The sequence below is a fragment of the Streptomyces sp. NPDC054834 genome, assembly GCF_053611185.1.
This window is the reverse complement of sequence record NZ_JBSGZV010000017.1, coordinates 111,271-168,141: the sequence shown is the minus strand read 5'-3', so window position 1 is coordinate 168,141 and position 56,871 is coordinate 111,271. Positions and strand designations below refer to the sequence as shown.

Genomic DNA, 56,871 nt, shown 5'->3' with positions numbered 1-56,871 from the left:
GCACTGGAGTGCTTTGGTGCCGAGCATGGATCCCGCGGCGCCCACTCCTTCGTAGTCGAGCGGGACGTCGAGGTGCTCGTCGGTGAACATCGGTGTCGAGGAGCCGCCGGGCGTCCAGAACTTCAGCCGGTGCCCGGGGCGCATCCCGCCGCTCATGTCGAGGAGCTGGCGGAGTGTGACGCCGAGCGGGGCCTCGTACTGGCCGGGGCTGGCGACATGGCCGCTGAGCGAGTAGAGCGTGAAGCCCGGGGACTTCTCGCTGCCCATCGACCTGAACCATTCCTTGCCGTTTTTCAGGATGGCGGGAACCGACGCGATCGACTCGACGTTGTTCACAACAGTCGGGCACGCGTAGAGGCCCTCGACAGCAGGGAAGGGGGGACGGAGCCGCGGTTGACCACGGCGGCCTTCGAGCGAGTCGAGCAGTGCGGTCTCCTCACCGCAGATGTACGCGCCGGCGCCGGCGTGCACGGTGAGCTGGAGGTCGAGTCCGCTGCCCAGGATGTTCTCGCCGAGGTAGCCCGCCGCGTAGGCCTCGCGCACGGCCTCGTGCAACCGCCGCAGAACGGGGACGACTTCACCACGCAGATAGATGAAGGCATGCGACGACCTGATGGCATAACACGCGATGACGATGCCCTCGATGAGGCTGTGCGGGTTGGCGAAGAGGAGCGGGATGTCCTTGCAGGTCCCGGGCTCCGACTCGTCGGCGTTGACAACTAGATAGTGCGGTTTTCCATCACCCTGCGGAATGAACTGCCACTTCATTCCCGTCGGGAACCCCGCGCCGCCTCGCCCGCGCAGACCGGACTCCTTGACGTACGCGATCAGGTCGTCCGGCGACATGGCGAGCGCCTTGCGGAGCCCCTCGTACCCCTCGTGCCTCCGGTAGACGTCCAGCGTCCAGGACCTGTCCTCGTCCCAGAAGGCCGACAGCACGGGTGCGAGCAGCTTCTCCGGGCTGGTGTCCTTTAGTTCGGCAGCCACGCTCATCACTCACCCTCCTCGGCGGTAGGCCCTGCCGGGTGGGACGGGTCCGAGGCCGATGTCTCCTGCGGCGCGTCATGGGAACTGAGGTGTTCGGCCGGCGACGGCTCGTGCACCGCCCGGTCCTGCGGTTCGTCGTGCGGTCCGCCGTCCCGCGGATGCACCACCCGCGCGGGTGCGGCCTCTCCCCTCGCCAGGCGAAGGCCCACCAGCGAAGCGGGTCCCGCGCTGCCGCTCTCCTCGACGGCCCCTGGCCGCTCGTCGGGGAAGCCCGCCAGGATCCGGGCGGTCTCCTTGAAGGTGCACAGGCGTGCCCCGCGCGTGGGCTCGACGGGCCGTCCCGCGCGGAGGTCGTCGACCAGGCGTGTGGCGCTGGCCGGGGTCTGGTTGTCGAAGAACTCCCAGTTCACCATCACGACCGGCGCGAAGTCGCAGGCCGCGTTGCACTCGATGTGCTCCAGGGTGATCTTGCCGTCGCCGGTGGTCCCGCCGTTCCCGACGCCGAGGTGCTCCCGGAGCTCCTCGAAGATCGCGTCGCCGCCCATCACCGCGCACAGGGTGTTCGTGCAGACGCCGACCTGGTAGTCACCGGACGGCTTGCGCCGGTACATGGTGTAGAAGGTGGCGACCGCGGTGACCTCGGCCGTGGTCAGGTCCAGCATGTCCGCGCAGAACCGCATCCCGGTGCGCGTGACATGGCCCTCCTCCGACTGCACCAGGTGCAGCAACGGCAGCAGGGCCGATCGGGAGTCGGGGTAGCGGGCGATGATCTCGCGCGCGTCCGTCTCCAGCCGGGCTCGGACGTCGTCCGGGTAGCCGGGCGCCGGCAGCTCGGGCATGCCGAGGCTGACGCCCCGCTCAGAAGAAGAGGTGGTCACCGGTCGACGCCTCCCATCACGGGGTCGATGGACGCGACGGCGACGATGACGTCGGCGACCTGGCCGCCCTCGCACATCGCCGCCATGGCCTGAAGGTTGGTGAAGGACGGGTCGCGGAAGTGGACCCGGTAGGGGCGGGTGCCGCCGTCGGACACGGCGTGCACCCCGAGCTCGCCCTTGGGCGACTCGACCGCCGCGTACGTCTGTCCCGGCGGGACGCGGAAGCCCTCCGTGACCAGCTTGAAGTGGTGGATCAGGGCCTCCATGGAAGTGCCCATGATCTTCTTGATGTGGTCGAGGGAGTTGCCGAGTCCGTCCGGTCCCAGCGCGAGCTGGGCGGGCCAGGCGATCTTCTTGTCGGCGACCATGACCGGGCCCGGCTGGAGCCGGTCCAGGCACTGTTCGACGATCCCGAGCGACTGGCGCATCTCCTCCAGGCGGATCAGGAAGCGGCCGTAGGAGTCGCAGGAGTCCGCGGTCGGGACCTCGAAGTCGTACGTCTCGTAGTCGCAGTACGGCTGTGTCTTGCGCAGGTCGTGCGGCAGTCCGGCGGCGCGCAGGATCGGGCCGGTCGCACCGAGGGCCATGCAGCCGGCCAGGTCGAGGTAGCCGACGTCCTGCATACGGGCCTTGAAGATGGGGTTCCCGGTGGCGAGCTTGTCGTACTCCGGGAGGTTCTTCTTCATCTTCTTCACGAACTCGCGGATGTGGTCCACCGCGCCGGGCGGCAGGTCCTGCGCGAGGCCGCCGGGGCGGATGTACGCGTGGTTCATCCTGAGGCCCGTGATGAGCTCGTAGATGTCGAGAATCATTTCACGATCACGGAATCCGTAGATCATGATCGTGGTGGCGCCGAGTTCCATGCCGCCGGTGGCGATGCACACCAGGTGGGAGGACAACCGGTTCAGCTCCATCAGGAGCACCCGGATGATCTTGGCCCGCTCGGTGATCTGGTCCTCGATGCCGAGGAGTTTCTCGACGGCGAGGCAGTAGGCGGTCTCGTTGAAGAAGGACGTCAGGTAGTCCATGCGCGTCACGAACGTGGTGCCCTGCGTCCAGGTCCGGTACTCGAGGTTCTTCTCGATGCCGGTGTGGAGGTAGCCGATGCCGCAGCGGGCCTCGGTGACCGTCTCGCCGTCGATCTCCAGGATCAGGCGGAGCACCCCGTGGGTGGAGGGGTGCTGGGGACCCATGTTGACGACGATGCGCTCGTCGTCGGCACGGGCCGCGGACTGGACGACCTCGTCCCAGTCGCCACCGGTGACCGTGTAGACGGTGCCCTCGGTGGTCTCGCGTGCCGAGGCGGACGCGGCTGCTGACTGCGTGCTCACGAGTACGACCTCCGCTGGTCCGGAGCCGGAATCTGGGCGCCCTTGTACTCGACGGGGATGCCGCCGAGGGGGTAGTCCTTGCGCTGCGGGTGGCCCTGCCAGTCGTCCGGCATCATGATCCGCGTCAGGGCCGGGTGGCCGTCGAAGACGATCCCGAAGAAGTCGTAGGTCTCGCGCTCGTGCCAGTCGTTGGTCGGGTAGACGGAGACCAGCGACGGGATGCGCGGGTCGTCGTCGGGGGCGCTGACCTCGAGGCGGACCAGCCGGTTGTGGGTGATCGAGCGCAGGTGGTAGACGGCGTGCAGCTCGCGGCCCTTGTCGTGCGGGTAGTGGACGCCGCTGACTCCGGTGCACAGCTCGAAGCGCAGGGCCGGGTCGTCGCGCAGGGTCTTCGCGACGCGCAGCAGGTGCTCGCGCTCGATGTGGAAGGTGAGCTCGTCGCGGTCGACGACCGTCTTCTCGATCGCGTTGTCGGGCAGCAGGCCCTGTTCCTCCAGCGCGCCCTCGAGTTCGTCGGCGACCTCGTCGAACCAACCGCCATACGGCCGGGTCGCCGGACCCGGGAGCCGGACCGAGCGGACCAGGCCGCCGTAGCCGGAGGTGTCGCCGCCGTTGTTGGCGCCGAACATGCCGCGCTGGACGCGGATCTCCTCGCCGCCCTCGCCGCGGCGGCCGGGGAGGTTGGAGGCGGCGAGGTCCTTCTCGGGGTTCACCCCGTTCGCGGACCCGTTCACGCCGTTGGTGCCGTTCGCGTCGCTCACCGCAGCAGCCCCTTCATCTCGATCGTGGGCAGGGCCTTGAGTGCCGCCTCCTCCGCCTCGCGGGCCGCCTCCTCGGCGTTCACGCCGAGCTTGGAGGACTGGATCTTCTGGTGGAGCTTGAGGATCGCGTCCATCAGCATCTCGGGGCGGGGCGGGCAGCCGGGCAGATAGATGTCCACCGGGACGATGTGGTCGACGCCCTGGACGATCGCGTAGTTGTTGAACATGCCGCCGGAGGAGGCGCAGACACCCATGGAGATCACCCACTTCGGGTTGGGCATCTGGTCGTAGACCTGCCTGAGCACCGGCGCCATCTTCTGGCTGACCCGGCCGGCGACGATCATCAGGTCCGCCTGGCGCGGTGAGCCGCGGAAGACTTCCATGCCGAAGCGCGCCAGGTCGTAGCGGCCGGCTCCGGTGGTCATCATCTCGATGGCGCAGCAGGCGAGGCCGAACGTGGCGGGGAAGACGGACGCCTTGCGCACCCAGCCCGCGGCCTGCTCGACGGTGGTGAGCAGGAAACCGCTCGGCAGCTTTTCTTCGAGTCCCATGTCCTAAAGGCCCCTCAGTCCCATTCCAGGCCGCCGCGCCGCCACACGTACGCGTAGGCGACGAAGACGGTGAGCACGAAGAGCAGCATCTCCACGAGCCCGAAAACACCCAGGGCGTCGAAGGTGACGGCCCAGGGGTAGAGGAAGACGATCTCGATGTCGAAGACGATGAAGAGCATCGCCGTCAGGTAGTACTTGATGGGGAAGCGCCCGCCGCCGGCCGGCGTGGGGGTCGGCTCGATGCCGCACTCGTAGGCCTCGAGCTTGGCGCGGTTGTACCGCTTCGGACCGATCAGCGTGGCCATGACCACGGAGAAGATCGCAAAGCCTGCCCCGAGGGCTCCCAGTACGAGGATGGGCGCATAGGCGTTCACCGCTCCTCGCTCCTCTCAGTCGGCACTGACTGCTGGCGGTTGCGTCGGACCATCCGCCTCACCGGTCCCACGAACCCCGCTCGTCCCGGGCGAAGATCGAGAACATGTGAAGCAGGTCACAAGCCCGACTGCCTCGCATCTTATGCCCGTCGCTCTGTGATCTGCGACACGGCGTATTACTCAAGCTTTGTGATCTCCACCACCTGACGAAGGATCATGAAGTCGGATGAGCAGTGATCTTCGCACCGGAAGCGTCCGAGTGATCACCAGAGGTGACATTTTCGCCCGTCACCGCAGGCCGGAGGGTGCGTCTCAATATCAAGAGACTTCCCTTGCATGCAAATTCGCGCTGGGCGTCACGCCCTGGTAGAGGCTCGCGTTCACACATGAGAGGGAGGTGCTGTGTGGAATGTGGACGCGTGCATGCGTTCACGAAGTCCGTCGGCGTAACGCGGCCGTGACCCGGCCGTGATCCACGCGCGAGACGCGGCCCCACGGGTGACCGTTCCGTGACCTCTACCACATCCATGAGAGGCGCCTGAGAGCCGGGCTTGGCCACCGAACGCAACCAATGGTAGGCGGAGGGCAATTCGGACGTAATCATGAAAACCCATGATCAACGGCCTGATCGCCTGCGTCCGCAATGTCCGTTACGGCGTCAATAAGGAATGACACGCGCGGGTTTCAGGGGCTCGGTTGAGTAAATGTGGCGCAGCACACGTTTCTTGAAGATATGAAGGAGCCCCTGGTACCGCTTATTCCCATGTCCCACACCGCTCACATACGCAGCCACCGGAAACCCCGCCGCAGCGCGTCGAAAATCGCGATGCGGGCCGGAGTTGCCGGTGGCGTCCTCAGCACCCTGGCAGTCGCCGGGGCGTCCGGCGCGGCGAACGCCGCCGAGCCGGTGACGCAGACCCTCGAACTGCCCACGCTGACGGCCGACGTGGCCACCCAGGTCGCCCAGTCCGCGGACGCCACGCAGCAGGCCGCCGCGAACTACCAGTTGCAGGCCGAGCGTGACGCGGCCGCCGCAAAGGCCGCTAAGCAGGCCAAGTCGGACCTCGCGGACGCGAAGCAGAAGGCGGAGGCCAAGAAGAAGGCCGCTCAGGAGGCCGCCCGCAAGGAGGCCGCCGCCCGCGCCTCGCGCAACTCGGAGCGGACCACCCTCTCCGCCAAGGCGACCACCAGCACCTCCACGAGCACGTCCACGTCCACGGCCACGGGTTCGGCCGCCGCCGTCGTCGCGTTCGTCAAGGCGCAGATCGGCAAGGCGTACGTCTCCGGTGCCACCGGCCCGTCCGCCTATGACTGCTCCGGCCTGGTGCAGACGGCCTTCAAGCAGGTCGGGATCAGCCTTCCGCGCGTCTCCCAGGACCAGTCGACGGCCGGCACCCAGGTGTCGCTGAGCAACCTTCAGCCGGGCGACATCCTGTACTGGGGCAGCGCGGGCAGCGCGTACCACGTCGGGGTGTACGTGGGCGACGGCATGTTCGTCGGCGCGCAGAACCCCTCCAGTGGCGTCGGGGAGCACCCGCTCTCCTACGACCCGCCGACCGGTGCCGTGCGGGTGCTCTGACCGCACCCCACCCAACGCGTGAAGGGCCGCAGCCGCTCGGGGGCAGCGGCCCTTCGGGCTTTCCTGGGATGCTCGGCACCAAGTCGGCGTCCGTTTATGGCTGTTCCTGTACAGTCACCTCGAAGCCGATGATGTCCGACATGCCGGACACATCGTCAACCGGGTACAGAGCCCCTCGACCCGGCCGACGGCTTGCTCGACGCGGGTGAGGGGCCTCTCGATGCCGGCCTGGGCCTTACAGGGCCTTACAGGGCCTACAGGGCCGACAGGGCCTACAGGGCCTACAGGGCCTACGGGATGCTCACGCCTTCGGCGCCACCCGGCTCAGCCCGTTGATGATCCGGTCCATCGCGTCGCCGCCCGTCGGGTCGGTGAGGTTGGCCAGGAGCTTCAGGGTGAACTTCATCAGCATCGGGTGGGTCAGGCCGCGCTGGGCGGCGATCTGCATGACCTTCGGGTTGCCGATGAGCTTCACGAAGGCGCGGCCCAGCGTGTAGTAACCGCCGTAGGTGTCCTTGAGGACGCGCGGGTAGCGCTGGAGGGCCAGCTCGCGCCCGCCGGGCGTGGACCGCGCGTGGGCCTGGACGATGACGTCGGCGGCGAGCTGGCCGGACTCCATGGCATAGGCGATGCCCTCGCCGTTGAAGGGGTTCACCAGCCCGCCGGCGTCGCCGACCAGCAGCAGGCCCTTGGTGTAGTGCGGCTGGCGGTTGAAGGCCATCGGGAGGGCGGCGCCGCGGATCGGGCCGGTCATGTTCTCCGGCGTGTAGCCCCAGTCCTCCGGCATGGAGGCGCACCAGGCCTTCAGGACCTCGCGCCAGTCCAGTTCCTTGAAGGAGTCGGAGGTGTTGAGCACGCCCAGGCCGACGTTGCTCGTACCGTCGCCCATGCCGAAGATCCAGCCGTAGCCGGGCAGCAGGCGGTCCTGGGGGCCGCGGCGGTCCCAGAGCTCCAGCCAGGACTCCAGGTAGTCGTCCTCGTGGCGCGGCGAGGTGAAGTAGGTGCGGACCGCGACGCCCATCGGGCGGTCCTCGCGGCGGTGCAGGCCCATCGCGAGGGACAGGCGGGTGGAGTTGCCGTCGGCGGCGACGACGAGCGGCGCGTGGAAGGCGACCTCGCGCTTCTCCTCGCCGAGTTTGGCGGTGACGCCGGTGATGCGGCCGGTGCGGTCGTCGACGACGGGGCCGGAGACGTTGCAGCGCTCGTACAGTCGCGCCCCCGCCTTCTGGGCCTGCCGGGCGAGCTGCTCGTCGAAGTCGTCGCGTTTGCGGACCAGTCCGTAGTCGGGGAAGGAGGCGAGATCGGGCCAGTCCAGCTGGAGGCGGGCGCCGCCGCCGATGATCCTGAGGCCCTTGTTGCGCAGCCAGCCGGCCTCCTCGGAGATGTCGATGCCCATCGCGACGAGCTGCTTCACGGCGCGCGGGGTCAGGCCGTCGCCGCAGACCTTCTCCCTCGGGAACTCGGTCTTCTCCAGCAGGAGTACGTCGAGTCCGGACCTTGCGAGGTGGTACGCGGTCGTGGAGCCGGCTGGCCCCGCGCCCACGACGATCACATCGGCGGTGTTGTCGGAGAGGGGCTCGGTCACGGCGGGATCTCCCCAAGGTTCGTAATGTGCGTGCCGACCGGCACTGGACATGGGCAGTCTATTCAGCAGCATTGATCACCCGGCTGAAGGGCTGCCTCCGTGAACCGACCTCTCCCCGCGGTACGACTGCGCGTCCCCACCCACGAGGACGCGTTCGCCTGGCACCGGGCCTTCGACGATCCCGAGGTCATGGAGTTCAACGGCGGCACGTCGGCGGCCCTGTCGGTCTACGAGGAGCTCACCGCCCGTCAGCGCCGGCACGACGCCGAGCGGGGCTTCTGCCTGTGGTCCCTGCTCGGCGAGGGCGACGAGGTCATCGGCTTCACGGGCGCCCAGCCGTGGCCGCGGGAGTGGGGCCCGAGGGGCGAGATAGAGATCGGCTGGCGGCTCGGGCGGGCGCACTGGGGCAACGGGTACGTCACCGCGGCGGCGCACGAGACGCTCGACCGGGTGCGGGCGGCGGGCGTGCCGGAGGTGGTGGCCATGATCCGGCCCGGCAACGAGCGTTCCACTGCGGTGGCCCGGCGCCTGGGCATGGAGCCCGCCGAGACCTACACCCACCCGAGGCTGGACGTGCCGACGCTCTGCTACCGGCTCGTTCTGACCTGAAATGACCCGGAAATTGATTACTCAGAGTAGTCGACTGTCACAGAAAGACACCTGAAGCTTCCGGCTGCCGTGCGCGCGGGGTTACCCTTCCAGTACCACTGGGGGTGACATCTGTGCGTATAACACCCAAAACACCCGAAGTGCGCGTACCCCGTCTCGTCGGTCTGATGGCCGTCGACGCGCGCGAGACCGCCCAGGCGTGGGGACTGTTCCTCAACGCCCCGGACCGGCCGGACTTCCCCCACACCGTCGTCGACTACGTCGTACGCCAGTACCCGCAGCCCGGGGCCGAAGTGCCCCGGGAGTCCATGGTGTACGTGTGGTTCGACTTCGGTGAGGGAGAGGGCGGCGGGGGCATGCGGGAGCCCCGCATCCCGAGGCCGCCCAGGGGCGGGCTGCAACGCGAACTGGACGAGCCGGGCGATCCGTACGCCGTCGTCGGCTTCAGCTCTCCTTGAAACCCCGGTGCAGGGCGACCACACCGCCCGTCAGGTTCCGCCACGCGACCCGGGACCAGCCCGCCTTGCGCAGTCGTTCGCCCAGCGCGGGCTGGTCGGGCCAGGCGCGGATGGACTCGGCGAGGTAGACGTAGGCGTCGGGGTTGGAGGAGACCGCCCGTGCGACCGGCGGCAGGGCGCGCATCAGGTACTCGGTGTAGACGGTGCGGAAGGGCGCCCAGACCGGGTGCGAGAACTCGCAGATCACCACCCGCCCGCCGGGCCGGGTCACCCGGTACATCTCGCGCAGCGCCGTGTCCGTGTCCTGCACGTTGCGCAGGCCGAAGGAGATCGTGACGGCGTCGAAGGTGTCGTCCTTGAACGGCAGCCGCGTGGCGTCGCCGGCCGTGAAGGGCAGCCAGGAGTTGCGCGTCTTGCCGACCTGGAGCATGCCCAGGGAGAAGTCGCAGGGGACCACATAGGCGCCCGTCTGCGCGAACGGCAGCGACGAGGTGGCGGTCCCCGCGGCCAGGTCCAGGACCTTCTGCGCGGGGCGCGCGTCGACCGCCTTCGCGACCTCCTTGCGCCAGCGCCGGTCCTGCCCCAGGGACAGTACGTCGTTGGTCAGGTCGTACCGTTCCGCCACGTTGTCGAACATCGAGGCGACTTCGTGCGGCTGCTTGTCCAGGGATGCGCGGGTCACGGACCCATTGTGGCAGCAGGCGCCGCGGCACCGGCGCAGCGCCCCTGGCCGCCCTCCTGACGGATCCGGGCCGTCACGGCAGCAGCCTCGGCTTCTTCTTCGCCGCCACGTCCTCCACCCAGCCGCACAGCAGGATGAACAGCGCGATGAGGACCCAGCCGATGCCGAACATGAACCACTGGCTGTCCAGCGGCAGGTACTTCTCGAAGGCGGGGACGTTCCAGAACTGGTCGATCAGCGGGACGGCGAGGACCAGCGCGATCTCGTGCCAGAGGTAGATCGTCACCGCGCGCGCGTTGAAGACCGTGACCGTCCGGTCCAGCCGCTTGAAGCGGGTGAGCCAGGCGAAGTCGATCCGGAAGTACGCCTTCGCCCACATCAGCAGCATCACGAAACCGGCCGACCAGAAGGCCTGCGCGAGGGGGTTCTCGTCCAGGTCGTACGTGCCGAAGTCGGCCTGGTGCGAGAAGGCGTACCAACCGCCGTACCCGAGCGCGGCGAACGAGAGCACGACCACCAGGGCCGGTTTCATCCGCTGGAGCACACCGTCGCGGTGGGCGAAGCCGAGGATCCAGCAGAAGAGGTACGTGGACAGGTCCCACATGGCGCTGCCCAGCCGGTTGTCCGGGCCGGACCAGACGAAGTCCAGCACCAGGATCGGCGCGAGGGACAGCACCAGCACCGGGACCGGGGCGAGCCGGAAGACCCGCAGCAGCAGCGGGGACAGCAGGACGAACCAGAGATAGGTGCGCAGGTACCAGAGGATCTCCCAGGCCTGCTCGCCCCAGGCGTTGCCCGGCGGGTCGCCGAGCGGCACGATCCAGTAGACGATCTGCCAGCCCGGTATCCAGTCGTGGATCAGCATCGCCAGCACCACGAAGACGCCCCAGAACCAGAAGGGCGGCAGCAGCCTGCGCAGCCGGCTCTTCAGGACCTTGAACGCGGGGCGCTCCAGCGACTTCGCCATCAGGGTGCCGGCCAGGCCGAACATGATCCCCATGGACGGGAAGACCATGCCGCACCAGGCCCAGCCGAAGGTGTGATAGATGACGACACGGATGAGAGCGACGGCACGGAGGGTGTCGAAGTAGCGGTCGCGGCCCGTGGGCCTGGGCCTGGCCCGGGATTTCCTCTCCTCGGCGGCGGACGCCCGGGGCTCGGCTTCCGGTTCGGGGGCCGCTTCCACCACCGGCAGCGGCGCCGTGGCCCCCGCAGCCGCGACCTGCCCGTAGTCCGCATAGTGCTGCGGATACTGCTGCGGATACTGCTGCTCCCCGTACTGGTAACCGTCGTACCCCTGCGGATACGGCTGCCCGTACCCCTGCTGCTGCTCCCAGCTCATCAGCCGCTCACCCCCGCCGGCGTCCCGACCTCACCCGTGCGCTTGAGTTTCTGCCAGCGCAGCCGGCCGCCGGTGAGGGCGGTGATGCAGGAGTGGATGAGGACGAGGTACATCATCTGCCGGTAAGCCAGCTGTTGCAGCGGCATCATCAGCAGGTAGCGGTACTTCTCCCGGTCCAGCCGGAAGGCGTACGCCGCGCACACGAGCTGGATGGCGAGCACCGCGAGCCAGGCGAGCAGCGCCGCCTGGAAGTCGATGAAGATCATCGAGTAGGCGGTGAACACGTCGATGAGCGGGGCGAAGACCGGCGTGACGATCTGGAAGAGCACCACCAGCGGCATGCCGACCCGGCCGAAGCGCCCCGAAGGCCCCTTGTCCGTGAGGGACTTGCGGTGCTTCCACAGCGCCTGCATGGTGCCGTACGACCAGCGGTAGCGCTGCGACCACAGCTGCTTGAGGGAACCGGGCGCCTCCGTCCAGGCCTTGGCGTGCTCCTGATAGACCACCCGCCAGCCCGCCCGGTGCATGGCGATGGTGATGTCGGTGTCCTCGGCGAGGGTGTCCTCGCTCATGCCACCGACCTCCAGCACCGCGTCCCGGCGGAACGCGCCGATCGCGCCCGGGATGGTGGGCATGCAGCGCAGCAGGTCGTACATGCGCCGGTCCAGGTTGAAGCCCATCACGTACTCGATGTGCTGCCAGGCGCCGATGACCGTGTTGCGGTTGCCGACCTTGGCGTTGCCCGCGACCGCGCCGACCTCCGGGTCGGCGAACGGCTGCACCAGCTGCCGTACGGTGTCCGCTTCGAAGACGGTGTCGCCGTCCATCATCACGACGATGTCGTGGCTGGCGTTGCGGACGCCGTTGTTCAGGGCGGCCGGCTTGCCCGCGTTCTCCTGCCGGATGACCCGGACGTTGCGCATGCCGAGCGACTCGGCCGCGCTGCGCGCGATCTCGGACGTGTCGTCGGTCGAACCGTCGTCGACCACGATGATCTCGATCGGATGGGTGCTCTGCGCCAGCGACTCGAGGGTGTTGGTGATGCACTCCTTCTCGTTGTACGCCGGGACGATCACGCTCACCGGCTGGGTGACCGTCGGGCCCCAGCTGAAGCGGCGTTTGTTGCGCTGTCTGTAGTGGCGCCGGGCGAGGATCAGCATCATCCCGAAGCGGCCCATGACGGCGACGCCCACGACCAACAGCCCGACCGACAGCGTGGGCACGGTCCACTCGGCGACGGCGACCGCGACGATGAGGGCCTTGCCCTCGTAGAGGGTCACGCCGGTGGCGGTGCGATGGGCTGCCTGGAGGCGGGCGGTGGTGCTCGCGCCACCCTGACCGCCCGGCCCGGCGCCGGTGCCGGGCCGGCTGCCGGTCACGCCGGCCTCAGTCGCACCGGCCTCGGTCGCACCGGCCTCGGTCGCACCGGAAGCACCGGCGGCACCAGACGGGCTCCCGGGCTGTCCACCCGCCGTCTGCCGTTCCGCCGCGGTCTGCTTCTGGACGACACCGCTGATGGTGGTGAAGGTGTAGCCCTTCGCCTTCATCTTCTTGATGTACTGCGGCAGCGCCTTGATGGTCTGCGACCGCTCACCGCCCGCGTCGTGGAAGAGCACGGAAGCACCCTTGGTGCCCTTCGGCGTGGCCCACTTGACGATCTTCGAGACGCCCGGCTTCTTCCAGTCGTCGCTGTCGGTGTCGACGAAGACGCTGGTGTAACCGTCCTTGCCGAGCTTCTTGTACACGGGCCAGCTGTAGTTGTCGATCGCGTCCGTCTCCGAGGAGTACGGCGCGCGGAACAGCGTGGTCGTGATGCCGGCCGCGCCCGCGAGGGCGAGCTGCGTCTGCTGCATCTCGCGGTTGACGCGAGCATCGCTCTGGTACGACAGGTCGACGTGCGTGAAGGTGTGGATGCCGACCTCGTTGCCGTCCCCGACCATCGTCTTCACGATGCTCGGGTAGCGCGACACCATCGAGCCGACCAGGAAGAACGTGCCGGGCACGTCGTTCTCCTGGAGGATCTTGAGCACCTGCGGCGTCCAGGTCGGGTTCGGCCCGTCGTCGAAGGTGAGCGCGATGGTCTTGTCCGGCACGGAGACGGTGGTCGCCCGGCCGCCCCGGAAGGTGAGGATCGGGCCGCCGTCGAGGATCTTGTCGGGGACCTTGCTGGAACTGGCGCCGGTACGCACCCGCTGGTCGCCGCCGACCTCGGCGCGCAGATAGCCGTCGAGCAGCATCACGCAGGTCAGCGCCAGCAGAAGCAGCAGGGCGAGGATGACACGCGGTTTCTGCAGAGCCGCGGCCTTGCCGGCCGCCCGCTCCATGCGGGTGGGGGCTCGGCGTCTGCGGCGGGCGGGTGTCGAAGTAGTCATGAGGGTGGCTGCGCTCCCGTCAGTTGGCGGACGCGGACGAGGTGGCGGTGGCTGTGGCGGTGGCTGTGGCCGTGGCGGTGGCCGTGGCCGTGGGCGGCGCCGACGGGGCGCCGCTGGGCAGGCCGGCCTGGCGGCCGATCCCGCCCTGCGGCTGGTAGCCGCCGGGGGCCTGGCCGCTCCGACCGCCCGCGAAGGGCAGCAGCGAGGACGGGGTGAGCGAGGTGCCCCAGCCCATGAAGGCCATGACGAGCACGACGGCGTAGCCGGCACAGACGACACCCACGCCGAGGCCGATGCGGCGCAGCACTCTGGACCGACGTCCGGAGTTGTCAACGAACACGGGCCCCTCGGCGGACCCGTTGCCACGTTTGCGACGGCGACCGCGCCTCTCTGCGGTGCTTTCGATGGCAGTCTCGGAATGCATTCCCCGGATATTAGGGACTCTTTATGTGTCCGCACCCCTTCTTCATGTGAAGTGGCCATGAGAAACGCCTCAACCTATCTGTTTCCTGAGAGATTCTGTGAAGACCTGCGCAACCCCACCCTGGGTAGACAATCCCTGAACACCCCTTTTGACCGGCCAGATTGGCCCGATTCGCGCCCCGCCACCCATGTATTGCCTGTGCATTCCCCGCCGAATTGAACATCGGCTTCGCATGAGACGTTTTCCTTTTGAAGGAGACTTTGTTTCAGTGCTGAGACACAAATCACGAGAGCGGGTGCAGAAGCCATGAGGCGTTTCCTGAAGCCGGCGACCGGGCTCACATGCCTGTTTGCCATGGCAGTCACGGGGTGCTCCTCGGGCTCCGGCGGAACGTCGGACGCGGCGCCCGTGCCCCCGAAGCGGAGTGCGGCGAGCACCGAGAGCGCGGCCGCTTCGAGCACCTCCTACGCCCCGTACGTCAGTGCCACGACCGCCTCCGACAACGACTCCGCGGGCTCCCCGGCGACGTACAACCTGGCCTTCGTGATCGCCGACGGCAGCGACTGCACGCCGAAGTGGAACGACGAGTACGCGATCGGCAACTCGGCGGTGGAGACCCGGATTTCGCAGCTGAAGCAGGACGGCGCCACGGTACGGGTGTCCTTCGGCGGCGCCTCCGGCAAGGAGCTGGCGGCCACCTGCGACAGCGCGTCGAAGCTGGCCGCCGCCTACGCCAAGGCGCTGGACGCGGCGGGCGCCACCCAGGCCGACTTCGACATCGAGGGCGACGAACTGACCGACTCCGACTCGGTCGCCCTGCGCTCGAAGGCGATCGCGTTGCTTCAGAAGGACCGCGACGACCTCACGGTCTCCTTCACCCTTCCCGTGATGCCCTCCGGACTGGACGACGACGGCCTGGCGCTGCTGGAGTCCGCGAACGAGTACGACGTCCAGGTCTCGACCGTCAACATCATGACGATGAACTACGGCGAGTCGTACACCGGCGACATGGGCGACTACGCCCTCACCGCCGCCAAGTCCACCCACACCCAGCTGAAGAAGGTCTTCGGCCTGTCCGACGCGAACGCCTGGCGGGGCATGGCGCTGACCTCGATGATCGGCGTCAACGATGTCGACAACGAGACGTTCACCCTCTCCGACGCGGCCCAGGTACGGACGTTCGCCGAGGAGAACGAGATCTCCTGGGTGTCGATGTGGTCCAGCTTCCGGGACCAGCAGTGCGACGACGACTCCGCGTCCGACGACGCTGCGACCGATTGCAGCGGGGTGAAGCAGAGTTCGGGGGCGTTCGGGAAGGCGTTGGCGGGCTGACCCGCCGGGAGGGTCAGCGGCGCCGGTGCACGAGCCGCCCTGCGCACACCGTCGCGATGCACGCGCCGCTCTCGTCGAAGACGGCGAGGTCGGCGCGGGCGGTCTCGTCGAGCCGGAGGGGCCGGGGCTCGGGGAGGACGACGAGGTCGTTCCGTTCGGCGGCCGCCCGGAGTTCGGGCGAGTCGACGTACTCCGCCAGGACGGCGACCGCGCCGAGCTTCAGTACGGCGTGAACGCGTTCGCGCGGGCTCGGGGCGTCCGGCAGCGGCCCTTCGTGGAGGCGTGCGGGCCCGAGCACGCCGGGCCATCTGCGCACCCGGGCGCCCGGGAACCGCACCTGGACCTCCGCCAGCGTGCCCACCGCGGCGACCCGCGTGCCCTCGACGGCCACGGCACCGTCCTCGACCGGGTCGGTGCCGTCCCGGGTGGGGTCCCAGGTGTGACGGACCTCGTCCGCCGCGTGAATCGTCAGCACGGCCGCGTCAGTTGGACGCGAGCAGCTTCAGCTCAGGGTGGGCGGTGCCGCCCGCGATCGCCGTGGAGGAGATGTGCGACATCACGCGCTCGTCGACGGGGTCGTTCGCCGGGTCCTCGTGGACGACGAGGTGCTCGTACGTCGTCGACCGCTGCGCCGGAACCCGGCCCGCCTTGCGGATGAGGTCGATGATCTCCATCCGGTTGGAGCGGTGCTTGGCGCCGGCCGAGGAGACCACGTTCTCCTCCAGCATGATCGAGCCGAGGTCGTCCGCGCCGTAGTGCAGCGACAGCTGGCCGACCTCCTTGCCCGTGGTCAGCCAGGAGCCCTGGATGTGCTGGACGTTGTCGAGGAAGACGCGGGCGATCGCGATCATCCGCAGGTACTCGAAGATGGTGGCCTGGGTGCGGCCCTTCAGGTGGTTGTTCTCGGGCTGGTAGGTGTACGGGATGAACGCCCGGAACCCGCCCGTGCGGTCCTGGACGTCCCGGATCATCCGCAGGTGCTCGATCCGCTCGGCATTGGTCTCGCCGGTGCCCATCAGCATGGTCGAGGTGGACTCCACGCCCAGCCGGTGCGCGGCCTCCATGATCTCCAGCCAGCGCTCACCGCTCTCCTTCAGCGGGGCGATCGCCTTCCGCGGCCGCTCGGGGAGCAGCTCCGCGCCGGCGCCCGCGAAGGAGTCCAGGCCCGCCTCGTGGATGCGGGTGATGGCCTCCTCCACCGGGACGCCGCTGATCCGGGCCATGTGCTCGACCTCGGAGGCGCCCAGCGAGTGGATCACCAGCTGCGGGAAGGCCTCCTTGATGGCCCGGAAGTGCTTCTCGTAGTACTCGACGCCGTAGTCCGGGTGGTGGCCGCCCTGGAACATGATCTGCGTCCCGCCCAGCTCCACGGTCTCCGCGCAGCGGCGCAGGATGTCGTCGAGGTCGCGGGTCCAGCCCTTCGCGGTGTCCTTGGGGGCCGCGTAGAAGGCGCAGAACTTGCACGCCGTGACGCACACGTTCGTGTAGTTGATGTTCCGCTCGATGATGTACGTCGCGATGTGCTCGGTCCCGGCGTACTTGCGGCGGCGTACGGCGTCGGCGGCGGCGCCCAGCGCGTGCAGCGGGGCGTCGCGGTAGAGGTCGAGCGCCTCCTCGGGGGTGATCCGCCCACCGGCGGCGGCACGGTCGAGGACGGACTGAAGGTCGGCCTTCTTGGTCACCGGCGTCCCTTTCGCAAGGTTCGTAGGGGGTTGCGGACGGACCCGACCACCCTACGCCAGCCCTTTCCCACCGCCCGCGTCAGGCCGTGTACGCGCCGATCAGCACCCCCGCGAAGGCCCCCGCGATCAGGAACGGCCCGAACGGGATCATCGTCTTGCGGCCCGCCCGACGCGCGACGACGAGCCCGCCGCCGTACAGCGCCCCGAAGAGGAATCCGGCGAAGGTGCCCAGCATCACCGTCGGCCAGCCGTACCAGCCGAGCACGGCGCCCATCCCGAGCGCCAGCTTCACATCGCCGAAGCCCATGGCGCCGGGGTTGATGAGCCACAGCACGAAGTAGCCGGCGCCGAGGACGAGGGCGCCCAGCAGGGCGGTGAGCCAGTCCCCGGCGTGTTCGGGGACCAGGGCGACCAGCGCGAGCAGCCCGAGGGCGGCTCCCGCGAGCGGCAGTGTCACCGCGTCCGGCAGCCGGTGCACCCGCAGGTCCACCACCGCCAGCAGCACCGCGAGGGGCGCGAGCAGCAGCCAGACGCCGAGCTCGGGCCGGGTGCCGGTGGCGGCGGCGAGGGCGGCGCAGACGACGGCGGTGACGGTGGCGAGGAGTGCCGCGCCGGGACCGTACGACGACTCGGGCCACGTGCATCGCGCGCATCGCGCCCGCCCGATCCACCCCGCGACCGGATGGCCGCCCGGACAGCTCTCCCGCCACTCCTCCCCCGGGGGGACGGAGAAGCGGTAGGCGGCCCGGGGCAGCAGCGTTCCCGCCGCCGCACCCCACAGCGCGGCGACGGCGATCAGCACGGCGTCACTCATCGGCGGTCTTATCCGGCCGCGGCGACGCCGTCGCGCCACGTCGGGAGGAGCTCGTCGAGGAGCGCCTCGGTGCGCGGCGGCAGCCCGCGGGCCCCGCTGCGGCCGAGGAGGTCGGCGGCGAGGGAGCTCAGTCGGGCCGGGTCGCCGGTGGCGTGGGTGGCACGCAGGAGCTCGTTCCACAGGCGCTCGTCGTCCGGGGCGGTCTTGAGCGCCGCGTTCAGGGCCTCGATGGCCTTCTCCGCGCGGTCCTTCTCCAGATGGAAGGCGGACAGCGCGAGGCCGATGTCGGCGACCAGCAGCGGGAGCCGGGCGTCGATGATCTCGTGGGTGAGCCAGCGGTAGCGGCCCTCGGGCCGGTCGGCGAGCAGCGGTCCGCGGACCAGCACCAGCGCGTCGGTGAGCAGCCGTCCCCGTACCGCCCGGCTGTCGACGCCCTTGCCCTGCGTGGCCTCGTGGTAGAGGGAACGCAGTACGTCCAGGTCGGAGACGACCGACTTGGCGAGCGTGAGCCGCCCGGTCTCGTCGGCGCGGAGCCGGGGGCTGCCGTCCGGTTCGGTGCCGAGCCAGGCCCGCAGCCGCTCCATGAGCGCGTCCCGCACATCGTCCGTGACGCCGCGCGGCCACAACGCGGAGGCCAGCACGCGCGGGTGGACGCCCTCGCGGTGCAGGAGCAGCAGGGCGAGCGCCTCGTGCAGCAGGGCGCTGCGGTCGCCGTCCGGGGTGTCGAGGCCGATGATCTCGTACGACCCGACCAGACGCGCGTACACCGCCGGCCGCCCCTGTTCGCTGATGTCGACGAGGAACGGCGGGGTGGTGGTCGGCCCGTCCGGGTCGCGCTCGGGGTCGGCCTCGACGAACAGCTCGACGACCGCGCTCCGCTGGGCGGCGGGCAGCAGCTGGGCGTCGAGTTCGAGGCCGAGCAGCGGGGCGAGCAGCTTGCCCTGGGCCGTGATCTCCATCTCCCAGGCGGCGCCGGGCAGGTCGCCGGTCTCGGTGCCGACCAGGTAGCCGATGCCGAGACGGCTGGCGTCGGCGGCGAGTTCGGCGAGTCTGACGGCGTCCTCGGCGGCGGGCTGGGCGGCGAGCAGCACGAGGTGCGGGGCCCAACGGGTGTGCTGGGCGGGCCCTGTGCGGCCGGTGAGCACGGAGTCGTGCCCGGCGGCGCCCAGGGCGCCCCGGCGCTGGCGCGTCTCGGCCTCCATGGTCTCGATCAGCGCCTCGATGCCGTCGAGGTGGCGCAGCCGGTTGGGGGCGAGCGCGGTGAGGTCCTCACCGAAGCCGACGAGTGTGATGGTCATACGGTCCGACCAGCCGTTGGTGGCGAGTTCGGCGGCGACGGAGGCGAACAGGGCGGCCCGGTCGGCCTCGCGCCCGCTCAACGAGACGATGCCGGGCACCGCCTCCAGGTTGAGCAGCAGCCGCGAGTCGTCCATGGTGCCGAGGCTGACGAGGCCCGGGTAGGGCGCGGCGGTGTCGACGTCCTCGTACCGCTCGGCGTCGGTGCGGGCCAGCATCCAGAACGTCTGGTCCTGCCCGAGCCGCCACGGCGCCGGCGGCTTGTCGGCCGGCTGGGCGAGCTGGAGGTGCAGGTCGCCGTTGCTGAGCCAGGCGGCGTAGACGACGGGCAGCGCGCGCGACTCGGCGGCGAGGGAGGCGGCGAGGCCACGCAGCGAGCGGTCCAGCAGCCGTACGCCGTCGGGGTCGGCGCCGACCAGCAGCGCGTCCTGGACGTCCTGGGCGTCCCCGGTCGGCGTCGGCGGCTCCATACCGCGCCGCCCGCCGACGGCCCCGAGCGCCGACTGCCACAGCGCCTGCCGGCGCCGGCGGCCGAGGGCACCGAGGAGACCGGCGGCGAGGAGGGGGGCGCCGAGGAGGGCCTCGGGCAGGCCGAAGCCGTTGTCCTGGGAGGTGCTGTGGGCGCCGGTCGCGGGGGTGGGCTGCTCATACCGGTCCCCGGCGGCGTCCGGGGCGGGCCGCTGCTGCGGCACGGAGACCTGCGAGGAGCCTTGCTCCTGCCCCTTCCCCTGCTCTTGGGCGTGATCCCCGGACTTGGCGTAGTCGTGGATCTGTTCCTTGACGTCCGGGGAGACGTGCGCGTCGGGCATCTCTACGAGCTCGCCGCCGTGTGCGTCGGCCGGCATCTCCATGATCCAGCCGGGCCGGATGAGGCTGGCCTCGGACAGCTTCGAACCGTCGGGCTGGATACGGTCCTTGTTGAGCTCGTAGATCTCCTTGTACCGGCGCCCGTCGCCGAGGTGCCGCTGGGCTATCTCCCAGAGGGAGTCGTGGTGACGCCCCTCGGGCGGCTGGATCCGGTAGTACTTGGTCCCCCCGGCCTTGGCGGCACTGTTGCCGGCATCCGCCTGGGCGGCGACGTGCGAGGCCTGCTCGGCAACGGCGGCCGCGGCGCTCGCCGCCTGCTCCTGCGGCTGCGTGAACAGGCTGCCCGGCGTCTGCTGGGCCGCGGCGACCGTCCCCTTCTGGTTGCCCTCCAGGCTGTGCCCGAGCTGCGACAGCCCCGGCGTGAGGCTGGCGGCCGTGGCGCCGACGAGCAGCAGCGCGGCGACGAGCTGACGGGCGAGCAGCTGACTGGGCCCGGCACCGGGCACGCGGCCGGGCAGGCCGACACCGGAGAACGCGGCCTTGACCTCGACGAGCACACAGGCGGTGAACTGCGCCCAGGCCAGCCACACGATGACCGTGAGCACATGGAGGAACGTCGTGACCGTGATCTCCTGCTGGAGCCAGTCGAGCGACGGCGCCTCGTGCGGCAGCGGCCAGCCCACGGTGACGGCCAGCGCCCCGGGCACACCGACGACCAGCGCGAGCAGCGCGACGAACGCCAGGAACGCCTTGACGAAGTCCCCGAACGTACGCTGCCGCACACGCACCGGCTGCGGTGTCCGGTTCCGCGGACTCGCCGGGCCTCCGCTGGGGCTTCCCGTCGAGCTTGATGTGCTGCGTCGCGCCATGGCGGGTGTCCTGGGTGGTGTGTGGAGGGAGTCGGTCTGGGGGGTGGGCTGAGCCTACCGAGATCCTATTGACTCGGACTGACACGGCGAACCCCGGAGGGCAAACGTGGACACCCGGCCACCGCCCCCACACAATCCCCCGCAACCGCTCAAGTGACTGTCATACGCCCCTGATAGCTTCGTTCCAGCTGCATACGCCGAACTCGGGGGAGACTCAACCGTGGCCCGCCGCACCCTGACCCTGACCACCTTGACGACGACCGCGGCCCTGCTGCTGGCCGCCTGCGGCGGAAGCGGCGGCGGCAAGACGGACGACATCAAGGGCGCGGACACGGGGTCCAAGAGCCCCGCGGCCTCCGCGTCGGCGTCGACGCCGTCCGGCGTCAAGCGTCCGGTGATCACACTGCCGAGCAATTTCCAGCTCACGTTCGCGAACTGGACGAGCAGCGATCCTGTGAAGCAGGCGGTGCTCGACGACGCGAAGGAAGAACTCCGGGCGGGGTACGCGGCGATCATCGCGAACAACCCCGACAGCAAGGCCCTCGCCTTCTACGACACCGAAGCGGTCATCGGGCAGACCAAGTCGTGGATCAAGTCCTACACGGACAAGAACGTCACCGTCATCGGCAAACTGCCCGCCTTCGACCCCAAGGTCAGCCTGGCCAAGACCGGGACAGGCGCGTCCCTCAGCTACTGCACGGACGAGAGCAAGGCGTACACGAAAAACCGTAGGACCAGCAAGGTCCAGGGGAATCCGGCGGGCACGAACCCCAACGTCCTCTACGTGGTCTCGCTGGCGAAGAACCCGCAGGGCGTGTGGCAGAACGCGGGCGTGCACTCGAAGCGGGGCGGGTGCTCCCAGTGAGGGCGCGGTACCGGGTAATACCCATGATCGCCACGTCACTTGTCGTGGCTCTGCTGAGCTCCGCGCCCGCCGACGCGTTCGGAGGCTCCGACACGCGGGGCGAGTCCAAGGGCAACGAACTGTCCGCCTCCGCCGGCCGATCCCGCATCAAGGTCACCCAAGTCAGCGGCCCCACCGGCGGCAAGCAGGGCACCGTCTCCGCGACGGACGTGAACTGGAAGCCGCCGCCGTGCTGGTACGAGCCGGTCTTCTCCCCCGCGCAGCTGAAGGACTTCGCGGAGAACAACGGCGACGGCGACGCCGGCCTGCGTGACGGGTGGTACGGATCGAAGCTCTGGACCGACCACTTCAAGGACGGCAAGGACGCGAGCAGCATCTTCACCACCCCGTCCACGGTGAAGGGGTACAAGAACTACAACCTCGGCAAGGACGGCTACTTCTGGCGCGGAGTCGCTCCGGACCTCTACAACCTCGACGACACGTCGCTGTGCACTCGGCTCATGTTCTGGGTCGACGCCGGCAAGATCCCCGACGTACCGAACGCGCCCACGCCCAAGACCCTCGCCGAGTACGCCTACAACAAGATCAAGGTCCCCAGCACCTCGATCGAGCTGAAGCCGACGACCAAGTCCACCGTCAACCTCCCCACCTGGGTCTGGCTCGACAAGGGCACCTTCAAGGAGGTCAAGGTCCGCGCGGAGCTCCCCGACACCGGCCTCTGGGCAGAGACGACCGCCAAGCCGGTCGCCCTCCACCTCGACCCGGGCACGTCGGACGCCGACACCTTCCCTTCCTCCGGCGACTGCACGATCAACGACGACGGTTCGATCGGCACGCCGTACGAGAAGGGCGACGGCGACAAGACCCCACCCTGCGGCATCACCTACCTGCGCGCCTCCAACGGCACCCCGTACCAGCTGAAGGCCAGCATCACCTGGAAGATCTCCTGGAAGGGCTCCGACGGCTCGGGCGGCGACCTGCCGGACGGGGTCTTCGAGACCACGCAGGACATGAACGTCCAGGAGATCCAGTCGGTCAACCGCTGAAGCGCCGGACATCACGACGGACTCTCGTCAGCTTCACCAAGGCCTCGTCGGGAGTGGGGGCCAGGAGACTGACGTTGTCCATGCCGACGTAGACCGCGCCGTCGTCCGCCATGGCCAGGTACTGGTTCCGGCGGTCGACCATGCCGATGGGGTAGAGACCGACCCCTGCCTGCTCACCGAGGTCGTCGATGATCTCGGCGTCCCACATCGCCAGGAGCGGGTCCAGCCGGAACTCCATCCACGGCATCGCGCCGTGGGGCGCGGGGTAGGGAACTCCGACGCCGCCGAACTCCGCGAGGAAGCGGCGCGCGGCGTCGTGGATCTCGTACTCGTCTGTCTCCGAAAGGATGCCCTCCCAGGTCGTCGTGGGGACCGACCGTCCCGGAAACCAGCCACCGGCCCGCAGCACACGATCCGTTTCCGCGGGCCGGCGCCGGCCGGCCGCGTCGGCGGCATCCACGGTTCTGAACCGCCGCCAGAACGCGTGCAATCCAGGAGGCGCGTCGGGTGTCCAGGGGGTGGCCTGAGGACCCTGTCCCGACACCAGTCGATCCAGCGCCTGGTCAATGCTGTCGCCCAGCGGTTCCACGCTGCCTCTGGCCATGTAGAGCACGCCGTCCTCGGCGATGCCCAGGTGACTGGCGCCCTCGTCCGCCCTCCCCACGGGATACAGCGGCGTGCCGACCTGCCGGCCCATGCGCGCGAAGATCTCGTCCTCCCACTCGGCCAGAAGCGGGTCGAACCGGATGGCCGACCGGGTGACAACCGGGTGGGCGGGCCAGCCGTACGTCACCAATCCACCGAACTCGGAAAGGAACTGCCGTGCGGCCGAGTGCGCCACGAAAGCCCCGCGCTCATGCAGCACGTACTCCCAGGTCTCCGTCGGCACCGAACGGCCCGGCCGCCAGCCCGCACGGCGTAGCACGCCGTCGGTCTCCGAGGACCAGTACCGGGTCTGCTCATGGCTCATTCACAACACCGCCCTGGGGGTCACGGCTGAGGCACTGGGCTTCGGCAAAGACTCTCCTCCACGAACCGTCGCAGGTCGTCGAGGCCCGTGCCACGGGCCGCGCGGCAGAGGCGGGTCAGTCGGTCTCCAGTAGCCCCTCCAGTGCTCGGTCGTACGCCCGGAAACCGGCTTTTCCGGCCTCTGGCGCATCCGACCCGGGGCGGAGGATGCCCGGGAGGTGCGCGACTCTCCACAACCTGTGGACCAGCGTGGGTGCGCTCCTGCCGGTGGGGTCTGCCAGGTCCGTGGCAATGCCGAGGACATCTGCGATCTGGGGAGCACCCGCTCGGGCCGCTGTGCCGGCTGCGACGGCCGCGTTGACCAACGCCTGGAGCAGGTTGACAAGTTGAAGGTCCGCAGCCATGCGGCACATGCGTCGCACCGTTGACGGCTCCTCCAGCCTCTCGAACGGCTGCGGAGCGCCTGTGACGCCCGCGGACCACAGAAGAAGCGCCGCGGCGGACACCTCGTGGTCGCGGAAATACCCCAGCTCGTCTCCGATTGCCATGGCCTCGTCACCGAAGTGACAGACCGAACGGACGCCTGCGAGCAGGCGCTCCACGTCCTCCTGCCTGCGGGCCAGGAAATCACCGACCGAAACATCCCCAAGATCCCATGTCCCCGTGGAGTTCACCGCGCCGATCTCCACCACACCGCCGAGTGGGCCGAAGACCGCACGAGCCAACACGCCGCCGGTCTCCGAGGACCAGTACTGGGTCTGCTCATGACTCATCTTTCGGCGTGCCATCCCTCCTCCTGACGCCTCGAACTCCGAGCCTCAGATGCCCCAGGGGTCCGGATGGGAGACAGCCGTCGGGTCCTCGGACCACAACAGACGCGCCTCGATCTGGTCGCCGGTGAGCTGAAGGAGCGGGCCCTGAAGGTGTGATGAGGGCAAGAAACTCTTGGCGCCTGCCACGCGCGCCGCGTCCGCCACCCACCGGGGTCAGCCCTTGGTGCCCTCCCGCACCACCGCCAGCGCGAGCGCCAGACGGCGGTCCAGCCAGCTCGCCCGGGGGTGGTACGTCCTGATGTCCGCGAAGTCCTCGAGGTACCGGCAGACCAGCACCTCGGGCTCGGCCTCGCCCTCCGCGCGCCAGGTGACCGGCCAGCCCTCGTTCGACGGCCCGCCCCGGGCGTCGCCCTCCACGCCGAGGCTGAGGACGGAGTCGACGACGCCGCCGACCACCGCGCCCGCGCCGCGCACCACCTTTTCCTTGCCGCGTGCCGCGATGTCCTTGGCGCTGCCCCGCGCCCAGTTGTAGCGGGCCACGATGTCCGGTCGGCCGGGCTGTTGGAGCCACCAGCCGTGCTGGATGGCCCGTTTTGCGGGCGGGGTGCGGTGCAGGAGGCCCAGTTCGGTGCCGCCGGAGTCCGACACGCGGTAGCGGGCGCCCGACTTCTCGGGCGTCAGGGAGCACAGGAGCGATTCCGGCCGCGTGGCGGCGTACAGCTCGTACGCGGGCTGCTCGGCCCCGTCGGCCACCAGCAGCACGGCCGGGGCGAAGTACCGTACGCCCTCGTGCGTCGTGGCCGCGCGCACCGCGCGCTCGCCCTTCACCGGCTTGCGGGTGAGCGTGCCCGGGCGCAGCACGTCGGTCACGGTGAACCAGGGCGTACCGTCCCAGGAGACCGGGGGAATCTCCGGTTCGGGCTTGTGGCGGGCGAACAGTGCCACTGGTCAGCCGACCTCGTTCTCGGCGGTCGCCTGGCCGTGCACCGCCACGTTCCCGCCGTAGAACATGCCGGTGAACACCGGCTCGTACGTCAACTGCACTTCGACCTCGACATGTTGGGCGTCGGCGGCCACGCAGTGGGTCGCGGCGATGTCCGCGCCGCTCATGTCCATCTCGCGGGCGAAGGTCTTCACCCGGGCGTCGCACTCGTCGAACTTGATCGGCGCGGCGCCGCCCGCGTCGTCGTAGAGGGCTTCCTTGTCGATGTCCTGGGCCGCGTAGCGGGCCGCCTGTTCGGCTATGTCGGCGGCACGTTCGCGTTTGGAGATGGACAGGCCGCCGTCGATCACGAACGCGGCGAGGGAGATGAAGACCAGGGCGAAGATGATCACCGCGCCGGCGCCCGAGCCGCGATCGTCCATGCGGGTCAGGCGCGAGCGCCACCAGGCCCGTACGACGGGCCTCACGTTCCTCACGCCGTCCTCCGGAACGGGTCCAGCGGGGAGCTGAAGCTCGCCGACAGCCGCGTCGGGACGTCCAGGCCCAGCATCGCCAGGCCTCGCACCTGGCAGCTGACCTCGACCGTGAAGATGGTGTCGGGTTCGAAGCCCTGGCTCGTCTGGACGACGGACACCGGGCCGGAGCACACGTCCGACAGGTCCGCCTCGGCCGCCTTGCGGGCCTCGGCCATCGCCGTCCCGTGGTCCTTCTGGATGGAGCCCGCGCGGGCCGCGTCACGCGCGGCGCCGTCCAACGCGCCGCGGCCGTCGACCAGTTGGCCGAAGGCGACCAGCACCAGGATGAACATGATCATCACCGGGGCGAGGATGACGACCTCGACGGTCGACAGGCCCCGGTCACTGTCCTCACCCGTGACGCGTTCGCGCACGGAGGTGAAGTCCATCTAGTTCTCCCCCTCCTTCACGAACCGCTCCACCGGCCCCGACGACTGCGCGTGCACCGTCAGATCCAGCCCGGGGAACACCGTCGGCACCCGGGCCGTGATCTCCACGCCGACCGTGTGCTGCTCCGGCTGGAGCATCGTCACGTCCGGGGAGAGCACGAGCTGCGGGCCCAGTTGGCGGATGTAGGAGTCGACCACGTCCCGCGCCTCACCGCGCCACCCGCCGGGCTGTTCGTCGGCCGTGGCGCGGGCCTTGCGGGCGCCGGCCTGGGCGGCCGCCTGGGCCACGTGGTCGGCGAAGAAGTACAGCGCGAACTGCACCGTCGCGAAGATCATGAAGAAGAGGACGGGGGTGAGCAGTACGAACTCGATCGCGGTCATGCCGGAATCACCGGCCCGCCCGCGCGCGGCCTCCGTCCGGCGGCGCGCCCATCTGCCCACGCCCATGAACAACCCCGTCATCCCCGTCTTGTCGTACCCGTGATCAGCGGATCGCGGATCAGCAGGTCTTGCTCGCGCTCGCGCCCTTGATGCAGTCGCCGACCTTGTTGGCGCCGTCGCTCAGCGCGGTGTTGATGATCGCGGCGACCACGCCGACGATCGCGACGACGACCGCGGAGATGATGACCCACTCCACCGCGGAGGCACCGCGGTCGAGTTCGCCGGAGCGGGCGCGCTCGACACGGGCCCGCAGGAAGGTGACCAGGAAGTCCACCGCCGGGACCCCGGTGCTGAAGTTCCGTCCGTTCATGAGACCGTTCACGCGTTCTTTCATGATGAGTTGTCCTCTCGAGACAGCAGTTGGCAGAAGTTCGGGAATCGACTCATACCTGGAACACCCGCATCGCCGCCGGGAAGATCAGGAACACCAGAAAACCGGCGCACAGCAGCAGCTGGGCGACGAGCATCGACTGTGACTTCTCGCCCGCGCTGCCCTCGATCTCGGCGAGTTCGCGGTGGCGCATCGTCTCGGCACGGGAGGCGAGGGACTCACGGACCTTGGCGCCGTCGTCGGCGACCAGGGCCAGCGACGCGGAGAGGTCCTTCAGCTCCTCCACGCCCAGTTCCTCGCCGAGCGCGCCCAGCGCCTGCCACTGGCTGACACCGGTGATACGGGCGTCGGCGAGGGCGTTGCGGATACGCTGGTTGGCCCAGCCGTCGGAGACCTCGGCGGCAGCCATCAGTGCCTCGGGCAGGCCCCGGCCGCCGGCCAGGCTCATCGAGACCAGGTCCAGGTAGGCGCCGATGACCCGGCGCAGGTCCCGCCGCTTGTCGGCCGCGTCCCGCCGTACCTCGAGGTCGGGCAGGAAGAAGAACAGGGCCGCGCAGAGCAGGGCCAGCCAGACCGGGATGACCGGGCTGCGACTGAAGCCGAGCGTCCAGACCACCGCGAACAGGAACGGGCCGAAGAACAGCCCGGCCGTGGCCAGCAGCACCTTCGTCGCCAGGAAGTTCTCCCAGCTGCGGTCCAGGACCGCGAGGTCGGCGCGCAGCGAGCGCTGCTCCCAGCCCTGCTGAAGATAGAACTCGCCGACGCGCGCGCCGACTTCGGCTCGCAGCGAGCCGATGCGGCCGGTGTCCTTGGCCTGGCGGGCGGATTCGTACGCCGCTCCGCGCGCCCGCATCGCGTCGATCCGCGCGACCTGTGCGACCGCACTGCGCTTGGTCGGCATCAGGGCGCGGACGAGGGCGTAGACGCCCAGTCCGAAGACCACGCCGACGAGAATCGGCATCGTCAGGTTCACCGGCGTACCCCTTCCTCCGGCTGGGACGGTTGCGGCGGCTGCTGGGCGGACGTCCGGGGCCGTACGAACTGCACCCCGGACTGGTCGCGCACCAGGAAGCGCTCCGGCGTCTCGATCGTGGAGAGCTTGCGCAGCCACCAGAAGCCGAGTGCGAACAGGCCGCAGACGACGGCGAGGACGAGCTGGCCGACCGGGCTGCTGTACGGGGCCACGAAGTCGCGGTTGAAGACCGCGAGGCCGAGGACGAACGCGATGGAGACCGCGACGACGATCTGCACCGAGCGCCGGGTCGAGGCCCGCTGGGCCATCACGCGCTGGCGCATGTCGACCTCCTCACGCGCCGACTTGGCCAGGGCGCCGAGTACTTGGCGCAGACCGGGGCCGCGCAGCCGGGCGTTGAGGATGAGGGCGGCCACGATGATGTCCGCCGAGGCGTCGTCGATCTCGTCGGCGAGGTGCTGGAGCGCGTCGGGCAGGGGCGTACGGGCGCGCAACCGGTCGACGAGCGAGTCGAGATGGGGCCGCAGTACGGGGGCCGCGGCCCGCGCGGAGGCCGGGATGGCCTGCTCCAGGCCGACCGCGCCCGCGATGGTGTCGCGCAGGGACTCGGTCCAGGAGGCGAGGGCCTCGACGCGGCGCATGGCCGCCCGTTCCTCCGCCGCGCCGCCGAAGAGGCGGTCCCAGAAGAAGACGAGGACGCCCGCCGCGATACCGGCCACCGCCCAGCGGGTCAGCAGCAGCACGGCGAGCCCGACGATGGCGGCGAGCGATCCGCGCTGCCCGGCGAACCGGATCAGTTCCGCCGCCCGCTCGTTGGCCTTGGCCTTCTCGTGCTCGGGCTTGGCGGGCAGGCCGCGTACGGCGATCAGGAGCAGCGCGAGGCCGCCGCCGACGGCGACGCCCGCGCCGATCGAGTACAGGACGGTGGTGGAGAACAGCCCGCCGAGGGAGCCGAGCGAGCCGAGGGCCAGGTCGGTCGTGGCGAGGTCCGGGTGGGTCATGCCGCTCACCCCCAGCTTCCGTGGGGCCGGTAGCCGTAGGCCATCAGGTCCTCCAGGCAGGCTATGGGCGCGTGCGGGACGATGCGTCCGTCGGGGGCCTCGGCGAACACCTCGCTGGACAGCACCCGGCCGTCGACGCCGTTGACCTCGCGGACGGAGGTGACCATGCGCTGGAGGCGGCCGCCCGTCTGGTAGTTGTTGCGCCGCTGGATGAAGACGACGAAGTTCACCGCGCCCGCGATCAGCATCTGGCTGGCCTCGATGGGCAGCCGCTCGGAGGCCTGCAACGCGTACGTGGAGATACGGTTGAACACCTCGCTGGAGCTGTTCGCGTGGATCGTCGACAGGGACCCGTCGTTACCCTGCGACATCGCGTTCAGCATGGTCACGATCTCGTCGCCGAGGACCTCACCGACGATGACCCGGGAGGGGTTCATACGCAGGCTGCGTCGGACGAGCTCCGCCATGCTGATGGTGCCCTGCCCCTCGGAGTTGGGCAGCCGCTCCTCGAACGCGACGACGTTGGGGTGCAGATCGGGAAAGGTGTCGAGGCCGAGCTCCAGCGCCCGCTCGACGGTGATGAGCCGCTCGTGCGGCGGGATCTCGTTGGCAAGGGCGCGCAGCAAAGTCGTCTTACCGGCGTTCGTCGCCCCGGCGATCATGATGTTCTTTCGGGCGCGCACCGCGCAGGCCATGAAGTGCGCGACCTCGGGCGACAGGGTGCCGTTGCCGACCAGGTCGGAGATGAACACCTTGCCCATGCGCGCACGGCGGATGGACAGGGCGGGCCGCCGGGTGACGTCCATCACGGCCGACAGACGCGAGCCGTCGGGAAGCCGCAGGTCGAGCTGCGGGTTCGCGGAGTCGAACGGACGGGACGACAGACCGGAGTACGCGCCGAGCACCTGGATCAGCTCGATCAGCTCCTCGTCGGTCTCGGCGACCGCCTCGCCCTTCACCTCCCGCCCATCCGAATAGCCGACGAAGACCTGGTCGCACCCGTTGATGTCGATGTTCTCGACCTCGGGATCGTCCAGCAGTGGCTGGAGGCGCCCGACCCCGAACAGCGCGGCGTGCACGGCGGCCGCGTACTGCTCCTCGGTCTCCGCGTCCAGCGGCGTACGGCCCGCGTTGATCTCGGCGCGGGCGTACTCCTCAAGGATCTGGGCGATGACCGCGCGGGCGTACTGCCGCTCGTCCTCCGTGGACATCGGCGTGACGCCGGCCGCCTGGTCCTGGCGGCGCTGCTCGGCGATGCGGTCACCGGCGTCCTGCCGGAACCGCTTGACCAACTGGTGGTCGACAGCGGTCATCGCCCGGCTCCGGCGTGGGGCTCCTGCGTCGGTACGGTCCAGGCGGCGCCGTACTGCTGGTGGAGGTCCGCGGTGACCTTGCGGGCCGAGCGGATGAGCAGGGACTTGTCGAGGCGCCCGCGCTTGCGGCCGGCCAACTGGTCGGCGCCGGCCGGGTCCTCCGCGATCGTGCCGACGACACGGGCGCCGGTCTGGGCGTGCACCAGCATGTCGTTGACCTGGTTGACCAGCTTGCCGGAGCTGCTCGGGTCGGCGATCAGGAGGACGCCGATCAGCGGGGTGGCGAGGGTGGCGGCGCCGCGCGGGCCGCCGTGCAGCTTGGTGGAGAGGGCGGCGGCGCGGTCCCGGACGCGGGCCAGGGCCTCGGGCTCGGTGCGCGAGACGAGCAGCACCAGGGCCGCGTGCGGGAACAGCTCCACGGCCGGGGTGTCCCCGCTGACGCGTCCGCAGTCGGCGATGACGTCGGCGGGTGCGTTCGGGGAGTCGGCGAGGGAGGCGAAGGCGCGGCCGAGGGTCGGCCACAGGCCCGCCAGACCGGCGGCCTGCTCGGCGACGCCGAGCCCGACGAGCACTTCGAGTCCGCCGCTCAACGGCTGTACGTGATCCCAGAGTTGGTCGGGAACGAGCCCGCGCCGCGCGGTCGCGGCTATGGACAGCATGCCGGTGTTCGGGTTCAGCGGCCCGCCGTGCGCGGCGGCACTGCGGTACACCAGGTCACCGCCCGCCGGGTCGGCCTCGGCGAGCAGCACGCGCCGCGGCCAGACCGCCGCGAGGGCGACGGCCGCGGTGGTGACGCCGGGGGAACCCTTGTCGGCGGCGATAGCGATGAGCGCCATGGGTACGGGTGCCGCCTTCTAGTTGCCGCTACTGGTGCCGGTGCCGTTGCCGGGGACGTGCACGATGGCCACCGCCCCGGCGGACGCGGCACGCGCCACGGCGGCGGCGTCGGACTGGTCGACGAGGAGGGTGAGGGAGAGGTTGCCGGTGCTGATGGTGGCATCACTCTTGTCGGACTTGTTGTTGACCCGGGCGTTGTCGACGATGAGTCCGCCGGAGGAGGTGGACGTGGAGCCACCGGTCTTGTCCGAACTCGAGCTGCTGGTGTCCACGTTGTAGACGGCGACGGTGTCACCGGCCTTGATGTCCGCCGGGTACTGCCCCTCCTTGAGGGAGACACCGACGGAGGCCTTACCGGCGGGCAGGTCGCTGCCCTCCGCGAACATCTGCCCCATGACGACCGAGTCCTTGTAGATGGTCGTACGGGCCTTGAGCTTGCTGAGCGCGGACAGCTGGTCCCACTTGACGTAGTTGATGCTGTCGTCTGAGGCGACCAAGACGGACGTCGTGTTGGTCTTGCCGACGGACTCGCCGGGCTGGATGTCCTTGGTCACCTTGATGACCTCGATCCGGTCGCCGGCCCGCAGCACGAGCGTCGTGGCCCCGAGCGCACCGAGCAGAATCAGCAGCACCGCGAGCGCGGCCAGCGCGGGCTTGCGTTCACGTGGAGGTGTGGGAAGCCGGTCCCCGACCGACGGCTGAGCCGGAGCGACGGAACGACCGGCGCCCGCCCCCGTACGCTCTTGGATCTTCACGCAACCGCTCCCCGTACATCCAAGAAAATGTCTGCCAATTGCCTTGCAAAAGCGGACACTTCACCCCCGAACGTCCGTGCGGGACGTGCTGGACGTACCGCCCGACCTGGCCGAATACCGATGGCCGGGGTGAGTGTCAAGCGATCGCACCGTATCAGTCACACATACGCCCCTCAAGGCGCCTTGACACCCCCCTGCCCTACCCGAGTCACCGTTACGCTCTGCAACCCAGCGTGAGCGCACCTCAGTTGACCGCAGGCGCCTGACCGGCGACACCCTGTGCGCCCGCTAATCCCCGACCACCTCACCGTCCCGGCTCCGCGGGCGACTTCCTCACGGATCGCCCATAATGCCCGCACGATTCACCCACACAGACTTGAACCGTGCATTGCACAGGGGAGGATGGCACCGGCATCGGCGCAGCGACCTCAACACCGCTCCCGTGTCTACTCCTTCACCGACGGCCGCCACAAGCTGCGGCTGGTCGCCCAGTGGCTGCCGCGCAACGGGGACTACACAGGCCCCCTCCCGACCTGGGCTGCCGTGGCCCTGCTCGGGGCCGGCGGGGTGGTCGTCGTCTAGGCCGGCGTGGCGGCCGCACTCACGCGGCGGGAACGACGATGCCAGACGCCTGGCCAGCTGGCTGTTCGGGCTCGACCTGACCTTGTCACTGCTGGAAGTACCTCCGCTCCTCCGGCAACGGGAGCTACCCGCTGAAAGCCACCGTCACCTGGGCGATCACCTGGACGGGCAGCGGCGGAACAGGAGGCACGCTCCCCAACGGAACATTCGGCAACGAACAGGACGTCAAGGTCCAGGAAATCCAGTCCGTGAACCGCTGAACCGCACCGTCGCGGCAAGGACGTCCCGCGAGTCGCATGTCACCCGGCCCGCAAGTAGGCCATCGGCGGGTCGGGGTAGCCTGTGCGGGCCTATCAGCGTGGTATGACCACGGATTCCCAGGGAGGAACGCGGTCGATGCGGGTGTCCGTGACAGTGGTCCGGCAGGGCATGGATCCACAGGACGTCATTCTTGACTTCGGTGAGGACGCGAGAGTTGCCGAGGTGGCCAAGGCGTTGGCGCCGACGGCGGCTCCTGTCTCCGCCGTCGCTGCCGGGTTGGCGCGGATTTCGTACGACCCGCGGCTCGATGGCACGGTGGCGCCCACCACGCCCGGCCTGTGGGCCGACGGGCGGCACTGCGAATCCGACGCGCGCGCGAGCGACCTACTCCGCGACGGCATGCGGATATCCGTCGACGACAGCGTGGGTCCGTTCCTGCGGGCGGGCGAGCCGTCGGGACGCTACGAACTGCGCGTCACCGCAGGGCCCGGCGCCGGCCGGGTCGCCCGCCTGGCCGCGGGCGTGACGGTGATCGGTTCGGCGCAGACCTGCACCATCTCCATCGCCGATCCGCTTCTCCCCCATGAGGCGCTGCGAGTGAGCGTCGCCGTCGACGGCCGTGTCACCCTGACTCCGGGGCAGGCCGGCACGGAGCTACTCCTCGACGGCGAGCCCGTCACCGGTGAACGCGAGTGGCCGCTGGGCGCGCTCGTCCGCTGCGGCGGTTCCCTGCTGGTCCTCGACGACCTGGTGGAACCCGATGCGCACCTGGCCCCGATGGGAGAGGGCGGGCTCGCCTACAACCGTCCGCCCCGGCTGACCTCGTTGCCACCGCGGGCGCGGCTGGTGGTTCCCGATCCGCCCCGCAAGGCCGAGCGACACCGCTTCCAACTGATCGCCTCCGTCACACCGTTGATCTTCGGCGTGGTCATGTACCTCATGACCAAGCAGGTGTACACGCTGCTGTTCTGCCTGATGAGTCCGGTGATGATGGCGGGCGAATGGCTCAGTCAGAACCGTGAGGGCAAGAAGAAGAACCGCACATCGGTGAAGGAGTATAAGGCGCAAAAAGCCAAGTACGACGAGGAGTTGGCGAGCCTCACCGCCGCCGACCAGCGGGCGCGGCGCGGCGCCTACCCGGACGCCGCCTCCCTCCTGCTGTTCGCGACGGGACCGCGGCGCCGCCTGTGGGAGCGCCGGCTCACCGACCCGGACGCCCTCGTCCTGCGCGTCGGCGTGACGGATCTCCCGGCCAACATCGAACTCGTCGCCGGCCCCGGACGGGGAACGGACGACGGCCCCCCCCAGCCACCGCTCGTCCAGGATGTCCCGGTACCGCTGCCGTTCACGGAACTGGGTGTGGTCGGCCTGGCCGGTGCCCGCCCCCAGGCCCTTGCGTGCGCCCGCTGGTTCGCCGCCCAGGCCGCCGTCCTGCACAGTCCACGCGATCTGTCCCTGGTCGTGCTCTCCTCGGCCCCGGACGCCGACGCCGCGTGGGGCTGGGTGCACTGGCTGCCGCACGCCGCCCCGCAGATCGGCCAGGACTGCGTCGCCCTCGTCGGCTCGGACGCCGAGACCGTCGGCAAGCGCGTCACCGAGCTGCTCAACGAGCTGAACCGGCGCAAGGAGGACGCCTCGGCGGGCGCGACGGGCCGGCTGCGGCCCGACCCCTACGTACTGATCGTCCTGGACGGTGCGCGGCTCCTTCGCCGCGTCCCCGGCGTCCCGCGGCTCCTCCAGGAGGGCCCGCTGTACGGGATGTTCGCGCTGTGCGTCGACGAGGACGAGCGGCTGCTGCCCGAGGAGTGCCGGGCGGCGATCTGCTGGCCGATGGGCTCGGTGGACAACGTGGTGCTGCGTGGCGCGGGACTGGACGCCCTGGGCGAGGTGCTGGCCGACCAGGTGCCCCACGACTGGTGCGAGTTGCTGGCGCGGTCGCTGGCGCCGGTTCGCGACGTCAGCCGCGACGACGCGGACAGCGCGCTGCCGTCGACGGCCCGCCTGCTGAGTCTGCTGCAGATGCCCGATCCGACGGGCATCGACATCGAGCGGATCTGGCGGTCCGGGGGGGCCACGACCCGCTTCCCGGTCGGCGTCGGCGCCGAGGGAACCTTCTTCCTCGACCTCCGGCTGGACGGACCGCACGGGCTCGTCGCCGGCACCACCGGCGCCGGCAAGTCCGAGCTGCTGCAGACACTCATCACCTCGCTGGCCATCCACAACCGGCCCGACGCCCTGAACTTCGTCCTGATCGACTACAAGGGCGGCGCCGCGTTCCAGGACTGCTCCCGGCTGCCGCACACCGTCGGCATGGTCAGCGACCTCGACGCGCATCTGACGGAGCGCGCCCTGGCCTCGCTCGCCGCCGAACTGCGGCGGCGCGAGGAGATCCTCCTGGACGCGGGCGCGAAGGACATCGAGGACTACGCCGACACCCGGCGGCTGCGGCCGGAGCTGGAGCCGATGCCGCGCCTGGTCATCATCATCGACGAGTTCGCCTCGCTGGTGGCCGAACTGCCGGACTTCGTCGCTGGCCTCGTCGACATCGCCCGCCGTGGCCGCTCCCTGGGCGTCCACCTCATCCTCGCCACGCAGCGTCCCGCGGGCGTCGTCAGCCAGGACATCCGCGCCAACACCAACCTGCGCATCGCGCTGCGCGTGACGAACCGGGACGAATCCGCGGACGTCATCGACGCCCCGGACGCCGGAAGCATCTCGAAGTCCACTCCGGGCCGGATGTACGTACGGTCCGGTGCGAGCGCGCTGGTGGCCGTCCAGTCGGCGCGCATCGGTGGCCGACGCCCCGGTGCGTCGTCGGCGCCGAGCGTCGGTCTCCTCCCGCTGCCCTGGGGCTCCATCGGCCGTCCGCTGCCCCGGCGGGCCGACGACGGGGACGACGGCACCATGGTCACGGACCTCGCGGTGCTGGTCGACGCCATCGCCGAGGGATCGCAGCGCATGGGCTTCGGCGCGCCGCACAGCCCGTGGCTGCCCCCGCTGCCCGAACACGTCACGATCGCCGACCTGCACCAGGAGACCCGCCCCGCACACGGCGACGTGGCCCCGGCGGTCTTCGGCATCATCGACGTCCCGGCCCGGCAGGCGCGCTCTCCGCTCAACCTGGACCTGGTGGACGGCGAGCACCTGCTGATCATCGGCGGCCCCCGCTCCGGCCGCTCCACCGCGCTGCGCACCATCGCGGCCTCCCTGGCCACGACCACGAGCCCCGCCGACGTCCACCTCTACGGCATCGACTGCGGCGCCAACATCCTCCTGCCGTTGACCCGGCTGCCGCACTGCGGCGCCATCATCACCCGCGACGAGACCGAGCGCCTCGTCCGTCTGCTGGGCCGCCTCCAGGCCGAGATCACCCGGCGCCAGCAGCTCCTGGCCCATCTCGGTGTCTCCAGCGTGGCGGAGCAGCGGGCATCGGCCCAGGGCGAGGACCGGCTGCCGTACATGGTGCTGCTCCTCGACGGCTGGGAGAGCTACGTCTCCACCTTCGAGGGCTACGACTACGGCAAGCTGATCGAGGCCATCACCCGGCTGTTCCGCGAGGGCCCGGCGGTCGGCCTGCGCGTGGTGATGACCACGGACCGCACCGGCATGTCCGGCGCCATGACCACCTCTTTCGGCGAACGGCTGATCCTGCGGCTCACCGACCCCAACGACTACGGCATGGTCGGCATCAACCCGCGTTCCGTGCCCAAGGACATGCCGCCCGGGCGCGCCCTGCGCCTGACCGACGACGGCGTGCAGGAGTGCCAGCTCGCCCTGCTCGCCGCCGACCCCGCGGGCAAGGCCCAGGTGGAGGCGCTGCAGCGGATCGCGACGGAGGCCACTCGGATCCACCCCCGCCCCCCACGCCCGCTCCGCCCGATGCGGGTGGACGCCCTGCCCGTACGCTGCACGGTCCGCGAAGCCCTGGCCCTGGACCCCGAGTTCGCGCCCGCGTCGGACCTGTGGGCCCTCGTCGGCGTCGGCGGCGACGAACTCGGCCCGCTCGGCGCCGACTTGTCCGAGTCCGGACCGGGCTTCGTCGTCGCGGGACCGCCGAAGTCGGGTCGGTCGAGCACCCTGATCGCGATGACACGCTCGATGACGCGGGCAGGCCTGCCCGTGGTGCTGATCACCCCGAAGCGCTCCCCTCTGAAGGAACTGGAAGGAGAACCCGGCGTCCTCGGCGTCCTCCCCGGCGACGCCTCCCAGCAGGACCTCACGGACCTCCTGGCCCAGACGCAGGGCGGCCGGTACGCGGTCCTCGCGGACGATGCGGAACTCCTCTACGACACCCCGCTGGACTCCGCGCTGGAAGAGGTCGTCCGCAGCGGACTCGACGGCGACCACGCCGTCATCGCGGCGGGTTCGGCCGAGTCGCTCGGCTCCCAGTACCGCGGCTTCGTCGTCGAGGCCCGCCGCAACCGCCACGGCCTGCTCCTGGCGCCCACCGCGGACGCCGGCGAGCAGCTCTTCGGCGTCCGCCTGCCCCGCACGTCCTCGGCCGGCCCTGCAGGCCGAGGCGTGCTGATCCAAGGGGGCGCGGTCACGCAGGTCCAGGCCGTGATCGATGACTGAGAGCCGGGCGGAGGCAGAGGGCTGCATGGGGCCTTATCGGCTCAGCAGCCAACTCACGAGAGTGACGAACTACCAATCGAACGGGGGCGGTGCGCATGCTGATCGCTCAGCCGTTGCCACCCAACGTGCACACGGGACCCATCTCAACCGGGCCGGCCTGGGCCCTGCTCGGGGCCGGCGCGGTCGTCATCCTCACGGCCGGCGTGGCGGCCGCGGTGACGCGGCGGGACCCCAATGCCAAACGCCTGATCAACTGGCTGTTTGGGCTCGGCATGACCATGTGCGCCGTGGGCGGACTCGTGCTGCTGGGCGAAGCGTTCGAGGACCAGAAGGCGAGCGACGGACTCCACGCGGCCGGTCGCCAGATCGTCGACGAGGCACTGGACTCGGCCCGCAGCTGCGACCCCGCCTCCCCGCAACCGACCTTCGTCTATCCGAGCGAACCGGGGTCCGACGGCGCGGCCACGTACGTTCCGTCACCGTGCAGCACCTCACCGCGCGACATCACGCTGGACTCGTCGGTGACGACCTCCGACGGCGTGTACCAGACGAAGGAGGCGAACTCCTTCGACACGAACGGGCACGTGACCGTCACCGACTCGGGCAGCGGCAAGCAGGTCTGCGCCACCATCCCGGACACGGCGGACGGCACCGGCTCTGTCACCGACGGCCCGTGCCGGGACTAGGCGACCCTGGTCGCACGCGGGGAAAGCGCCCTCCGAAGGGGGCGCGTACGTCTACGCGCCCCCGCCCGTCCGCTTGCGGTCCATGGCCGCCTGGTCTTCTGGGCCTTGGTGACCAGACGGTTCTCCTCCGGGTTGGCCCTCGAAGAAACGGAACCAGCCCGGGGTGTGCCGTCCGACAGTCGGACGGGACACCCCGGGCCTGGGCAAGAAGCTCCGTGGGGCGTGATCGGCTCAGTGGCCGGAGGTGGCCCTGCGGATGTTGTCGTGGTGGGTCTGCGAGGCCTGGTGGGCCTCGTGCAGCAGGTCCACGATCTTCTGGAGGTGCGGCTTCATCGACGTCCACTCGTGGCGGAACTTGTCGGCCAGCGGACCCGTCCAGTAGCCGTGGCTCTCGTCAGCAGCCGAGTTCAGGCCGCTGAACACCGACTCCAGGTTGATCTTCTGGCTCTTGAAGTGATTGACCAACTTGTTCAGCGCGTCGAGATCGGCACCACTGATAGCCATGAGTCGCCGCTCCTCCCCGTATCAACGTCACGGACACCGCGTCCGCGATTGGCAATCGTAACTGTACGCCGCTCACGTACTGCCAGTGTCTTCAGACTCTCTCGGATTCTCCTGCAACAGACGTGGTCTGTGCGTGTGTTGGTTCCCACAAGGCATCGTGACACCTCGTTGCGCCCATCCGGGCATGCGCATGAGACATCCTGCAAAGCAGCCGAAGGTCGGCAATCCATGGTGAGTTGCTCTGGCGAAGCCGACGAGCAACCACCAGTTCCGACCGACTCGGTTACGGAATCACTACACAGCCTTGATGGTCGCTTGGCCTGTCCAGGACACCCCAGTGACAGCACGGGATAGCCTTGACCGAGTGTTGCTGTGAGCGACGAATGCCGGCACAGATGCTGCGGCACGGGGGAGAAGAACAGCATGTCTGAATTCGCCGGGGTCGACCCGCATCGGGTACGTCTGCTGGCCAACAAGCTCAAGGACCTGGCGGACACGCTGGCACGCGAGGCGCCGAACATCCGGAAGCTGTTCGACGAGTGGGGCGGGACGCTCAACCAGTCGTTGCTGTTGCGACAGGTGACGCAGGTCCAGGACGACGCGCGGGACATGGCCAAGCGTGCCGACGAGGCGCTGAACCTGCTGCACGGCCAGCGGTTCGTCGACCCGAACGACCCCCACAAGGACTTCATCAACATCCCCTGGGACGTCTCGAAGATCAACACCGCTTATGAGGCGCAGCAGGAGGCGGCGAACCTCAAGCATGCGCTGGACAACCCGAAGGATCCGTCGTCTCGGGAGACGATCGCCGAGATCGCCCAGTCGCTGGCCGATCACCAGGACGACCCGGCGTACCTCCAGGCGTTCATGGCGGGCGACGGCATGGGCCAGGCCGCCCGCGTCGCGCGCGTCCTGCACGGGCAGGACGGCACGCACGACGGCGTGGTGCTGTCGAAGGAGTCCGAGGCGATCGTCGCGCAGTTCAGCCAGGGCGTGCAGGCCGCGACCAGCCTCGCCAAAGATGGCAAGATCACTCTCCCGCCGAACTACCTGGACAAGCTGACCAAGCCGGACGGCGGCGACATGTGGTCCGTCGGCATGCTCTTCAAGTACGGCCCGGACGGGGACAAGTGGGACCCTCATGTCTTGTCCGCGGTCGGCGGCGCGATGCTCGACTGGCGCCAGAAGAACCCGATGCGTCCCGACTACGTCGCACCCGACCTGAGGTCGGGGGGCTATGGCGGATACGTCGAGGGCAAGGACGACTACTGGTACAAGTCCCTCGGTCTCAGTGTCGACTACCTCAAGGGCAACAAGGGCGTCGACGCGAAGATCGCCGCCATCGACGCCAACGACCCCTCGCTCGTCCTCATGCAGCGCCTCAGCCAGAACGCGGAAGCGTCGCGCCTGGTTCTCACCGGGAAGGACGGCGCGAACCACGCCGCCGCTCTCGTCAGCGACAAGTGGGCCACCCCCGGCCCGCACTCCTTCGACGACGCGAAGTTCCCGGCCGCCGTCATCCGCATGGCGACCCTGGACCGGCAGCACCACGCCAAGGAGTCGGCGGAGGCGGCCGCCAACCTGATCAACGCGGGAGCTGCCGAGTACGCCGAGGAAAAAAACAAGGGAGAATACGACAAGTCGCAGTATCCGGTCAACAAGGGCATCACGCAGGCCCTGTCGACGGTCTTCCAGGCATACGTGCCGGACTTCGCGAACTCGACAGGCCTCTCGAACCAGGCGGCCGACGCGAAGGACGGCCGGATCGTCATGGACCGCCAGCATGCCGAGGACTTCCTCAGCGAGATCATGCAGAACCACGACGAGGCCGGAAACGTCGTCCAGGCGATCAACGCCCAGATCAGCCTCACGTCGCAGCAGGGCCTGAACAACGCCGACGCCGACACGTACCTGAAGAACCTGGCCGAGTTGCGCGGCGAGGTGTCCGCCGCCGGCAAGCAGGTCAACCTGGACGCGGCCGCCCTGACGGATGCGGCGCACACCAAGGAACTGCTCTGGTTCAACATCATCGCCAGCGGCGCCGCCGCCGTCCCGAACCCGACTACGCAGCTCACCCAGAACTGGATCCAGGCGGCGATCTGGGCCGGTATCCCATACGCCGACAGCAAGTTCTCGACGAACAACGCCGCCAATGTCGAGGCCGGTTCCAAGAGCATCATGTTCAACGACGCCACCTCCATGCACATACCCCTGGTCCAGGGCCTGGTCCGCGCCGGCAAAATCCAGCCGCCGCCGGATCACCCGGAGTGGGCCGACGGCAACATCACGTTCCGTAACGACCGCGATCGCACCGACTTCAACCAGTGGTGGGTGGATATCAAGGAGCAGCAGGGCGGCCTGCTCGACAACTTCGACGACGACATGAGGGACGGCTTCAAGCGTGGCTCCGAATAAGGACAGCGGGGTGTCGCAGGTGCCGGCGCCCGAAGCTTCGGTGACAGTGGCGCACGGCTTCGCCCGTGCCCGCCGTGGTCTTCTGCTCCTGGCCGCCGTCGGCCTGCTGGTCGCCACCACTGCGTGCGATGGCGGTGACGCTGGTAGGAAGGCGCCGGGAAAGGGGCAGGCGGCGGTCCTGCTGGACGGCACGGACAACGACGCGCTCCAGGTGCAACTGGGCGACGGACTCGGCGGTTTCACCGCTGGGTCAGACGGCACCGTCTATATACTCAGCGGCGGCATCCAGCGCATCAAGAGCGACCGCACGGTGACGACGCTGCTGCCCGACCTGACTCACCACTCCCGTGGCCTGGTCTCGTTGCGGGACGGCTCGCTGGTCTTCAGCACGGATTACGCCGTACAAAAACTCGACCGGCACCGTAACGTCAGCGTCCTGGCGGGCGTGCCCCGCAGGACACGGTCCGCCACAGCGCTGGTCCCGAAGTCCACCAGCGCCAGTGGCTTCAGGTTCCGTAGCTACGAAGTCGCCCCTATCGGCGTCCGTCCCGACGGGTCGTTGATCGTGCTTGACGGTGGCGTGGTCTGGTCGCTGGCCAAGGGGCGTCTCACTCGCCTCTACGAGGTACCTGCGGCCGACCGGAAGACACGGGATCTGGGGGACCACGACACCGCCGCCGTCGACCACGAGGGCACGGTCTACGTCACCGTGGATACTTCGGTCGGCTCGTCCTCGTACCGGCGCGTCGCGGACATCATGGCCATCCACACGGATGGAACGACCGCTCCCATCGCTCTGCCTCAGTCCGTCGCGGGCTTGAAGGGGCGACCCGCTGACCTGAGAGTGTCCTCCCTCACTGCGGACGGTGCCGACGGCATATACGTCAATGCCGCCGACGACCACGGGATGTACGTCCTCCACCTGCACGCCGGCCGAGTGGACCTGGTGGCGCGTGCCCTGTACGACGCCAAGGGGAACCTTCAGGACTCCAGGGGCTGCGAGTTGAAGCACCCGGTGGACGCCAAGAAGCTGCCGTGCGCGCTGCCCTGGTCCATCACATACGGAGACGGAAAACTAGTCCTCGGCGGGCACGAGGGCTACCTGCTCCAAATCGGCACAAAGTAACGGGAAACATCAATGGGCATACCCGACGAAGACAAGCTCGGCTACCTCTGCCGCCAGGACATGAACAAGATCGAGACGTCCGTCTCGAACATCCGCGCCGCCATCACGGCCGTCAACAACCTCATCGGCTGCGAGACCTGGGTCGGCGCCGCCGCCGACAAGTGGGGCAACGACTTCCAGGGCCGCATGGGAGCCCTCGGCAAGCTCTTTGACTCCTACCCCCCGGAGGAGAACCGTCTGGTCACCAAGGCCCAGAAGGACCAAGCGGCCATGGACCGCAAGCGGACAGGCGGAGGGGCGTAGGACGGGCGCTCCCGGTGGCCGGTTCCCGGCTTCACGGAGGCGTGGCAACTGTCGCACACACGAGGCAACTTGATCGGTTCGGTCGTTTGTTAGCATCTGCACTCAGTGCCTTGCGGCCGATCGACTACGGGGTTGACATGGGAAGACCGGACGAACGGGGCGAGACGCCCGCGCAATTGCGGAAACGGGCGGATGACCTGCGCGAATGTGCCCGCAAGGCACGGGCCCTTGCCGGGTCGCTCGGGCCGTATCTCGACAACGCGGTGACGAACGCGACACAGGGCATATGGAAGGGCCCGTTCGCAGAGGCATCCACCGCGACACTCCGCGCCCGCAAGGGCTCACTGCACTCGATGGCCGGTGATCTGATAGCCGACGCCCGGCGTTGGGAGACCGAGGCGCGCAACCTCGATGAAGCGGCCGCCAAGGCCAAAAGCGACAAGCCGGGCGGGTGAACTGATGCCATTCGCCGGCTTCGACATCCCGAAGATACGCAGCCTCGGGAGCAACCTGACGACACTGGGCGACAACGTGGGCAAGCTGCACAGCGACATTTCCGCGGTGCTGACCCAGGCCCAGAGCCTGCTCGGTGGCAAACCCGCCACCACGAGCCCGGCCCTCGAACCCCTGCTCGCCAACCCCTTCTCCTTCTGGCCTTTCGGCGGCGGCACCCTGCCGGGGTCGCTTCGCGGCGAGCTGCACGACATGTCCGACTCAATGACGCGCCGCTGCAACCAGCTGGAGAAGTGCAACGACCTGCTCGCCAAGGGGTACGCCATCGACGCGGCGCTCGCCTTCGCCGACGAGAACGCTCCCGACGAGAAGAAGATCACCGACGCGATGTCGGCGCTCGCCGCGCTCGACGACAAGGACTTCGGTGACGACGGCAACCGAGACGATCTCAATGCGGTCAAGGACAAGCTCAACGCCCTGACCCCCGCCGAATTCGACGCCTTCCTGGCCAAGGTCCCGGCCGAGGACCTCCGCCGCTACGGCGACCTGGCGAAGAAGACCGACGACAGCGGCATGTGGTGGTGGGAGTCACACGACGGCATTCCCGCAGCCCAGTTCCGCGACCACCTGAGCGGACTGCTGAAGAAGACAGGGCCGTCACACTGGGCCAAGCTCGAGGCGGCGTTCCCGGGGATACAGCCGGGATTCGACACAACGGACGCGTGGCTCCAGGGATACAACTCCCAGCTGAACCAGGGTGTGGAGGGCATGCACTACGGCACGCCGGCCGACCCGTTGTTCGCCACCCCCGGAAAGGTCGACGCGTCGAGCATCTCGCAGGGTCAGTTTGGGGACTGCTGGTACATCGCGTCCCTCACCGCGACAGCGCAGGCGGATCCGAAGTTCATCGCCGAAGGAATCAAGCAGAACCCAAACGGCACGGTGGACGTCCGGATCTGGGACAAGGACGGCAATCAGCACTGGGTCACCGTCACCCCCGACCTTCCGATGGACAAGAACGGAAACCTGGTGTCGGCCCATGGAACCGGGGAGACCTGGCCCGCGTACTACGAGAAGGCGTTCGCCCTGATGTACGGCGGCGACAAGGGCGGAACCCCTGACAACCACATGGGGGACAAGCTCTACGACCGCGCCGAGTCCGGCAACTACGGTGCCACCGAGTGGGACTTCACCAACATGGCCCCGCCCTATGTGACCGGCCACGACTCCAAGTCGATCGACAACAACCTGGACTCCATCAAGAAGTCCTTCGAGTCGCATCACCCGGTGATCGTGGCGACCGGGTCCGTCGACGCCAAGGACGTACCGAACGAATGGAAGAGCAGCTTCGTCAGCCGGCACGTCTTCTACGTCAAGGGATTCACCCCTGACGGCAAGATCATCCTCGGCAACCCGTGGGGCGGCGGCGCTCCGGACGTCGTGGCGACGGCCGATCAGTACGAGAAATACTTCAACACCCCACAGGAACTGCAGGTGAAGAAATGAGAATCGCGAAGATCGGCGGTGCTGTCTGCCTCACGCTGATGCTCGCCGCCTGCGGTACGAACGGCGGTGCCAAGGCATCGGACACCACGCATCCCTCGGCTACCTCCTCGTCACCACAGCCCGTGCCGGCCGCCGACAAGGGCCCGGAGTGCGACGGCGGCAAGGACGCCAAGGGCGTGCACGTCCTACGGGGTGGCACCGCCGCACTGCCGGGCGGCGGCAAGGTGACCTACGCGGAGGCGGGCGCCGACGGGAAGCACCGCACCGCGGTGCTGTCCCTGGGCACGACCAAGCAGACCGTGGCAGCGGGGCGAAAGGTCACCCTGGAGGGGCATTCCTTCACGGTCGCCCAGATCTGCACCTATCGGGTGGTCCTCACCACGCCGGACCACAGCGGCACGAACGAGGGGGCGCACATGGCCAAGTGGCCGACGACGCAGGACGGTCACTGGCGGCTGCGCTGGCACGTGCCCGACAACGGGCCTGCCATGGGCGCCGTCCTGTCCGACATCCAAAGTGGTCCGCCCCGGGTCTCGATCAGCGTGACGGCCCCGGGCCAGGGCCAGCTTGCCTTCTATGACGATGTACGCGGCGGCAGCACCGTCGAGATCGCGGACCGGCTGTGGAAGGTCGTGACCATCGACGCCGGGCACATGGACGTCGAAATGAACTCGCCGGACTTCAAAGCGGGATACGTGGACTTGCGTGAGGTCGGCGACACCCAATAGTTCTGAGCTGTACCGGGGTCATGGAGTCCGGAAAACAACTCCGCCACGGTAACGGTGCGTCGAACGGGTCACCCTACTCATCGTCACCCGTAAGGGTGACCGCGCCTGCAAACTCCCGCCGCACCAGCGTGCCCTGCGACAAGGCACTGCCGAGCCGGCGCGGCGAGCGTTGGCTGCTCGCCGCGCCTGCGCCGAGGGCCGTCAGCCGACCATCACTTGCTCCTGGCCGCGTTGGCCAGCTCCTCATCGATCTGCTCAAACTTGTCGGCCGCGTTGGCGAGGTAGTCCCCCATGCCGTCAAGACCTTCGATCGTGTCCTTCGTTCCCCGCACGAACTCGTCGAAGTTATCGTCGAAGGCCTTCGACGAACTCTTGGTGACGTAGCCGGACTCGACCAGGTTGGCGATGTACTTGCGCAGAGCGTCGAGCTTCTCGTGGAGCTTTTCCTTCTCCTTCACGACATGCTTGGCCGCATCGCGCATGTCCTGGTATGTGACATCAAGGTCCTTGGCCATGAAGCCGCTCCCTCATCAAACCACCGCAGGGCCATCCCTTGTGGCTCCCTGTGCGCGCAGCTTATGGCCGTTGCACTCGCCGTTGCCATCGGGAAGCCCGGCGGCCTTCCGTTGCCCCGTGGCCGAAGGGAACGGATTTCGTCAACTACTCTCGGTGACCTGCGTGGCGAAAGCGGCCACACGGGCTTGGGAGGATCAGCGTGCGCCTGACTCTGACCGTCGTCGACCCGTTCGGCGGGGGCTCCGCCGACGTCGTACTCGATGCCGACCCCGAGTCCACCGTGGGGGACATCGCCCAGGAACTGGCCAAGCAGGTCGGGCAGAGCGGGGCGCAGGTCATACCCATCGGGCAGCACGGGCCGGTGCCGACGGGCGGGGCGCCGCTCGTGTACGTCGACGGGTACGCCGTAGATCCGACCGCGACGGTCGTCGGGTCGCCGTTGCGCGAAGGGGCCGTCGTCAGTCTGCAGGATCCCGCCGGATGTCTGCCTGGCGAACCCAGCGGCCTCGTCGAGCTGCGCGTCGTCGGCGGGCCCGCGGCCGGGTTCGTGCACCGGCTCGGTGTCGGCCGGTACGACATCGGCAGCGGGCCGGCGTCGTACATCCGGATCGAGGACCCTGAACTCGACGCCCGCGCACTGACGTTGTCAGTCGCAACCGACGGCACCTGCCGAGTCGCCGTGCACCAGGACAAGGAGGGCGTCACCCTCGACGGCGAGAAGGTCGACGGGATCGACGGGGACGCGTGGCCGCTCGGCGGACAGATCGCGGTCGGCAACAGCCTGCTGGAGCTGGCCCGTTACAGCCCGCCCAACGCCGCCCTCAAGTGGTCCGACGACGGCGTCGGGCTCGACTACAACCGGCCGCCCCGGCTGCGTCCGCCGGACCGTCAGACCAAGTTCCGGCTGCCCAGCCCGCCCCGCGAGTACGAGGCCCGGCCGCTGCCCTGGCTGATGGCGCTCACGCCGCTCGTGGGCTCGGTCGTATCTGTGCTCATCTTTCACCGCTGGTACTACCTGATCATGGCGGGGCTCAGCCCCATCATGTTCTTCGCCAACTACTTCATGGACAAGAGGCACGGGCGCAAGTCCCATGCGAAGCAGGTCAAGGAGTACAAGGAGCAGAAGGAGCGGATCGAGAAGGACGCTCAGGACGCCTTGACGGCCGAGCGGTTGGACCGGCGGAACGCCGTTCCCGACCCGGCCGCCGTCCTCTCCCTCGGTACCGGGCCGCGTACCCGGCTGTGGGAACGGCGGCGTACCGACCGTGACCATCTGCTGGTGCGGGTCGGGACCGGGCGGCTGCCCTCCGAGGTGGTGCTCGACGACCCCGAGCAGGACGACCACCGGCGGCAGGTGACCTGGAACATCGAGGACTCTCCTGTCGCCCTCTCCCTGCGTTCCCTCGGTGTCATCGGCATGGCGGGGCCCGGCGACTCGGCCCGTGCCCTCGGGCGGTGGGCGGTCGGGCAGACCGCCGCGCTGCACAGTCCGATGGACGTGCAGTTCTACGTGCTCAGCGAGAACAACGCGCAGAGCGGCTGGGACTGGGTGCGCTGGCTGCCGCACTCCCGGCCGTCCGGCGGGCAGGACGTCAACGTCCTGATCGGCACCGACGCCGAGACCGTCGGCGCCCGTATCGGCGAACTGACGCAGATCCTCGACGCCCGCAAGAAGGCCGCCGAGCAGAACCACGGGCAGGGCACCAGCTTCAGCGAGCCGGACATCGTCGTCGTATGGGACGGATCGCGGCGGCTGCGGTCGCTGCCGGGCGCCGTACGACTGCTGCGCGAGGGACCCGCCGTCGCGATGTACGCCATCTGTCTGGACGCCGAGGAGCGGTTCCTGCCGGGCGAGTGCCAGGCGTTCGTCGTCGCCGAGCCCAAGGCCCAGGAGTACGACTCCCACCGCGCCGCACAGCCCGCGGCCTCCCAGCAGGTCGCCGGGGGCTTCCCGTCCTTCCAGGCCTGGCATGCGCCCAACGGTCCCGAGGCCGAACGCACCGAGCAGGTCCGGGAGTTGCGGCTGCGCGTCGAGGAGGCGGGCGCGGAGGGCATCAAGGACGTACGGCCCGACTTCGTCTCCGCCCCCTGGTGCCTGCGCCTCGCCCGCTCCCTCTCGGCCCTGCGCGACATCAGCGGGGAGACCGAGGACTCGGCCCTCCCGGGGGCCAGCCGGCTGCTCGACGTGCTCCAGTTGGAGCCTCCGACGAGTGATGCCATCGTCGCGCGGTGGCGGATGGGCGGGCAGTCGACGCTCGCGGTGATCGGTGAGTCGTACGACGGTCCGTTCGACATCGACATGCGCAAGGACGGGCCGCACGGTCTGATCGCCGGTACCACCGGTTCCGGTAAGTCGGAGCTGCTGCAGACCATCGTGGCGTCGCTGGCCGTGGCCAACACGCCGGAGAACATGACGTTCGTCCTCGTCGACTACAAAGGCGGCTCGGCGTTCAAGGACTGTGTGAAGCTGCCGCACACCGTCGGCATGGTCACCGACCTCGACGCCCACCTCGTGGAGCGGGCACTGGAGTCGCTGGGCGCGGAGTTGAAGCGGCGCGAGCACATCCTGGCCGCGGCCGACGCCAAGGACATCGAGGACTACCAGGACCTCGTGCGCAGGGATCCGTTGCATGCGCCGGTCCCCCGACTCCTCATCGTCATCGACGAGTTCGCGTCCATGGTGCGCGATCTGCCCGACTTCGTCACCGGGCTGGTCAACGTCGCCCAGCGAGGCCGTTCCCTCGGCATCCACCTGCTGCTGGCCACGCAGCGGCCGAGCGGTGTCGTGTCCCCGGAGATCCGGGCCAACACCAACCTCCGTATCGCCCTGCGCGTGACCGACGGCGGAGAGTCGAGCGACGTCATCGACTCGCCCGAGGCCGGGCACATCTCGAAGAACACGCCGGGCCGGGCGTACGTACGGCTCGGTCACGCGTCCCTGGTGCCCTTCCAGTCGGGCCGTGTCGGTGGCCGCAGGCCCGGTGCCGCCGACCCCGCCGCCCTCGCGCCCTGGGTGGGCGAGCTGACCTGGGAGGACCTGGGCCGGGCCGCGCTGGTGAAGCCGAAGGCGGAGGCGCGCGAGGACGAGGAGATCACCGACCTCAAGGTGCTCGTCGACGCCGTACGGGAGGCCGACCGGGCGCTCGGCATCCCGGCCCAGCACAAGCCGTGGCTGGACGCGCTCTCCGAGACCCTGCTCCTCGACGAGATCGAGACGTCCGTCGCGGCACGGGCGCCCGGCAAGCTGCCGCCCGCCCCGTACGGCGTGGAGGACCTGCCCGCCGACCAGGCCCGCCGCCCGGTCGTGGTCGACTTCTCCACCTTCGGCCACCTCATGATCGGCGGCGCGCCCCGGAGCGGCCGCTCCCAGGTGCTGCGGACCATCGCGGGCTCCCTCGCCCGCACCCACTCCTGCGCCGACGTCCACCTGTACGGCATCGACTGCGGCAACGGCGCGCTCAACGCCCTCACCCGGCTGCCGCACTGCGGCGCGGTCGTCGGCCGCAACCAGACCGAGCGGGTGATCCGCCTGGTCAACCGGCTCAAGGGCGAACTCTCCCGGCGTCAGGACCTGTTGGCGGAGAAGGGCTACGCCGACATCGGTGAGCAGCGGGCCGCGGCGCCCGAGGACCAGCAGCTGCCGCACATCGTCGTACTCCTCGACCGGTGGGAGGGCTGGATTCCCACGCTCGGCGAGATCGACCACGGGTCGCTGACGGACGAGCTGACGACGATGATGCGGGAGGGCGCGAGCGTCGGCATCCACCTGGTCCTCACCGGTGACCGCACCCTCCTCGTCGGCCGCGTCGCGACACTCACCGAGGACAAGTACGGCCTCCGCCTCGCCGACCGCAGCGACTTCTCGACGCTCGGCATCCCGGCCCGCAAGGTCCCGGAGGAGATCCCGCCGGGCCGTGCCTTCCGCAACGAGTCCGGTACGGAGACGCAGTTCGCGCTGCTGACGGAGGACACGACCGGGCAGGGCCAGGCGGCGGCGATCTCCGCGATCGGCGAGGCGGCGACGGCCCGGGACGCGTCCGTCCCGCGCTCCCGGCGCCCCTTCCGCGTCGACAGCCTGCCCAGCCGGATCTCCTTCACCGACGCCTGGGAGATGCGCGACCCGGAGGCCTCCCGGTCCCGGCTGTGGGCGCTGGCGGGCATCGGTGGCGACGAGATCGTGGGCTTCGGCCCGGACCTGGCCGAGGGCGTGCCGACCTTCGTCATCGCGGGCCCGGCCAAGTCCGGCCGCTCGACGGTCCTGATGAACTTCGCGCAGTCCTTCCTCGCGCAGGGCGTACGCCTGGTCGTCGCGGCCCCCCGCCAGTCCCCGCTCCGCCAACTCGACGGCACGGAAGGCGTGCTGAAGCTCTTCACCGGCGACGACATCGACGAGGACGACTTCGAGGAGGTCATCGACTCGGCGTCCCTGGAGGAGCCCGTCGCCGTGCTCGTCGACGACGGCGAGATCCTCGAGGACTGCGACGCCGAGAGCCATATGAAGAAGATCGTCTCGCGCGGCGCCGAACGCGGCCTCGCCCTCGTCATCGCCGGTGACGAGGAAGACGTGTGCAGCGGCTTCTCCGGCTGGCAGGTCGACGCCAAGAAGGGCCGCCGCGGCATCCTGCTCTCCCCGCAGGACACCTCCAGCGGCGACCTCATCGGCGTACGGCTGAACCGGAGCCTGGTGGGCGGACAGGTGGTCCCCGGCAAGGGCATGCTGCACCTGGGGGACGGGGAGCTGCGGACGGTGGTGATCCCCGGGTGAGCGGGGGGTCGGGCAAGCCGAAGCGGGGGAAGGCGGCACCGGCCTCCCTGCGGTACGAACACGGGCGGCGGCCTGTGGTGCCGGCGAAGAAGCGGGACTGGGGTGGCTGCGGCTTCATCCTGCTGCCGGTGCTGGGCTTCCTGGCGCTCGTCGTTCCGATGGTCATGGCCGACCACAGCTGGGGCGACCGGGTGTGGGGCGAGGTGGCGCCCGGGTGGCCGGGCGGTGCCTACGTCTTCGCCGTCACGGTCGGTGCCGTGGTTCCGCTCGCCCTGGCCGCCGTCATCGCGCCGCTCAGCCGGATGAAGTGGAAGGCGGGCAAGGTCCGTTCGCTGCTCTGGACCGCCGCAGCGCTGCCCGGGTTCGCCGCCTGCTGGCTGCTGTCCTTCGTGATCCTCAAGACCACCCGGCCCAAGCGCCGCTGGGACTGGGACGACGAGTGCTACAGCAGGGGCAACGCCTGCTGGGTGCACGAGCAGTATCCGTGGATCTGGGCGGTGGGCCTGCTCGCCACACTCGTGACGGCCGCGCTGCTGATCGTCACCCTGGTCCGGCTCGCCGACCGGAAGTCCCCGCCCGCTACTTGACCTTCGACATCCGCGAGACCGGGTTGCCCTCCGCCGAGCTGTCCGAGGTGTACTTCAGGTCGTCGCCGACCGGCGTCAACTCCACCTGGTGGGCTGCGGGGTTGCAGCCGTCGTGGTTGCCCTTGGCGCCCACCGAGGTGGCGAGGATCCGTGTCTTCGTCACCTTCTTCAGGGTCAGTACGTCGGTGCACACGCCGCCGAGCTGGTCGGTCTGCGTGAGCCGGCCCAACTCCCGTCCCACTGTCGCCTGGTGGACCGTGAGCCGGAAGGTGCCGACGGGCAGGTTGCCGTCGAGGGCGGTGGCCTGGCCTTCCCAGGTGCCGAGGTAGCGGGCAGGGACCGGGGTCGGGACGGGAGTGGCGATGGCGCTGGACGTGGAGTCGCCCACGGAGCCGGGGCCGGTGCCGGGTGCCGTGCTGTCGACGGGCGCCGGCGAGTAGGCACTGCCCCCGGCCGTGTCGTCGTCACCGCCACCGATCATCGGACGCACCAGGAACCCCAGCCCCACCGTCACCCCCACCAGCGCCCCCGCGACGGCGAGGGCGACCGTGCAGCTCACCCGGCGCCCGCGCCCTCCCTCGCCCGGGGTTGAGGTGGCCGCCATGGTGACGGACACCTTGCCCGGCCGCTGCTCCAAGGGCGCCGGGGGCGCGTCCCGGGGCTCGGGCATGGCGACCGGCATGGCGACCGGCTCCGGCATCACCGGCGCCGGCCCGAACTCCCCGACTCCTGCCCCGCCCCCGACCCCCGAAGCCCCGCCCACGGAAGGGCTGCTGAACCCCACCGGCCCGGACGGCACCGCCTCCGCGGCCTCCAGGTTCAGCAGGTGTACGGCGCCGCGGCTGACCTGCTCGACCAGCGGGCCCGGCAGCCAGCCGCCCGCGACCAGCCGGGCCGCTCCGTCGGGAGCCAGCCGCTGGGCCACCTCCCCGGGCGTGGGCCGGCGGCCGGGTTCCTTGGCCAGGCAGGCCTCGGCCACTTCCCGCAACTCTCCGCCGAGCGCGCCGAGTTCCGGCTCCTCGTGGACGACCTTGTACAGCAGCGCGGCCGAGGAGTCCCCCGGGAAGGGCGGTTCGCCGGTCGCCGCGTACGCCAGGACCGCGCCGAGGGAGAAGACGTCCGCCGCGCCGGTGACGCCCTTGCCGACGATCTGCTCGGGCGACATGTAGCCGGGCGAGCCGACGGAGACGCCGGAGGAGGTCAGGGACGCGGTGCCGTCGGTGGCGCGGGCGATGCCGAAGTCGATCAGCAGGGGGCCGTCGAGGGTGAGCAGGACGTTGGACGGCTTGACGTCCCGGTGCACCAGGCCCAGTTCGTGGACGGCCGCCAGCGCCTCGGCGAGGCCGGCGCCCAGGGCCCGTACGGAGGGCGCGGGCAGCGGACCGTCGGCCTCCACCGCCGCGGCGAGGGTCGGCCCGGCCGCGTAGGCCGTGGCGACCCACGGCACGGGGGCCTCGGGGTCGGCGTCCAGAACGCGCGCCGTCCAGGCCCCGCCGACCCGCCGGGCGGCCGCGATCTCGCGCCGGAACCGCGCGCGGAACTCCTCGTCCAGCGCGAAGTGCGGGTGCACGATCTTGACCGCGACCGTACGGCCGCCCGCGCTGCGCCCCAGGTAGACCCGCCCCATCCCGCCCGCGCCGAGCCGGCCGAGCAGCCGGTAGGGCCCGATGACGGCAGGTTCGTCGGCCGCGAGCGGCTGCATGGCGTCCCCTCTCCCCCTCAGGACCTGCGCCTGGCTCCCCTTGTACGCCTGTATGGCCCGTACGCCGTGCTGCCAGCAGCGTAGTGACTACGGCCGGAGCAGTTCCACCTTCACGTCCGCCGGGAAGCCGGTCGTCGGCCCCACCCGCCGGGCGAACTCCGCGACCGCGTCGAGCTGCGGGCCGCCGAAGCTGAAGTCGAGGGTGGTGAAGTACTGCGCCAGGGTCCGCTCGTCGAAGTCCTCCCAGCGGGCCGCCTGCTCGGCGACCTTGGCGACCTCCTCCAGGGAGAGGTTGCGGGAGGAGAGGAAGGCCTCGTGCACCTGGCGGGTGATGTCCGGCTCCCGCTCGAGGTAGTCCCGCCGGGCGGCCCAGACGGCGAACACGAAGGGCAGGCCGGTCCACTCCTTCCACAGCACGCCGAGGTCGTGCACCTCGAGCCCGTAGCGCGGCCCGTCCAGCAGGTTGGCCCGCAGCGCCGCGTCCCCGATCAGTACGGCGGCCTCGGCCTCCTGCATCATGAGGCTGAGGTCGGGCGGGCAGGTGTAGTAGTCGGGCCGGACGCCGTAGCGCTCGGCGAGCAGCAGCTGGGCAAGGCGGACGGAGGTGCGGGAGGTCGAGCCGAGGGCGACCCGGGCACCGTCCAGCTGGTCGAGGGGGACCTGGGAGACGATCACGCAGGACATCACCGGCCCGTCGCAGCCGACGGCGATGTCGGGGAAGGCGACCAGGTCGTCCGCGTTGCGCAGGAACTCCACGAGGGTGATGGGCCCGATGTCGAGGTCCCCCCGCACCAGCCGCTCGCTGAGCTTCTCGGGCGTGTCCTTGGTCAGCTCGAAGTCGAGGAGGGTGCCGGTTCTCGCGAGCCCCCAGTAGAGGGGCAGGCAGTTCAGGAACTGGATATGACCGACGCGCGGCCGGGTGCGAGAATTGTCCACATCGCGAGACTAGACCCCTTGCGATACGGTGCCGCGCGCGGCCCCTCGGTCAACTGGCCCATCTGGCGGTCAAACTTCCGGGTGACGTGATCTTGACCTCTATTGCTTCGGGCAGCCCACGTGCTAGGCTCGCCGCAAGTTGCAGTTTGGTTTCCCTTGCAGTACAGAGCCTGCGGAGCATGTAACCGCGGGCTCTAGTCGTTTTCAGACGTATGCAGTTGTGCGGCACTTGCTTTCACGCTTGCAGGGTTCTGGAGCAGGGCAACCCTTTGGGCCCAAGGAGGGCTTATGGCTACCGGAACCGTGAAGTGGTTCAACGCCGAAAAGGGCTTTGGCTTCATCGCCCAGGAAGGCGGCGGCCCCGACGTCTTCGTTCACTACTCCGCGATCAACGCCAGCGGGTTCCGCTCCCTGGAGGAGAACCAGCAGGTGAGCTTCGACGTCACGCAGGGCCCGAAGGGTCCGCAGGCGGAGAACGTCACCCCCGTCTGATCACAGACTGATTAGCGGCCTGATTAGCAGTACCCAAGGAGCCCCGCGCCATCCAGCGACGGGGCTCCTGCCTTTTCCCGCAGGCGTTGCATTCGTTCGCGTCCGTTCATTTCCAGTTCACACGTGCTGCATGATCAGTACGAACTTCGTGCCGTCCGCGAGCGCCTCGTACATGTGCGGCACGTCCCCGCGATACGACATGTAGTCCCCCGGACCCAGTTCGACGGCTTCCCCGTGCGGCCCCGCCTTCACGCGGCCCTCGCCGACCACGATGTGCTCGACGGTCCCCGGAATGTGCGGCTCGGAATCCCGTACGGTCCCGGGCTCCAGCCATACGTAGTAAATGTCCCGCCGGGCACCGGGCGGGCTCGCGGAAAGCAGTGCGGCCAGATAGCTGGACTGCTCGGAGTGCACGGTGGGCCCCTCCCCCGCCCGGATCACCTGAACAGCCGACACGGGCGGCTCCACCAGCGCGCTGAACGGCACCCCGAGGGCCACCGCCAGCGCCCAGATCGTCTCCATGCTCGGATTCCCGCCCGCCCCCTCCAGCTGCGACAGCGTGGACTTCGCGATCCCGGCCCGCTTGGCCAGCTCCGAGAGCGACAGCCCGGCCCGGCCACGTTCACGTCGGAGGGAGGCGGCGATCCAGTCGAGGGGGAGCCGGGCGGGGACTGAGTCGGACATGGTGTTCGCTCCATCGGTATGACTGTTCGGCTTGACGAACGGTGCGGTTGCTGTTCATTGTAGAGAACATGCGTTCGCTGTTCCGAACACCGACACCGACACCGACGCCACCACCGACACCGATAAGAGGCACCCGAACTGCCCTGATCCGCGACAGCTCGCTCGTCTGGCTGGCCTGCGGCATCGTCGGTGTCTCCTTCGGCGCGGTCTCCGTCGCCGGCGGTCTGCCGCTGTGGGTGCCGGTGGTGATGTCGCTGGTGGTGTACGCCGGTTCGGCCCAATTCAGCGCGGTGGGCGTGCTGCTCGCGGGCGGCGGCCCGCTGGCCGCGGCGGCCACCGGCCTGCTCCTCAACACCCGTACGGCCGCCTTCAGCATCGGTGTCGCGGAGATCATCGGCCGGGGCCGCCTGGCCCGGCTCGTCGGCGCCCACCTGGTAACCGACGAGACCGTGGCCTTCGCCCTCGCCCAGCGGGACCCGGAGCGGCGCCGGACGGCTTTCTGGATCTCCGGACTCGGCCTGTTCGTCACCTGGAACACCGGGGTACTGGCGGGCGCGTTGGCCGGAAGCGCCCTCGGCGACACCGCCCGGTACGGCCTGGACGCCGCCTTCCCCGCCGTCCTCGTGGCCCTGGTCCTGCCCACCCTGCGCACGGACCGGGCGGTACGACGCTCCGCCCTGCTCGGCGGCGCCCTGGCCCTGGCGGTGACGCCCGCCGTCCCGGCCGGCGTGCCGGTACTGGTGGCCCTGTGCGGGCTGCTGCTGCACCGCCCTGCTCGGGCGGGGGCCGTGGCGAACGGCGCGGACGGCAAGGCGGCCCGGTGAACGCCACGGTCGCCATGATCCTGGCCCTCGCCGTGGGCACGTACGCCTTCCGGCTGGTGGGCCCCGTACTGCACGGGCGCGTCGAGATACCGGCGCGAGTGCAGGAACTGGCCTCTGCCGGGGCAGTCGTGCTGCTGGTCGCCCTGCTGGCGACGGGCGCGCTGACCGAGGGCGGGGGTTTCGCCGGGTGGGCGCGGCCGGTCGGGGTGCTGGTGGCGGGGGTGCTGGCGTGGCGGCGGGCGCCGTTCGTGGTGGTGGTGTTGGGGGCGGCTGCGGTGACGGGGGGTTTGCGGGCGGTGGGGGTGGGGTGAGGCGAGGTGAGGTGAGGGGAGGCGAGACAGAGGGGCGGCGAGACAGAGGGGCGGCGGGTGGCCGGTAAGTGCCGGTCGGGGCCGGTGATTGTCGGTGGGGGCCGGTGATTGTCCGTGGGGGCCGCTAGGGTCCCCGGCCATGACCGACACCGACTTCCTGACCACCACCCGGACCTTCTACGACACGGTCGTGGAGGACTACGCGGCCCACTTCCGCGACGGGCTGGCCGTCAGGCCGCTGGACCGGGCGGTGCTGACCGGTTTCGCCGAACTCGTCGGGGCCGGCGGACAGGTGGCCGACCTGGGATGCGGGCCGGGGCGCGTGACGGCGTACCTGGACTCGCTGGGCCTGTCCGTCTTCGGGGTCGACCTCTCGGCGGGGATGGTGGAACTGGCCCGGCGCGAGAACCCCGGTCTGCGCTTCTCGCAGGGCTCGATGCTGGACCTCGACCTGCCCGACGGCGGGCTGGCGGGGGTGGTCGCCTGGTACTCGGCGGTGATCCACACCCCTGCCGACCGGCTACCCGACCTCTTCGCCGAGCTGGCCCGCGTACTGGCGCCCGGCGGCCACCTCCTGACGGGCTTCCAGGTGGGCGACGAACCTCTCCACCTCGACCAGCCCTTCGGCCACCCGGTGTCCCTGGACTTCCACCGCCGACAGCCCGACCGCATCGCCGAGTTGCTGGAGGCGGCGGGGTTGGAGGTCCGGGCCCGGCTGGTACGCGAGTCGGCCCCGGACATCGGCGAGTCGACACCACAGGCGTTCCTGATCGCCCGCAAACCCCAGGCGGCAGGCGAGGCAGGCTCGGCGGCGACTGCGGGGAGCGGCGGGGGCGCCTGACTGCCGTGCTGCTTGACTGCTTGCGGCCTTGATGCGGGGGGGCGGGAGCACTGGAGGGCTGGGCGGGGTTTCGGGGCGGGTGAGGCGGAGGCCGATTGGGTGGTGACCGTGGGGCCGCCCGCTTCTTTTGCATTGTCGTGCTTCCGCGATCCGAGTAAAGGGCGCTGCGTTCCGCTTCGCTGCACTCCGC

At 69.7% G+C, this 56,871-nt stretch carries 53 protein-coding genes and 2 pseudogenes (1 of these 55 only partly in view); 23 read left to right on the top strand and 32 right to left on the bottom strand.

The genetic code is table 11. The features are described 5' to 3' along the window. The 6 genes in view from nuoF to ACWGJM_RS23705 are tightly spaced (at most 14 nt apart) and all read right to left on the bottom strand, a layout consistent with a single transcriptional unit that may run on beyond the window. Positions 1-996, bottom strand: the 5' portion of a protein-coding gene (gene nuoF, locus ACWGJM_RS23730) for an NADH-quinone oxidoreductase subunit NuoF (protein WP_361812130.1). It extends 354 nt beyond the left edge of the window; the window shows 996 of its 1,350 coding nt (coding positions 1-996); its start codon is at positions 994-996; its stop codon lies beyond the left edge, outside the window. After that, positions 993-1,865 (bottom strand): NADH-quinone oxidoreductase subunit NuoE, encoded by an 873-nt coding sequence (gene nuoE / locus ACWGJM_RS23725; protein WP_453413676.1) that lies wholly within the window; start codon positions 1,863-1,865, stop codon positions 993-995. The genes nuoF and nuoE overlap by 4 nt, the downstream gene beginning before the upstream one ends. Next, entirely contained in the window at positions 1,862-3,196 is a 1,335-nt protein-coding gene (locus tag ACWGJM_RS23720) for an NADH-quinone oxidoreductase subunit D (RefSeq protein ID WP_453413675.1), read from the bottom strand. Before ACWGJM_RS23720 ends, nuoE begins: the two co-directional genes overlap by 4 nt. Further along, the gene (locus ACWGJM_RS23715; protein WP_453413674.1) at positions 3,193-3,957 is read right to left on the bottom strand and encodes an NADH-quinone oxidoreductase subunit C; all 765 of its coding nucleotides are present in this window, start codon (positions 3,955-3,957) and stop codon (positions 3,193-3,195) included. Before ACWGJM_RS23715 ends, ACWGJM_RS23720 begins: the two co-directional genes overlap by 4 nt. Beyond that, on the bottom strand, positions 3,954-4,508 hold the full coding sequence (locus ACWGJM_RS23710) for a NuoB/complex I 20 kDa subunit family protein (protein ID WP_007383964.1): 555 nt from the start codon (positions 4,506-4,508) through the stop codon (positions 3,954-3,956). Before ACWGJM_RS23710 ends, ACWGJM_RS23715 begins: the two co-directional genes overlap by 4 nt. 14 nt (positions 4,509-4,522) lie before the next feature. Continuing rightward, complete coding sequence (locus ACWGJM_RS23705; protein ID WP_007383963.1) at positions 4,523-4,882, bottom strand: NADH-quinone oxidoreductase subunit A; 360 nt, start codon at positions 4,880-4,882, stop codon at positions 4,523-4,525. 763 nt (positions 4,883-5,645) lie between these two features. Between ACWGJM_RS23705 and ACWGJM_RS23700 the strand changes: the two genes are divergently transcribed. Further along, a complete protein-coding gene (locus ACWGJM_RS23700) occupies positions 5,646-6,461 on the top strand; it encodes a C40 family peptidase (protein WP_453413673.1) in 816 nt (271 codons plus the stop codon). 301 nt (positions 6,462-6,762) lie between these two features. On the opposite strand, the gene ACWGJM_RS23695 is transcribed toward ACWGJM_RS23700, so the two are convergent. Further along, entirely contained in the window at positions 6,763-8,097 is a 1,335-nt protein-coding gene (locus ACWGJM_RS23695) for a geranylgeranyl reductase family protein (protein WP_453413672.1), read from the bottom strand. Positions 8,098-8,145: 48 nt separating this feature from the next. Here ACWGJM_RS23695 and ACWGJM_RS23690 point away from each other — a divergent pair, with 48 nt between their 5' ends. Further along, the gene (locus ACWGJM_RS23690) at positions 8,146-8,655 is read left to right on the top strand and encodes a GNAT family N-acetyltransferase (protein ID WP_453413671.1); all 510 of its coding nucleotides are present in this window, start codon (positions 8,146-8,148) and stop codon (positions 8,653-8,655) included. Positions 8,656-8,795: 140 nt separating this feature from the next. Next, the gene (locus ACWGJM_RS23685) at positions 8,796-9,113 is read left to right on the top strand and encodes a PASTA domain-containing protein (RefSeq protein WP_361449631.1); all 318 of its coding nucleotides are present in this window, start codon (positions 8,796-8,798) and stop codon (positions 9,111-9,113) included. On the opposite strand, the gene ACWGJM_RS23680 is transcribed toward ACWGJM_RS23685, so the two are convergent. The 4 genes from ACWGJM_RS23680 to ACWGJM_RS23665 all read right to left on the bottom strand — a co-directional run bounded on the left by ACWGJM_RS23680 (position 9,100) and on the right by ACWGJM_RS23665 (position 13,849). Next, positions 9,100-9,795, bottom strand: a complete 696-nt coding sequence (locus tag ACWGJM_RS23680; RefSeq protein ID WP_453413670.1) for a demethylmenaquinone methyltransferase — start codon at positions 9,793-9,795, stop codon at positions 9,100-9,102. The two genes, ACWGJM_RS23685 and ACWGJM_RS23680, sit on opposite strands and share 14 nt — an antisense overlap. A 73-nt stretch (positions 9,796-9,868) precedes the next feature. Beyond that, positions 9,869-11,137: an acyltransferase family protein gene (locus tag ACWGJM_RS23675; RefSeq protein WP_453413669.1), complete on the bottom strand. Its 1,269-nt coding sequence runs from the start codon at positions 11,135-11,137 to the stop codon at positions 9,869-9,871. After that, entirely contained in the window at positions 11,137-13,509 is a 2,373-nt protein-coding gene (locus ACWGJM_RS23670) for a bifunctional polysaccharide deacetylase/glycosyltransferase family 2 protein (RefSeq protein ID WP_453413668.1), read from the bottom strand. The genes ACWGJM_RS23675 and ACWGJM_RS23670 overlap by 1 nt, the downstream gene beginning before the upstream one ends. A 19-nt stretch (positions 13,510-13,528) precedes the next feature. Continuing rightward, entirely contained in the window at positions 13,529-13,849 is a 321-nt protein-coding gene (locus ACWGJM_RS23665; RefSeq protein ID WP_453413667.1) for a hypothetical protein, read from the bottom strand. Positions 13,850-14,239: 390 nt separating this feature from the next. Between ACWGJM_RS23665 and ACWGJM_RS23660 the strand changes: the two genes are divergently transcribed. Beyond that, complete coding sequence (locus ACWGJM_RS23660) at positions 14,240-15,265, top strand: chitinase (RefSeq protein ID WP_453413666.1); 1,026 nt, start codon at positions 14,240-14,242, stop codon at positions 15,263-15,265. A gap of 13 nt (positions 15,266-15,278) precedes the next feature. On the opposite strand, the gene ACWGJM_RS23655 is transcribed toward ACWGJM_RS23660, so the two are convergent. The 4 genes from ACWGJM_RS23655 to ACWGJM_RS23640 all read right to left on the bottom strand — a co-directional run bounded on the left by ACWGJM_RS23655 (position 15,279) and on the right by ACWGJM_RS23640 (position 20,733). After that, on the bottom strand, positions 15,279-15,740 hold the full coding sequence (locus ACWGJM_RS23655; RefSeq protein ID WP_453413665.1) for an imidazolonepropionase-like domain-containing protein: 462 nt from the start codon (positions 15,738-15,740) through the stop codon (positions 15,279-15,281). A 7-nt stretch (positions 15,741-15,747) separates the two neighbouring features. Further along, positions 15,748-16,947 carry a cyclic dehypoxanthinyl futalosine synthase gene (mqnC, locus tag ACWGJM_RS23650; RefSeq protein WP_453413664.1) on the bottom strand — a complete coding sequence of 400 codons (1,200 nt, stop codon included), beginning with the start codon at positions 16,945-16,947 and terminating at the stop codon, positions 15,748-15,750. 79 nt (positions 16,948-17,026) lie between these two features. Next, entirely contained in the window at positions 17,027-17,761 is a 735-nt protein-coding gene (locus ACWGJM_RS23645; RefSeq protein WP_453413663.1) for a prepilin peptidase, read from the bottom strand. Positions 17,762-17,769: 8 nt separating this feature from the next. Beyond that, positions 17,770-20,733 carry a BTAD domain-containing putative transcriptional regulator gene (locus ACWGJM_RS23640; RefSeq protein ID WP_453413662.1) on the bottom strand — a complete coding sequence of 988 codons (2,964 nt, stop codon included), beginning with the start codon at positions 20,731-20,733 and terminating at the stop codon, positions 17,770-17,772. Positions 20,734-20,953: 220 nt separating this feature from the next. Between ACWGJM_RS23640 and ACWGJM_RS23635 the strand changes: the two genes are divergently transcribed. After that, positions 20,954-21,598, top strand: coding sequence for a hypothetical protein (locus ACWGJM_RS23635; RefSeq protein WP_453413661.1), 645 nt, complete (start codon positions 20,954-20,956; stop codon positions 21,596-21,598). Between the two features lie 23 nt (positions 21,599-21,621). Further along, on the top strand, positions 21,622-22,644 hold the full coding sequence (locus ACWGJM_RS23630) for a hypothetical protein (protein WP_453413660.1): 1,023 nt from the start codon (positions 21,622-21,624) through the stop codon (positions 22,642-22,644). Here the strand turns inward: ACWGJM_RS23630 and ACWGJM_RS23625 are convergent. From ACWGJM_RS23625 to ACWGJM_RS23570, 12 genes are all read right to left on the bottom strand, one after another. Next, entirely contained in the window at positions 22,634-23,614 is a 981-nt protein-coding gene (locus ACWGJM_RS23625; RefSeq protein ID WP_453413659.1) for an SUKH-3 domain-containing protein, read from the bottom strand. The genes ACWGJM_RS23630 and ACWGJM_RS23625 overlap by 11 nt on opposite strands. Positions 23,615-23,729: 115 nt before the next feature. Continuing rightward, a complete protein-coding gene (locus ACWGJM_RS23620) occupies positions 23,730-24,401 on the bottom strand; it encodes a hypothetical protein (protein WP_453413658.1) in 672 nt (223 codons plus the stop codon). Positions 24,402-24,599: 198 nt separating this feature from the next. Continuing rightward, complete coding sequence (locus ACWGJM_RS23615; RefSeq protein WP_453413657.1) at positions 24,600-25,331, bottom strand: hypothetical protein; 732 nt, start codon at positions 25,329-25,331, stop codon at positions 24,600-24,602. A 3-nt stretch (positions 25,332-25,334) separates the two neighbouring features. Then, positions 25,335-25,751, bottom strand: a complete 417-nt coding sequence (locus ACWGJM_RS23610) for a TadE/TadG family type IV pilus assembly protein (protein ID WP_453413714.1) — start codon at positions 25,749-25,751, stop codon at positions 25,335-25,337. A 50-nt stretch (positions 25,752-25,801) separates the two neighbouring features. Next, entirely contained in the window at positions 25,802-26,233 is a 432-nt protein-coding gene (locus ACWGJM_RS23605; protein WP_453413656.1) for a TadE/TadG family type IV pilus assembly protein, read from the bottom strand. Continuing rightward, entirely contained in the window at positions 26,234-26,695 is a 462-nt protein-coding gene (locus ACWGJM_RS23600; RefSeq protein ID WP_390740423.1) for a TadE/TadG family type IV pilus assembly protein, read from the bottom strand. It lies immediately after the preceding gene. Between the two features lie 37 nt (positions 26,696-26,732). Further along, on the bottom strand, positions 26,733-26,984 hold the full coding sequence (locus ACWGJM_RS23595; protein ID WP_453413713.1) for a hypothetical protein: 252 nt from the start codon (positions 26,982-26,984) through the stop codon (positions 26,733-26,735). 73 nt (positions 26,985-27,057) lie between these two features. Next, positions 27,058-27,978, bottom strand: a complete 921-nt coding sequence (locus tag ACWGJM_RS23590) for a type II secretion system F family protein (protein WP_453413655.1) — start codon at positions 27,976-27,978, stop codon at positions 27,058-27,060. Next, positions 27,975-28,979: a type II secretion system F family protein gene (locus ACWGJM_RS23585; RefSeq protein ID WP_453413654.1), complete on the bottom strand. Its 1,005-nt coding sequence runs from the start codon at positions 28,977-28,979 to the stop codon at positions 27,975-27,977. The genes ACWGJM_RS23590 and ACWGJM_RS23585 overlap by 4 nt, the downstream gene beginning before the upstream one ends. Before the next feature lie 5 nt (positions 28,980-28,984). Next, entirely contained in the window at positions 28,985-30,292 is a 1,308-nt protein-coding gene (locus ACWGJM_RS23580; RefSeq protein ID WP_453413653.1) for a CpaF family protein, read from the bottom strand. Further along, entirely contained in the window at positions 30,289-31,128 is an 840-nt protein-coding gene (locus ACWGJM_RS23575) for a hypothetical protein (RefSeq protein WP_453413652.1), read from the bottom strand. The genes ACWGJM_RS23580 and ACWGJM_RS23575 overlap by 4 nt, the downstream gene beginning before the upstream one ends. 18 nt (positions 31,129-31,146) lie before the next feature. After that, positions 31,147-31,884 carry a hypothetical protein gene (locus ACWGJM_RS23570; protein ID WP_453413651.1) on the bottom strand — a complete coding sequence of 246 codons (738 nt, stop codon included), beginning with the start codon at positions 31,882-31,884 and terminating at the stop codon, positions 31,147-31,149. 402 nt (positions 31,885-32,286) lie between these two features. Here ACWGJM_RS23570 and ACWGJM_RS23565 point away from each other — a divergent pair, with 402 nt between their 5' ends. The 4 genes and pseudogenes from ACWGJM_RS23565 (at position 32,287) to ACWGJM_RS23550 (ending at position 37,988) form a co-directional block, all read left to right on the top strand. Further along, positions 32,287-32,466 (top strand): hypothetical protein, encoded by a 180-nt coding sequence (locus ACWGJM_RS23565; RefSeq protein ID WP_453413650.1) that lies wholly within the window; start codon positions 32,287-32,289, stop codon positions 32,464-32,466. Between the two features lie 80 nt (positions 32,467-32,546). Further along, positions 32,547-32,726, top strand: a pseudogene (locus ACWGJM_RS23560) (hypothetical protein); the annotation flags it as partial. Between the two features lie 136 nt (positions 32,727-32,862). Beyond that, positions 32,863-37,302 carry an FtsK/SpoIIIE domain-containing protein gene (locus ACWGJM_RS23555; protein WP_453413649.1) on the top strand — a complete coding sequence of 1,480 codons (4,440 nt, stop codon included), beginning with the start codon at positions 32,863-32,865 and terminating at the stop codon, positions 37,300-37,302. Positions 37,303-37,397: 95 nt separating this feature from the next. After that, positions 37,398-37,988, top strand: a complete 591-nt coding sequence (locus ACWGJM_RS23550; protein WP_453413648.1) for a hypothetical protein — start codon at positions 37,398-37,400, stop codon at positions 37,986-37,988. A 231-nt stretch (positions 37,989-38,219) separates the two neighbouring features. Here ACWGJM_RS23550 and ACWGJM_RS23545 read toward each other — a convergent pair whose 3' ends face one another. Continuing rightward, positions 38,220-38,492, bottom strand: a complete 273-nt coding sequence (locus ACWGJM_RS23545; protein WP_453413647.1) for a WXG100 family type VII secretion target — start codon at positions 38,490-38,492, stop codon at positions 38,220-38,222. A gap of 423 nt (positions 38,493-38,915) precedes the next feature. Here ACWGJM_RS23545 and ACWGJM_RS23540 point away from each other — a divergent pair, with 423 nt between their 5' ends. The 7 genes and pseudogenes from ACWGJM_RS23540 to ACWGJM_RS23510 form a co-directional block, all read left to right on the top strand. Next, complete coding sequence (locus ACWGJM_RS23540; RefSeq protein ID WP_453413646.1) at positions 38,916-40,907, top strand: hypothetical protein; 1,992 nt, start codon at positions 38,916-38,918, stop codon at positions 40,905-40,907. A gap of 10 nt (positions 40,908-40,917) precedes the next feature. Continuing rightward, on the top strand, positions 40,918-42,033 hold the full coding sequence (locus ACWGJM_RS23535; RefSeq protein WP_453413645.1) for a hypothetical protein: 1,116 nt from the start codon (positions 40,918-40,920) through the stop codon (positions 42,031-42,033). A 12-nt stretch (positions 42,034-42,045) separates the two neighbouring features. Next, positions 42,046-42,336, top strand: coding sequence for a hypothetical protein (locus tag ACWGJM_RS23530; RefSeq protein WP_453413644.1), 291 nt, complete (start codon positions 42,046-42,048; stop codon positions 42,334-42,336). A 110-nt stretch (positions 42,337-42,446) separates the two neighbouring features. Continuing rightward, complete coding sequence (locus ACWGJM_RS23525; RefSeq protein WP_453413643.1) at positions 42,447-42,791, top strand: hypothetical protein; 345 nt, start codon at positions 42,447-42,449, stop codon at positions 42,789-42,791. A gap of 4 nt (positions 42,792-42,795) precedes the next feature. Further along, positions 42,796-44,295, top strand: coding sequence for a C2 family cysteine protease (locus tag ACWGJM_RS23520; RefSeq protein WP_453413642.1), 1,500 nt, complete (start codon positions 42,796-42,798; stop codon positions 44,293-44,295). After that, positions 44,292-45,023, top strand: coding sequence for a hypothetical protein (locus ACWGJM_RS23515; RefSeq protein ID WP_453413641.1), 732 nt, complete (start codon positions 44,292-44,294; stop codon positions 45,021-45,023). Before ACWGJM_RS23520 ends, ACWGJM_RS23515 begins: the two co-directional genes overlap by 4 nt. A gap of 58 nt (positions 45,024-45,081) precedes the next feature. After that, a pseudogene (locus ACWGJM_RS23510) lies at positions 45,082-45,159 on the top strand (IS5/IS1182 family transposase); the annotation flags it as partial. Between the two features lie 76 nt (positions 45,160-45,235). On the opposite strand, the gene ACWGJM_RS23505 reads toward ACWGJM_RS23510, so the two are convergent. Next, complete coding sequence (locus ACWGJM_RS23505; protein ID WP_453413640.1) at positions 45,236-45,538, bottom strand: WXG100 family type VII secretion target; 303 nt, start codon at positions 45,536-45,538, stop codon at positions 45,236-45,238. Between the two features lie 200 nt (positions 45,539-45,738). Between ACWGJM_RS23505 and ACWGJM_RS23500 the strand changes: the two genes are divergently transcribed. Both ACWGJM_RS23500 and ACWGJM_RS23495 read left to right on the top strand, forming a co-directional pair. Next, positions 45,739-50,304 (top strand): FtsK/SpoIIIE domain-containing protein, encoded by a 4,566-nt coding sequence (locus ACWGJM_RS23500; RefSeq protein WP_453413639.1) that lies wholly within the window; start codon positions 45,739-45,741, stop codon positions 50,302-50,304. Next, positions 50,301-50,891, top strand: a complete 591-nt coding sequence (locus ACWGJM_RS23495) for a hypothetical protein (RefSeq protein WP_453413638.1) — start codon at positions 50,301-50,303, stop codon at positions 50,889-50,891. The genes ACWGJM_RS23500 and ACWGJM_RS23495 overlap by 4 nt, the downstream gene beginning before the upstream one ends. On the opposite strand, the gene ACWGJM_RS23490 is transcribed toward ACWGJM_RS23495, so the two are convergent. Then, the gene (locus ACWGJM_RS23490) at positions 50,884-52,593 is read right to left on the bottom strand and encodes a serine/threonine-protein kinase (protein ID WP_453413637.1); all 1,710 of its coding nucleotides are present in this window, start codon (positions 52,591-52,593) and stop codon (positions 50,884-50,886) included. The genes ACWGJM_RS23495 and ACWGJM_RS23490 overlap by 8 nt on opposite strands. A gap of 87 nt (positions 52,594-52,680) precedes the next feature. Beyond that, the gene (locus ACWGJM_RS23485; protein WP_453413636.1) at positions 52,681-53,529 is read right to left on the bottom strand and encodes a menaquinone biosynthetic enzyme MqnA/MqnD family protein; all 849 of its coding nucleotides are present in this window, start codon (positions 53,527-53,529) and stop codon (positions 52,681-52,683) included. A 288-nt stretch (positions 53,530-53,817) separates the two neighbouring features. On the opposite strand from ACWGJM_RS23485, the gene ACWGJM_RS23480 reads away from it, so the two are divergent. Beyond that, positions 53,818-54,021 (top strand): cold-shock protein, encoded by a 204-nt coding sequence (locus ACWGJM_RS23480; RefSeq protein WP_003992177.1) that lies wholly within the window; start codon positions 53,818-53,820, stop codon positions 54,019-54,021. 117 nt (positions 54,022-54,138) lie between these two features. On the opposite strand, the gene ACWGJM_RS23475 is transcribed toward ACWGJM_RS23480, so the two are convergent. Then, on the bottom strand, positions 54,139-54,705 hold the full coding sequence (locus ACWGJM_RS23475) for a helix-turn-helix domain-containing protein (protein WP_453413635.1): 567 nt from the start codon (positions 54,703-54,705) through the stop codon (positions 54,139-54,141). A 68-nt stretch (positions 54,706-54,773) separates the two neighbouring features. Here ACWGJM_RS23475 and ACWGJM_RS23470 point away from each other — a divergent pair, with 68 nt between their 5' ends. From ACWGJM_RS23470 to ACWGJM_RS23460, 3 genes are all read left to right on the top strand, one after another. After that, complete coding sequence (locus tag ACWGJM_RS23470) at positions 54,774-55,529, top strand: AzlC family ABC transporter permease (protein WP_453413634.1); 756 nt, start codon at positions 54,774-54,776, stop codon at positions 55,527-55,529. A 14-nt stretch (positions 55,530-55,543) separates the two neighbouring features. Beyond that, positions 55,544-55,840 (top strand): AzlD domain-containing protein, encoded by a 297-nt coding sequence (locus tag ACWGJM_RS23465; RefSeq protein ID WP_453413712.1) that lies wholly within the window; start codon positions 55,544-55,546, stop codon positions 55,838-55,840. A gap of 139 nt (positions 55,841-55,979) precedes the next feature. Further along, positions 55,980-56,681 (top strand): class I SAM-dependent DNA methyltransferase, encoded by a 702-nt coding sequence (locus ACWGJM_RS23460; RefSeq protein WP_453413633.1) that lies wholly within the window; start codon positions 55,980-55,982, stop codon positions 56,679-56,681. Positions 56,682-56,871 lie beyond the last annotated feature (190 nt).

Bases quoted from the DNA above. Each gene is read 5' to 3' on its own strand.
- ACWGJM_RS23710 (WP_007383964.1), bottom strand. From the start codon at position 4,508: ATGGGACTCGAAGAAAAGCTGCCGAGCGGTTTCCTGCTCACCACCGTC.
- ACWGJM_RS23700 (WP_453413673.1), top strand. From the start codon at position 5,646: ATGTCCCACACCGCTCACATACGCAGCCACCGGAAACCCCGCCGCAGC.
- ACWGJM_RS23695 (WP_453413672.1), bottom strand. From the start codon at position 8,097: ATGTCCAGTGCCGGTCGGCACGCACATTACGAACCTTGGGGAGATCCC.
- ACWGJM_RS23675 (WP_453413669.1), bottom strand. From the start codon at position 11,137: ATGAGCTGGGAGCAGCAGCAGGGGTACGGGCAGCCGTATCCGCAGGGG.
- ACWGJM_RS23670 (WP_453413668.1), bottom strand. From the start codon at position 13,509: ATGACTACTTCGACACCCGCCCGCCGCAGACGCCGAGCCCCCACCCGC.
- ACWGJM_RS23660 (WP_453413666.1), top strand. From the start codon at position 14,240: ATGAGGCGTTTCCTGAAGCCGGCGACCGGGCTCACATGCCTGTTTGCC.
- ACWGJM_RS23645 (WP_453413663.1), bottom strand. From the start codon at position 17,761: ATGAGTGACGCCGTGCTGATCGCCGTCGCCGCGCTGTGGGGTGCGGCG.
- ACWGJM_RS23640 (WP_453413662.1), bottom strand. From the start codon at position 20,733: ATGGCGCGACGCAGCACATCAAGCTCGACGGGAAGCCCCAGCGGAGGC.
- ACWGJM_RS23630 (WP_453413660.1), top strand. From the start codon at position 21,622: ATGATCGCCACGTCACTTGTCGTGGCTCTGCTGAGCTCCGCGCCCGCC.
- ACWGJM_RS23625 (WP_453413659.1), bottom strand. From the start codon at position 23,614: ATGAGCCATGAGCAGACCCGGTACTGGTCCTCGGAGACCGACGGCGTG.
- ACWGJM_RS23620 (WP_453413658.1), bottom strand. From the start codon at position 24,401: ATGGCACGCCGAAAGATGAGTCATGAGCAGACCCAGTACTGGTCCTCG.
- ACWGJM_RS23610 (WP_453413714.1), bottom strand. From the start codon at position 25,751: ATGGACGATCGCGGCTCGGGCGCCGGCGCGGTGATCATCTTCGCCCTG.
- ACWGJM_RS23605 (WP_453413656.1), bottom strand. From the start codon at position 26,233: ATGGACTTCACCTCCGTGCGCGAACGCGTCACGGGTGAGGACAGTGAC.
- ACWGJM_RS23600 (WP_390740423.1), bottom strand. From the start codon at position 26,695: ATGACGGGGTTGTTCATGGGCGTGGGCAGATGGGCGCGCCGCCGGACG.
- ACWGJM_RS23595 (WP_453413713.1), bottom strand. From the start codon at position 26,984: ATGAACGGACGGAACTTCAGCACCGGGGTCCCGGCGGTGGACTTCCTG.
- ACWGJM_RS23585 (WP_453413654.1), bottom strand. From the start codon at position 28,979: ATGACCCACCCGGACCTCGCCACGACCGACCTGGCCCTCGGCTCGCTC.
- ACWGJM_RS23580 (WP_453413653.1), bottom strand. From the start codon at position 30,292: ATGACCGCTGTCGACCACCAGTTGGTCAAGCGGTTCCGGCAGGACGCC.
- ACWGJM_RS23575 (WP_453413652.1), bottom strand. From the start codon at position 31,128: ATGGCGCTCATCGCTATCGCCGCCGACAAGGGTTCCCCCGGCGTCACC.
- ACWGJM_RS23565 (WP_453413650.1), top strand. From the start codon at position 32,287: ATGGCACCGGCATCGGCGCAGCGACCTCAACACCGCTCCCGTGTCTAC.
- ACWGJM_RS23555 (WP_453413649.1), top strand. From the start codon at position 32,863: ATGCGGGTGTCCGTGACAGTGGTCCGGCAGGGCATGGATCCACAGGAC.
- ACWGJM_RS23550 (WP_453413648.1), top strand. From the start codon at position 37,398: ATGCTGATCGCTCAGCCGTTGCCACCCAACGTGCACACGGGACCCATC.
- ACWGJM_RS23545 (WP_453413647.1), bottom strand. From the start codon at position 38,492: ATGGCTATCAGTGGTGCCGATCTCGACGCGCTGAACAAGTTGGTCAAT.
- ACWGJM_RS23540 (WP_453413646.1), top strand. From the start codon at position 38,916: ATGTCTGAATTCGCCGGGGTCGACCCGCATCGGGTACGTCTGCTGGCC.
- ACWGJM_RS23530 (WP_453413644.1), top strand. From the start codon at position 42,046: ATGGGCATACCCGACGAAGACAAGCTCGGCTACCTCTGCCGCCAGGAC.
- ACWGJM_RS23520 (WP_453413642.1), top strand. From the start codon at position 42,796: ATGCCATTCGCCGGCTTCGACATCCCGAAGATACGCAGCCTCGGGAGC.
- ACWGJM_RS23515 (WP_453413641.1), top strand. From the start codon at position 44,292: ATGAGAATCGCGAAGATCGGCGGTGCTGTCTGCCTCACGCTGATGCTC.
- ACWGJM_RS23505 (WP_453413640.1), bottom strand. From the start codon at position 45,538: ATGGCCAAGGACCTTGATGTCACATACCAGGACATGCGCGATGCGGCC.
- ACWGJM_RS23490 (WP_453413637.1), bottom strand. From the start codon at position 52,593: ATGCAGCCGCTCGCGGCCGACGAACCTGCCGTCATCGGGCCCTACCGG.
- ACWGJM_RS23480 (WP_003992177.1), top strand. From the start codon at position 53,818: ATGGCTACCGGAACCGTGAAGTGGTTCAACGCCGAAAAGGGCTTTGGC.
- ACWGJM_RS23475 (WP_453413635.1), bottom strand. From the start codon at position 54,705: ATGTCCGACTCAGTCCCCGCCCGGCTCCCCCTCGACTGGATCGCCGCC.
- ACWGJM_RS23470 (WP_453413634.1), top strand. From the start codon at position 54,774: ATGCGTTCGCTGTTCCGAACACCGACACCGACACCGACGCCACCACCG.
- ACWGJM_RS23465 (WP_453413712.1), top strand. From the start codon at position 55,544: ATGATCCTGGCCCTCGCCGTGGGCACGTACGCCTTCCGGCTGGTGGGC.
- ACWGJM_RS23460 (WP_453413633.1), top strand. From the start codon at position 55,980: ATGACCGACACCGACTTCCTGACCACCACCCGGACCTTCTACGACACG.